General features: G+C 69.0%; 58 protein-coding genes and 1 riboswitch (2 of these 59 running past the window's edge). Of the genes, 35 read left to right on the top strand and 23 right to left on the bottom strand.

Annotated elements, in window-relative coordinates:
* The 4 genes in view from ACIO52_RS00575 to ACIO52_RS00590 are tightly spaced (at most 41 nt apart) and all read right to left on the bottom strand, a layout consistent with a single transcriptional unit that may run on beyond the window.
* A protein-coding gene (locus tag ACIO52_RS00575; RefSeq protein WP_316576268.1) for a DUF4265 domain-containing protein crosses the window boundary here: on the bottom strand, window positions 1-592 show its 5' portion. It extends 239 nt beyond the left edge of the window; only the first 592 of its 831 coding nucleotides appear in the window; its start codon is at window positions 590-592; its stop codon lies beyond the left edge, outside the window.
* Window positions 593-619: 27 nt separating this feature from the next.
* Entirely contained in the window at window positions 620-1120 is a 501-nt protein-coding gene (locus ACIO52_RS00580; RefSeq protein WP_402640472.1) for a DUF5063 domain-containing protein, read from the bottom strand.
* Between the two features lie 41 nt (window positions 1121-1161).
* Window positions 1162-2358: an MFS transporter gene (locus ACIO52_RS00585; RefSeq protein WP_316576266.1), complete on the bottom strand. Its 1197-nt coding sequence runs from the start codon at window positions 2356-2358 to the stop codon at window positions 1162-1164.
* Window positions 2336-2962, bottom strand: a complete 627-nt coding sequence (locus tag ACIO52_RS00590; RefSeq protein ID WP_316576265.1) for an NAD(P)H-dependent oxidoreductase — start codon at window positions 2960-2962, stop codon at window positions 2336-2338. The genes ACIO52_RS00585 and ACIO52_RS00590 overlap by 23 nt, the downstream gene beginning before the upstream one ends.
* Window positions 2963-3183: 221 nt before the next feature.
* Window positions 3184-3300: riboswitch (SAM riboswitch) on the top strand.
* Window positions 3301-3342: 42 nt separating this feature from the next.
* On the opposite strand from ACIO52_RS00590, the gene ACIO52_RS00595 reads away from it, so the two are divergent.
* The 9 genes from ACIO52_RS00595 (at window position 3343) to ACIO52_RS00635 (ending at window position 11865) form a co-directional block, all read left to right on the top strand.
* A complete protein-coding gene (locus ACIO52_RS00595; protein ID WP_316576264.1) occupies window positions 3343-4506 on the top strand; it encodes an ABC transporter substrate-binding protein in 1164 nt (387 codons plus the stop codon).
* The gene (locus ACIO52_RS00600; RefSeq protein ID WP_402640476.1) at window positions 4506-6341 is read left to right on the top strand and encodes an ABC transporter permease; all 1836 of its coding nucleotides are present in this window, start codon (window positions 4506-4508) and stop codon (window positions 6339-6341) included. Before ACIO52_RS00595 ends, ACIO52_RS00600 begins: the two co-directional genes overlap by 1 nt.
* On the top strand, window positions 6322-7221 hold the full coding sequence (locus tag ACIO52_RS00605; RefSeq protein ID WP_402640479.1) for an ABC transporter ATP-binding protein: 900 nt from the start codon (window positions 6322-6324) through the stop codon (window positions 7219-7221). Before ACIO52_RS00600 ends, ACIO52_RS00605 begins: the two co-directional genes overlap by 20 nt.
* Window positions 7211-7957: an ABC transporter ATP-binding protein gene (locus ACIO52_RS00610; protein ID WP_316576261.1), complete on the top strand. Its 747-nt coding sequence runs from the start codon at window positions 7211-7213 to the stop codon at window positions 7955-7957. Before ACIO52_RS00605 ends, ACIO52_RS00610 begins: the two co-directional genes overlap by 11 nt.
* Complete coding sequence (locus ACIO52_RS00615) at window positions 7954-8961, top strand: LLM class flavin-dependent oxidoreductase (protein WP_316576260.1); 1008 nt, start codon at window positions 7954-7956, stop codon at window positions 8959-8961. The genes ACIO52_RS00610 and ACIO52_RS00615 overlap by 4 nt, the downstream gene beginning before the upstream one ends.
* Window positions 8958-9428 carry a hypothetical protein gene (locus ACIO52_RS00620; protein WP_316576259.1) on the top strand — a complete coding sequence of 157 codons (471 nt, stop codon included), beginning with the start codon at window positions 8958-8960 and terminating at the stop codon, window positions 9426-9428. Before ACIO52_RS00615 ends, ACIO52_RS00620 begins: the two co-directional genes overlap by 4 nt.
* Complete coding sequence (locus tag ACIO52_RS00625) at window positions 9425-10030, top strand: alkylhydroperoxidase domain protein (RefSeq protein WP_316576258.1); 606 nt, start codon at window positions 9425-9427, stop codon at window positions 10028-10030. Before ACIO52_RS00620 ends, ACIO52_RS00625 begins: the two co-directional genes overlap by 4 nt.
* A 360-nt stretch (window positions 10031-10390) precedes the next feature.
* Window positions 10391-10996, top strand: a complete 606-nt coding sequence (locus tag ACIO52_RS00630) for a TetR/AcrR family transcriptional regulator (RefSeq protein ID WP_218722090.1) — start codon at window positions 10391-10393, stop codon at window positions 10994-10996.
* The gene (locus ACIO52_RS00635; protein WP_218722089.1) at window positions 10996-11865 is read left to right on the top strand and encodes an alpha/beta fold hydrolase; all 870 of its coding nucleotides are present in this window, start codon (window positions 10996-10998) and stop codon (window positions 11863-11865) included. Before ACIO52_RS00630 ends, ACIO52_RS00635 begins: the two co-directional genes overlap by 1 nt.
* 3 nt (window positions 11866-11868) lie before the next feature.
* Here ACIO52_RS00635 and ACIO52_RS00640 read toward each other — a convergent pair whose 3' ends face one another.
* The gene (locus ACIO52_RS00640) at window positions 11869-13932 is read right to left on the bottom strand and encodes a prolyl oligopeptidase family protein (RefSeq protein ID WP_402640485.1); all 2064 of its coding nucleotides are present in this window, start codon (window positions 13930-13932) and stop codon (window positions 11869-11871) included.
* A 39-nt stretch (window positions 13933-13971) separates the two neighbouring features.
* Entirely contained in the window at window positions 13972-14502 is a 531-nt protein-coding gene (locus ACIO52_RS00645; protein ID WP_316576256.1) for a hypothetical protein, read from the bottom strand.
* Window positions 14503-14636: 134 nt separating this feature from the next.
* Between ACIO52_RS00645 and ACIO52_RS00650 the strand changes: the two genes are divergently transcribed.
* Window positions 14637-15611: a dipeptidase gene (locus tag ACIO52_RS00650; protein WP_402640487.1), complete on the top strand. Its 975-nt coding sequence runs from the start codon at window positions 14637-14639 to the stop codon at window positions 15609-15611.
* 49 nt (window positions 15612-15660) lie between these two features.
* Here the strand turns inward: ACIO52_RS00650 and ACIO52_RS00655 are convergent, their stop codons facing one another.
* Both ACIO52_RS00655 and ACIO52_RS00660 read right to left on the bottom strand, forming a co-directional pair.
* A complete protein-coding gene (locus ACIO52_RS00655; protein ID WP_218722085.1) occupies window positions 15661-16365 on the bottom strand; it encodes a YitT family protein in 705 nt (234 codons plus the stop codon).
* 31 nt (window positions 16366-16396) lie between these two features.
* Window positions 16397-18307 (bottom strand): adenine deaminase C-terminal domain-containing protein, encoded by a 1911-nt coding sequence (locus tag ACIO52_RS00660; protein WP_402640490.1) that lies wholly within the window; start codon window positions 18305-18307, stop codon window positions 16397-16399.
* Between ACIO52_RS00660 and ACIO52_RS00665 the strand changes: the two genes are divergently transcribed.
* The gene (locus tag ACIO52_RS00665) at window positions 18299-19201 is read left to right on the top strand and encodes a LysR family transcriptional regulator (protein ID WP_342800501.1); all 903 of its coding nucleotides are present in this window, start codon (window positions 18299-18301) and stop codon (window positions 19199-19201) included. The genes ACIO52_RS00660 and ACIO52_RS00665 overlap by 9 nt on opposite strands.
* A gap of 55 nt (window positions 19202-19256) precedes the next feature.
* Here ACIO52_RS00665 and ACIO52_RS00670 read toward each other — a convergent pair whose 3' ends face one another.
* Entirely contained in the window at window positions 19257-19586 is a 330-nt protein-coding gene (locus tag ACIO52_RS00670) for a rhodanese-like domain-containing protein (RefSeq protein WP_218722082.1), read from the bottom strand.
* Window positions 19587-19676: 90 nt separating this feature from the next.
* On the opposite strand from ACIO52_RS00670, the gene ACIO52_RS00675 reads away from it, so the two are divergent.
* The 4 genes from ACIO52_RS00675 to ACIO52_RS00690 all read left to right on the top strand — a co-directional run bounded on the left by ACIO52_RS00675 (window position 19677) and on the right by ACIO52_RS00690 (window position 23225).
* A complete protein-coding gene (locus ACIO52_RS00675) occupies window positions 19677-20120 on the top strand; it encodes a MarR family winged helix-turn-helix transcriptional regulator (protein WP_402640494.1) in 444 nt (147 codons plus the stop codon).
* Between the two features lie 75 nt (window positions 20121-20195).
* Window positions 20196-21599 (top strand): dihydrolipoyl dehydrogenase, encoded by a 1404-nt coding sequence (lpdA, locus tag ACIO52_RS00680; protein WP_316576253.1) that lies wholly within the window; start codon window positions 20196-20198, stop codon window positions 21597-21599.
* A 225-nt stretch (window positions 21600-21824) separates the two neighbouring features.
* Window positions 21825-22406, top strand: a complete 582-nt coding sequence (locus ACIO52_RS00685) for a L,D-transpeptidase (protein ID WP_316576252.1) — start codon at window positions 21825-21827, stop codon at window positions 22404-22406.
* 114 nt (window positions 22407-22520) lie between these two features.
* Window positions 22521-23225 (top strand): polysaccharide deacetylase family protein, encoded by a 705-nt coding sequence (locus tag ACIO52_RS00690; RefSeq protein WP_218722078.1) that lies wholly within the window; start codon window positions 22521-22523, stop codon window positions 23223-23225.
* Window positions 23226-23282: 57 nt separating this feature from the next.
* On the opposite strand, the gene ACIO52_RS00695 is transcribed toward ACIO52_RS00690, so the two are convergent.
* Window positions 23283-23702, bottom strand: coding sequence for a helix-turn-helix domain-containing protein (locus ACIO52_RS00695; protein WP_316576251.1), 420 nt, complete (start codon window positions 23700-23702; stop codon window positions 23283-23285).
* Window positions 23703-23801: 99 nt separating this feature from the next.
* Between ACIO52_RS00695 and ACIO52_RS00700 the strand changes: the two genes are divergently transcribed.
* Together ACIO52_RS00700 and ACIO52_RS00705 are read left to right on the top strand one after the other, a co-directional pair.
* Window positions 23802-24650 (top strand): SDR family oxidoreductase, encoded by an 849-nt coding sequence (locus ACIO52_RS00700; protein WP_402640500.1) that lies wholly within the window; start codon window positions 23802-23804, stop codon window positions 24648-24650.
* Between the two features lie 103 nt (window positions 24651-24753).
* Complete coding sequence (locus ACIO52_RS00705; protein ID WP_316576375.1) at window positions 24754-25077, top strand: hypothetical protein; 324 nt, start codon at window positions 24754-24756, stop codon at window positions 25075-25077.
* Here the strand turns inward: ACIO52_RS00705 and ACIO52_RS00710 are convergent, their stop codons facing one another.
* The gene (locus ACIO52_RS00710; protein WP_218722074.1) at window positions 25078-25455 is read right to left on the bottom strand and encodes a VOC family protein; all 378 of its coding nucleotides are present in this window, start codon (window positions 25453-25455) and stop codon (window positions 25078-25080) included. It lies immediately after the preceding gene.
* Window positions 25456-25637: 182 nt separating this feature from the next.
* A complete protein-coding gene (locus ACIO52_RS00715; protein WP_218722073.1) occupies window positions 25638-26201 on the bottom strand; it encodes a carboxymuconolactone decarboxylase family protein in 564 nt (187 codons plus the stop codon).
* A gap of 201 nt (window positions 26202-26402) precedes the next feature.
* On the opposite strand from ACIO52_RS00715, the gene ACIO52_RS00720 reads away from it, so the two are divergent.
* The gene (locus ACIO52_RS00720) at window positions 26403-27299 is read left to right on the top strand and encodes a nuclease-related domain-containing protein (protein ID WP_316576249.1); all 897 of its coding nucleotides are present in this window, start codon (window positions 26403-26405) and stop codon (window positions 27297-27299) included.
* Window positions 27300-27303: 4 nt separating this feature from the next.
* Here the strand turns inward: ACIO52_RS00720 and ACIO52_RS00725 are convergent, their stop codons facing one another.
* The 6 genes from ACIO52_RS00725 to urtA all read right to left on the bottom strand — a co-directional run bounded on the left by ACIO52_RS00725 (window position 27304) and on the right by urtA (window position 32949).
* Entirely contained in the window at window positions 27304-28017 is a 714-nt protein-coding gene (locus ACIO52_RS00725) for a GntR family transcriptional regulator (protein ID WP_218722071.1), read from the bottom strand.
* Window positions 28018-28026: 9 nt separating this feature from the next.
* Window positions 28027-28719, bottom strand: coding sequence for an urea ABC transporter ATP-binding subunit UrtE (urtE, locus tag ACIO52_RS00730; protein WP_189025293.1), 693 nt, complete (start codon window positions 28717-28719; stop codon window positions 28027-28029).
* On the bottom strand, window positions 28712-29524 hold the full coding sequence (urtD, locus tag ACIO52_RS00735; protein ID WP_218722070.1) for an urea ABC transporter ATP-binding protein UrtD: 813 nt from the start codon (window positions 29522-29524) through the stop codon (window positions 28712-28714). The genes urtE and urtD overlap by 8 nt, the downstream gene beginning before the upstream one ends.
* The gene (gene urtC / locus ACIO52_RS00740) at window positions 29521-30657 is read right to left on the bottom strand and encodes an urea ABC transporter permease subunit UrtC (RefSeq protein ID WP_402640508.1); all 1137 of its coding nucleotides are present in this window, start codon (window positions 30655-30657) and stop codon (window positions 29521-29523) included. Before urtC ends, urtD begins: the two co-directional genes overlap by 4 nt.
* A complete protein-coding gene (gene urtB, locus ACIO52_RS00745) occupies window positions 30654-31538 on the bottom strand; it encodes an urea ABC transporter permease subunit UrtB (RefSeq protein ID WP_218722068.1) in 885 nt (294 codons plus the stop codon). The genes urtC and urtB overlap by 4 nt, the downstream gene beginning before the upstream one ends.
* 160 nt (window positions 31539-31698) lie before the next feature.
* Window positions 31699-32949 (bottom strand): urea ABC transporter substrate-binding protein, encoded by a 1251-nt coding sequence (gene urtA / locus ACIO52_RS00750; RefSeq protein ID WP_218722067.1) that lies wholly within the window; start codon window positions 32947-32949, stop codon window positions 31699-31701.
* A gap of 341 nt (window positions 32950-33290) precedes the next feature.
* On the opposite strand from urtA, the gene ACIO52_RS00755 reads away from it, so the two are divergent.
* The gene (locus ACIO52_RS00755) at window positions 33291-35120 is read left to right on the top strand and encodes an acyl-CoA dehydrogenase (protein WP_402640511.1); all 1830 of its coding nucleotides are present in this window, start codon (window positions 33291-33293) and stop codon (window positions 35118-35120) included.
* 9 nt (window positions 35121-35129) lie between these two features.
* On the opposite strand, the gene ramB is transcribed toward ACIO52_RS00755, so the two are convergent.
* The gene (gene ramB / locus ACIO52_RS00760) at window positions 35130-36536 is read right to left on the bottom strand and encodes an acetate metabolism transcriptional regulator RamB (protein WP_218722065.1); all 1407 of its coding nucleotides are present in this window, start codon (window positions 36534-36536) and stop codon (window positions 35130-35132) included.
* A gap of 94 nt (window positions 36537-36630) precedes the next feature.
* On the opposite strand from ramB, the gene ACIO52_RS00765 reads away from it, so the two are divergent.
* The 5 genes from ACIO52_RS00765 to ACIO52_RS00785 all read left to right on the top strand — a co-directional run bounded on the left by ACIO52_RS00765 (window position 36631) and on the right by ACIO52_RS00785 (window position 40832).
* Entirely contained in the window at window positions 36631-38151 is a 1521-nt protein-coding gene (locus tag ACIO52_RS00765; RefSeq protein ID WP_402640515.1) for an ATP-dependent DNA ligase, read from the top strand.
* Window positions 38152-38214: 63 nt separating this feature from the next.
* Window positions 38215-39399, top strand: a complete 1185-nt coding sequence (locus tag ACIO52_RS00770) for an inorganic phosphate transporter (RefSeq protein WP_218722063.1) — start codon at window positions 38215-38217, stop codon at window positions 39397-39399.
* 12 nt (window positions 39400-39411) lie between these two features.
* Window positions 39412-39693, top strand: coding sequence for a hypothetical protein (locus ACIO52_RS00775; protein WP_218722062.1), 282 nt, complete (start codon window positions 39412-39414; stop codon window positions 39691-39693).
* Window positions 39694-39704: 11 nt separating this feature from the next.
* Window positions 39705-40061: a DUF3349 domain-containing protein gene (locus tag ACIO52_RS00780; RefSeq protein ID WP_255588740.1), complete on the top strand. Its 357-nt coding sequence runs from the start codon at window positions 39705-39707 to the stop codon at window positions 40059-40061.
* A 171-nt stretch (window positions 40062-40232) separates the two neighbouring features.
* On the top strand, window positions 40233-40832 hold the full coding sequence (locus ACIO52_RS00785; protein WP_218722060.1) for a TetR/AcrR family transcriptional regulator: 600 nt from the start codon (window positions 40233-40235) through the stop codon (window positions 40830-40832).
* Window positions 40833-40889: 57 nt separating this feature from the next.
* On the opposite strand, the gene ACIO52_RS00790 is transcribed toward ACIO52_RS00785, so the two are convergent.
* Window positions 40890-41903 (bottom strand): alpha/beta hydrolase family protein, encoded by a 1014-nt coding sequence (locus ACIO52_RS00790; protein WP_218722059.1) that lies wholly within the window; start codon window positions 41901-41903, stop codon window positions 40890-40892.
* Between the two features lie 245 nt (window positions 41904-42148).
* Here ACIO52_RS00790 and ACIO52_RS00795 point away from each other — a divergent pair, with 245 nt between their 5' ends.
* The 4 genes from ACIO52_RS00795 to ACIO52_RS00810 all read left to right on the top strand — a co-directional run bounded on the left by ACIO52_RS00795 (window position 42149) and on the right by ACIO52_RS00810 (window position 45718).
* Entirely contained in the window at window positions 42149-42943 is a 795-nt protein-coding gene (locus ACIO52_RS00795; RefSeq protein WP_255588739.1) for an ABC transporter ATP-binding protein, read from the top strand.
* A complete protein-coding gene (locus tag ACIO52_RS00800; protein ID WP_402640521.1) occupies window positions 42940-43785 on the top strand; it encodes an ABC transporter permease in 846 nt (281 codons plus the stop codon). The genes ACIO52_RS00795 and ACIO52_RS00800 overlap by 4 nt, the downstream gene beginning before the upstream one ends.
* On the top strand, window positions 43782-44585 hold the full coding sequence (locus ACIO52_RS00805) for an ABC transporter permease subunit (RefSeq protein ID WP_316576243.1): 804 nt from the start codon (window positions 43782-43784) through the stop codon (window positions 44583-44585). The genes ACIO52_RS00800 and ACIO52_RS00805 overlap by 4 nt, the downstream gene beginning before the upstream one ends.
* Before the next feature lie 68 nt (window positions 44586-44653).
* On the top strand, window positions 44654-45718 hold the full coding sequence (locus tag ACIO52_RS00810) for an ABC transporter substrate-binding protein (protein ID WP_316576242.1): 1065 nt from the start codon (window positions 44654-44656) through the stop codon (window positions 45716-45718).
* Between the two features lie 2 nt (window positions 45719-45720).
* Here the strand turns inward: ACIO52_RS00810 and ACIO52_RS00815 are convergent, their stop codons facing one another.
* Both ACIO52_RS00815 and ACIO52_RS00820 read right to left on the bottom strand, forming a co-directional pair.
* Complete coding sequence (locus ACIO52_RS00815; RefSeq protein ID WP_218722051.1) at window positions 45721-46737, bottom strand: XdhC family protein; 1017 nt, start codon at window positions 46735-46737, stop codon at window positions 45721-45723.
* Window positions 46738-46752: 15 nt separating this feature from the next.
* Window positions 46753-47349 carry an NTP transferase domain-containing protein gene (locus ACIO52_RS00820; protein WP_218722050.1) on the bottom strand — a complete coding sequence of 199 codons (597 nt, stop codon included), beginning with the start codon at window positions 47347-47349 and terminating at the stop codon, window positions 46753-46755.
* Between the two features lie 126 nt (window positions 47350-47475).
* On the opposite strand from ACIO52_RS00820, the gene uraD reads away from it, so the two are divergent.
* The 5 genes from uraD (at window position 47476) to ACIO52_RS00845 (ending at window position 51548) form a co-directional block, all read left to right on the top strand.
* On the top strand, window positions 47476-47970 hold the full coding sequence (uraD, locus tag ACIO52_RS00825) for a 2-oxo-4-hydroxy-4-carboxy-5-ureidoimidazoline decarboxylase (RefSeq protein WP_218722049.1): 495 nt from the start codon (window positions 47476-47478) through the stop codon (window positions 47968-47970).
* A complete protein-coding gene (uraH, locus tag ACIO52_RS00830; protein ID WP_218722048.1) occupies window positions 47967-48284 on the top strand; it encodes a hydroxyisourate hydrolase in 318 nt (105 codons plus the stop codon). The genes uraD and uraH overlap by 4 nt, the downstream gene beginning before the upstream one ends.
* A gap of 8 nt (window positions 48285-48292) precedes the next feature.
* Complete coding sequence (gene pucL / locus ACIO52_RS00835) at window positions 48293-49198, top strand: factor-independent urate hydroxylase (RefSeq protein WP_402640527.1); 906 nt, start codon at window positions 48293-48295, stop codon at window positions 49196-49198.
* Complete coding sequence (locus ACIO52_RS00840; protein WP_402640530.1) at window positions 49186-50556, top strand: 8-oxoguanine deaminase; 1371 nt, start codon at window positions 49186-49188, stop codon at window positions 50554-50556. The genes pucL and ACIO52_RS00840 overlap by 13 nt, the downstream gene beginning before the upstream one ends.
* A 146-nt stretch (window positions 50557-50702) precedes the next feature.
* The gene (locus ACIO52_RS00845; protein WP_316576374.1) at window positions 50703-51548 is read left to right on the top strand and encodes an FAD binding domain-containing protein; all 846 of its coding nucleotides are present in this window, start codon (window positions 50703-50705) and stop codon (window positions 51546-51548) included.
* 2 nt (window positions 51549-51550) lie between these two features.
* On the opposite strand, the gene ACIO52_RS00850 is transcribed toward ACIO52_RS00845, so the two are convergent.
* Complete coding sequence (locus tag ACIO52_RS00850; protein WP_218722045.1) at window positions 51551-51949, bottom strand: helix-turn-helix domain-containing protein; 399 nt, start codon at window positions 51947-51949, stop codon at window positions 51551-51553.
* Window positions 51950-52052: 103 nt separating this feature from the next.
* On the opposite strand from ACIO52_RS00850, the gene ACIO52_RS00855 reads away from it, so the two are divergent.
* Window positions 52053-53000, top strand: coding sequence for an NADP-dependent oxidoreductase (locus ACIO52_RS00855; RefSeq protein ID WP_402640534.1), 948 nt, complete (start codon window positions 52053-52055; stop codon window positions 52998-53000).
* Window positions 52997-55532 carry the 5' portion of a molybdopterin-dependent oxidoreductase gene (locus ACIO52_RS00860; RefSeq protein WP_402640537.1) on the top strand. It continues 719 nt past the right edge of the window, so the window shows 2536 of its 3255 coding nt (coding positions 1-2536); its start codon is at window positions 52997-52999; the stop codon falls past the right edge of the window. The genes ACIO52_RS00855 and ACIO52_RS00860 overlap by 4 nt, the downstream gene beginning before the upstream one ends.

A 55532-nucleotide genomic window follows, 5' to 3' on the forward strand; every position in this document is an offset into this window, starting at 1 on the left:
CGCCGGTGGCGACGGTGTTGTAGACGTAGGCCGTGACCTCGGCGGGGAAGGTCAGTCCGTATGGCGGCGGGGGTGGGTCGCTCGGGTTGTGCTCGGCGAGTGCCGGTGTGGCGGTGCGCCATCGGTCGGTAGCGGCGCCGATGTCGTAGCACCACAGGCCGTCGGCATGGCCCTGGGCGAGGGTGGCTTTGGTCTCCTCGAGATCGCTGTCGGCGGGGACGTTCAGCGCGACCAGGCCGGTGGCGCTGCCTTCGCCCTCGACACCGAGCGGTTCGAAGGCGTCGAGCACGGCCTGGCGGACCTCGGCGCGCAGGCAGCCCTCGACCGGGATGACCCGGATCGTGCAGTTCCCGGACGGCTCGAGCACGTCCCCGGCCCACAGCACGCCCTCGTCGTCCGCCTCGACCGCGATCACGTCACCCAGCGCGACGCCAGTGGCGTGAAAAGGGATGTTGTCCAGCCGAACCCGCTTCTCGTCGAGCCGGACGGCCCACATCCGTTCCGTGCTGAACGCGTGCCAACCCGAGGGGTCGTCCGGCAGCCGGAACACCACCCGCACGTAGTCGGTGTCGTCGTCCTCATTCACGGTCATGCGGGAGAGCATGCCAGGGCGATACGCCTATTTCCGGAGAAGGTCGGCGTGCAGCGCGGCGTGCAGCGGGCGCAGCGCGTCGACCGCGTGCCTGCCCCAATGCGCGATGAACGACAGTCGCCACTCGAACACCACGTCGTGCCAGTCCGATCCGGTGTCGAGCGCGTCGAGGCCGTGGCGCAGGTCGCGCCAGATGTCGGTGAGGTCGTCGGCCAGCGAGCCCGCGCTCACGGGCGCTTCGGTCGTCGTGTCGAGATTCGACCAGTAGAGGTCGGCACGGCCCAGCACCTCGCCCAGCTGCTCGAACCGCTGGAACCACCGATCCCGGCTGATGAAATCCGGTACCGCGGTCGCGGTCGGCTCCACGTGCGGTAGCGCGCACCCGGCCGCGACGAGCCCGGCGAGCACCGGCACGAGGACTCGTGCCAGTGCCGCCGGCTTCCGCTCACCGGTGAGTCCCTCGACGGCCGCGCAGTACTCGCGCGCGGCTCGGACGAACGTCTCGACCTCCGGCGGCTTCGCACTCATCCGGTAAGGATGGTCGGCTCGCCGAACCTCGGCAAGTCCCCTCAGACGCCGCGCACCCGCGTCGACGCGAAGGCCGCCGCCGCGCCACCGACGCCGAGCGCGGCGATGGCGAGCGCGACCGCGGCGAAGCCCGCGTGGGCGACCAGGCTGGCCACCTGGGGGCCCGCGCTGGCTCCGAGGAACAGGGCGAAGGTGTAGAGCGCGGTGGCCGCGCCCCTGGCCGCGCCCGCGTGCGCCGCGATCGCCTGGACCGCGGCGGGCGCTGCGATCGCGACCGCCGCCACGAACGCGAACAGCCACGTGCCGACCCAGAGCCCACCCAGCGGCACGGCGGTGAGCGCGGCCGCGATCCCGGCCGCGCCGAGGGCGGTGATCAGCCGGAGCTCCGGATTGATCGTCGCCAGCCTGCTCGCCAGCAGCGGGATCGCGATCATGGCCGGGATCGCGCTGGCCCGCAGGGCGAGCAGGGCCGTGCTACCGGTGCCGATGCCGTCGGGCGGGGCCAGCTGGATCCCGGTGTAGATGCCGACGAACGACCCGAGCACGGCCAGGCAGCTCAGGTAGAGCAGGGCGAGGCGGGGCGTGCGCAGCAGCGCCGCGAAGGCCACGCCGACCGAGCGTGCCGACGCGCTGCCGCCCGCCCGCTGCCCTGGTTCGAGCACCAGCCGCAAGACGACGGCCGAGACCGCGAACGCCAGCGCGCCCGCCACGAAGACCGCCCGCCAGCCGAACGCGTCGTCGACCAGTTGCGCCACTACCTGCGCGATCACGCCCGCGCCGAGGAACGAACTGGTCAGGCAGGTGAGTGCGAAGACCCGCCGCTGCGGCGCGATCCGCTCGGCGAGGTAGGCGAAGGCCGCCGGTGCGAAGAAGGACGCGGTCAAGCCCTGCGCCACCCTGGCGGCGAGGCCGGCGCCGAGATTCGGCGCGGCTATCACCAGCAGGGTGGACAGGGCGGTCGCCGCCAGGCCCCCGACGATCACCGGGCGGCGCCCCCACTGGTCCGAGAGCGGACCGGTGACCAGGAATCCCGCCCCGTAGGCCAGCCCGAACGCAGTGGTGGTCCAGGTGGCCGCGGCGCGGGAGGTGTCCCACACCGCGGCCAGGTCGCCCAGCACCGGCAACACCACGTAGAGCTGGCCGACGACGAGAATCCCGACGGCACAGACCGTCGCGACGGTCCGGCCGGTCGGCGCCCACCCCCGATCCGTCGACTCAGTAGTCGCCGGCGAGCTCACGCGCACGTTCCTGAGCCGCGTCGAAGCCGACCTGGGGGTCTTCGGTGAGTACGGTCGGGGCGAAGCGGATCTCGGCCACGTCCTTCACCCCGACGAACCGCAGCCAGTCCTGCACGAACGGGGTGGCGAAGTCGTTGCCGAACTGGATCGGCACCCCCGGCTGGTGCACGCCGCTGGTGTAGACGGTGACGGCGCGCTTGCCCTCGAGCAGGCCGCTGTAGCCCACCTCGGGATCGAAGGCGAACGCCCAGCCGGGCTGGGTGACGATGTCGACGTACTGCTTGAGGATGTAGGGCACGCCGTGGTTCCAGATCGGGATGTTGAGGACGTAGAGGTCGGCCGCGGCGAACCGGTCGAACACGGTGCGCGCCTGCTCCCAGGCGGCGACCTGTTCGGGCGTCTGCTCCGAGCCGGTGAAGACGGCCAGTTTGGCGGCGGCCGCGTGGGTGCCGAAGTCGGGCAGGCCCGCGTCGAACAGGTCGAGGGTGTCGACGCGCAGGCCGGAATCCCGCGCGGCGAGGGCTTCGATGAAAGTCTGTGCGATAGCGCGGGATTGGCTGAATTCGCCGCGGGCGGAAGCGTTGATGTGCAGCAGAGTGGTCATGGGAATAGCAGTACCGAGCCGGGTGAACGTCGACAATGATTTGTCGCAGGCTGCGCTGATCGGTCACCGATTTCGGCCGGCACTTTTTGTCTCGAGCTGATCGCAAATCGGTCGTGCGCCGATCGCCGCAGCTAGGGCCGTATCCGACTGTCCCGGAACGGCATCAGTGGTGGTCATGAATCGCCGGACGCCGCGTGACCTGCTGCTACATTTCCTCCCACGGTCACGAGTATCAGCACTTTCGAGCCCCGGCTCGCTGATCGGCAACCCTCGCTCGGCGGTGGGGTGCCCCGGGTGACGACCAGGTGCTCTCGACAGGGAGAGCGCAAGCGCCGAAGGGTTCTTTCGTGCGTTCGGCATGTTCGAAGGAAAAATCAGCAATGAGCAAGTTCTCGATCGGCTCGCGCCGTCGTGTCAAGATTGTCGCCGGTGCGCTGGCGGCGGTGACGGTGGCCGCCGCGGTGGTCGGTTGCAGTGATTCCGGTAGCGGCGAATCCGCCGATGGACCGGTATATTTCGGTGTCTCGGGGCCCCGGACCGGTCCGTCGGCCGAGTACGGGCGCCTGTGGCAACAGGGCTTCGAGCTGGCTCTGGACGAGATCAACGCCGCGGGCGGTATCAACGGCCGCAAGGTCGAATTGAAGTGGGAGGACTCGCAGTCCGATCCCAAGCAGACCGTGCCCATCGCCACCAAGTTCGTCGACGACAAGTCGATCATCGCCGAGCTGGGCGACTTCTCCTCGCCTGCCTCGATCGCGGCGTCGCCGATCTACAACCGCGGCAAGCTCGTCCAGTACGGCTTCACCAACTCCGCGGTCGACTTCACCAAGGCGGGCGACTACTCGTGGAGCCCGTCGATCACCCTCGACGTGTTCCAGGAGCGCAATGCCGAGTGGGTGTCGAAGAAAGCCAAGAAGGTTTCGGTGGTCTACCTCGAAACCGACTGGGGTAAGCAGGCTTTCCAGTTCTTCGAGAAATTCGCCGCGCAGAAGGGCGTGGAGATCGTCTACTCCTCGCCCATCCTGCCCGACTCCACCGATGTGAAGCCGATACTGATCAAGGGCCGCGAGGCCAACCCTGACGCGGTGGTGCACCTGGGCTACGGCCCCGACGGCGCGCTGGTGGTCAAGCAGCTGCGTGATGTGGGCTTCACCGGCCAGTTCTTCGGTGGCCAGAACACCCCGCAGTTCATCTCGCTGGCCGGCGCGGCCGCCGAGGGCGACATCGTCAACGGAATCTTCAGCCCCGCCGACCCGGACCCGAAGGTGCAGGACTTCGTCACCAAGTTCCGCAAGAAGTTCAACACCGATCCGGGTGACTTCAACGTCTACGCCTACGACGCGCTGCACGTGGTGGCGCAAGCGGCCGAGAAGGGCGGCGCGACCCGCGAGGGCATCCTCGACGGTCTCCGGACCGAAACGCAGTTCACCGGAATCGGCCTCGGCACCTTCGCCTTCGACCAGGAAACGCGACGCCCGAAGGGCGTGACCCCGCGTGAGCTGGTGCTGAAGGAAGGCAAGTTCGTGCCGACCGGCAACCGCTGATGTTCGACACGCTGATCGCCGGTGTGGTCCACGGCAACGCGTACGCGCTGCTCGCCGTGGGCATCACCCTCATCTTCGGTGTCACCAATGTCATCAACTTCGCGCACGGCGCGGTGTTCGCGCTCGGGTCGATCCTGGGCTGGTGGTTCATCGCCGAGCAGGGCCTTCCGCTCTGGCTGACCATCGTGCTGGTGCTCGCGATCACCGCCGCCGTCGGTGTGCTCATCGATGTGCTGGCGGTGCATCCGCTGCGCAAGGCGCCCGCCATCGCGGCACTGCTGGCGACGGTCGCAGCCGGGTTGATCATCGAGAACCTGACCCAGATCGTCTTCGGGCCGGACACCCGTCCGTTCCCACAGGTGCTGCCCACCAACAACTTCCAGCTCGGTGGGGTCCGCTTCGGCACCTCCGATCTGGTGATGTTCGCGATCACCCTGGTGGTGATGGCCGGGCTGGCCGGGTTCCTCCGGTTCAGCCGCTACGGCCTGGCCATCCGGGCCACGGCCCAGGATCCCGACGCCGCCGCCCAGATGGGGATCGGGGTGAGCCGCATCCAGGTGCTGGCCTTCGCCATCGCCTCCGGGCTCGGCGGTCTGGCCGGCATCTTCGTCGGCCTGTACAACTCGAACATCTCGCCGACCAGCGGCACCCTCGCGGGGCTGACCGGGTTCGTCGCCGCCACCATCGGTGGCCTCGGCTCGATCCCCGGCGCGGTGATCGGCGGGTTCGCGCTCGGCATTCTGGAGGCGTTCGGGATCTACGTCTTCGGTGACGGCTACCGCGACCTGATCACCTTCGGCGTGCTGGTGGCGTTCCTGATCCTGCGGCCCGGCGGCCTGCTGGCCAAGGTGCCCGCGATCAGCGCCGAACCGCTCACCGGCACCTTCCTCGGGGTCGGCAGGCAGTTGCGGGTGCGGTGGTGGCACGCGGTCGCCGCGTTCGCGGTAGCGGCGCTGATCGTGCCGCTGGTCGCCGACGACTACGCCATCGTGGTCGGCACCCAGATCCTGGCCTACGCCATCGTCGCGGTCTCGATGACGCTGGTGGCGGGCTCGGCGGGACAGCTGGTGATCGGGCAGGCCGGGCCGATCGCGATCGGCGCGTACACCTCGGCGATCCTCACGGTGAACCACGACTGGCCGTTCCTGGCGGCCGCGCTGACCGGCGGCGTGCTGGCCGCGGTCGTCTCCTCGATCCTGGCCGCGCCGCTGTGGAACCTGAACGGGCATTACGTCGCGATCGCCACGCTGGGCATCGGCATCGTGATCGTCGCGGTGATCCGCAACTGGGAGTCGTTGACCCGGGGCAGCTACGGCATCTTCGGCATTCCGGTGCCGAGCGTCCTCGGTCACGAGTTCGCCGAGAACACCGAGGTCTTCTGGCTGGACCTGGCGTTCCTGGCGGTCACCGTCGCTGTGGTGGTCGGGGTGCAGCGCTCGCGCCTGGGCACCGCGTTGCGCGCGGTCGGGGCCGACGAGGTCGCGGCGCGCTCCTCCGGCGTCCCGGTGCGGGACTACAAGGCGCTGGCCTTCGCGATCAGCGCGCTGTTCTCCGGGATCGCGGGCGCGCTGCTGGCCCACCAGTACAGCTATATCGACCCGACCGTGTTCAACCTGCCCATGTCCCTGCTGATCGTCACCATTCTCGTGCTCGGTGGCACCGGATCGCCCTACGGCGCGGTGCTCGGCGCGGCGGTGCTGATCGGCGTCCCCGAGGCGCTGCGACTGGCGCCCGAGGCACGCATCCTGCTCTACGGCGTGGTGTTGCTGCTGATCATCCGGTTCCGCCCGCAGGGCGTTCTGGTGAGGAGAGAACGTGTCCCCGTCCACGCCTGACCCCCTGCTCTCGGTCACCGGCCTGCACAAGTCCTTCGGCGGCGTGCAGGCGGTGAACGGCGTCGAATTGCGGGTCGCCCCCGGCGAATTCGTGTCCATCATCGGTCCCAACGGTTCCGGCAAGACGACCACCGTCAATCTCGTCTCGGGCGTGCTCGGCCCGGACGAGGGGCGGGTGGAGGTCGGCGGCGTCCGCTTGCGGCCCGGCTCGCAGGAGGCCGCGGCCAGGGCCGGGATCGCCCGAACGTTCCAGAACGGCCGGGTGTTCGGCAATCTGACGGTGCGCGAGAACGTCGAGATCGGCCTGCACACCACGATCACCGCGGCCCGCCCGTGGCAGTCGGTGGCCCGGATCCCGGTGCTGCGCTGGGTTCCGCTGCTGGCCGAGACGGTGCTGGCGCTGGTGCCGACGCCCGCGGTCCGCGCGGAACGCCGCGCGACCACCGCCCTGGTCGACACCCAGCTGGCCCGCTTCGCGGAACGCCTCGAACCCCGCGCCGAGCACAACGCCTACACCCTGTCCTACGCCAACCGCCGTCGCACCGAGATCGCCAGAGCGTTGGCGCTGCGCCCGACGGTGCTGCTGCTCGACGAGCCGGCGGCGGGCATGAATCAGACCGAGACGGCCGAGGTCGGGCGGCAACTCGCCGAGCTGAAAGCCGCCGGGCAGACGATCGTGCTCGTGGAACACAAACTGGAGCTGGTGAACGCACTGTCGGACCGGGTGATCGTGCTCGACGAGGGCCGCATCATCGCCGAGGGCACACCGGAGCAGATCCAGCACGACGAGCGCGTCGTCGAGGCCTACCTCGGGCGGCGCAGACGCCGCACGCCGCCCGCCGCTGTGCCGAACGAGAAGGTGACTGTCGGTGCCGAATGACGACAAGACCACGCCCATCCTCGAATTCGACGAGGTCACCGTGCACTACGGTCCCTCGCGGGCGCTGGACAAGGTGTCGCTGAGCGTGCGCCCCGGCGAGATCGTCTCGCTGCTCGGCGGCAACGCCTCCGGCAAGTCGACGACGATGAAGACCGCACTCGGCCTGCTGCGCCCGAGTTCGGGTGCGGTCCGCATCGACGGTGTCGACGTGAGCACCAGCCCACCGGCCGAGCGGATCGAGGCGGGACTGGCCTCGGTGCCCGAGGCCCGGCGCGTGTTCCCCGCGATGACGGTGGAGGAGAACCTCTACGTCGGCGGCTACATCCGCAAGGAGCGCCGCTCGGTGCTCGCGGCCAGGGCCGCCGAACTGTACGAGCACTTCCCGCGCCTGCGCGAGCGCCGGACCCAGCAGGCGGGCACCCTGTCCGGCGGCGAACAGCAGATGCTCGCCTTCGCCAGGGCGCTGATGAGCAAGCCACGGCTGATCTGCATGGACGAGCCGACGATGGGGCTCTCGCCGCTGTTCGTCGACCGGGTGCTCGACGAGATCGCCCGGCTCAACGCCGAATTGGGCCTGGCCATCCTGATCGTCGAGCAGCAGGCGGAGCTGGCGCTGTCGATCGCGCATACCGGAAACGTGTTGCGCGGCGGACAGATCGTGTTGCGCGGCACCGCGGCCGAGCTCCTCGACGATCCCGCCATCCGCGACGCCTACCTCGGAAAGGCCGCCGCATGAGCGGGCTGCGGCTCGGCCTGTTCACACGGCTGGTCCGCTACCACGACGCGCAGACCGCGGCCCAGGTCTACGCCGACGCGCTGGCCCAGATCGGGCTGGCCGAGGAACTGGGCTACGACACCGCCTGGGTGGCCCAGCACCACGTGGACCCGGCCGAGGGCGGCCTGCCGTCGCCGCTGGTGTTCCTCGCGCACGCGGCGGCCCGGTTCGAACGGATCCGGCTCGGGACCGCCATCGTCACCCTGGGGCTCGAGGACCCGATCCGGGTCGCCGAGGACGCGGCGGTGCTGGACACCCTGTCCGGCGGCCGCCTCGAATTGGGTTATGGCAGCGGCGGGTCCAAGAGTTCCTTCGCGCTGTTCGGGATCGCGCCCGAGGACAGGCAGCGCGTGTACGTCGAGAAGCTGGCGGCGATCACCGCGGCCCTCGACGGCGCGGAACTGGTTCCCGGCCGGGCCTTGCATCCACCGGTGGCCTCGCTGCGCGATCGGGTCTGGCACGCCAGTTTCTCGGTGGAGGGCGCGGCCCGGGCAGGCGGGGCGGGTGCGGGTCTGCTGCTCTCGCGGACCCAGCCACGGGACCCGGGTGTCGCGCTCGACGACGTGCAGGCGCGGTTGATCAGCGCCTACCGGGACAACCTGCCCGGCGGCGCGATCGCCCGAATCGGTGCCTCTCGTAGCGTTTTCGTCGCCGACACCCATGAGGAAGCCCACCGGTGGGCGCAGCGGGGAGCCCTGCGCTTCCTGGAACACCTTCGTACCGCGGGGATTCCGGAAGTGGCGTCCACCGTCGAGGAGGTGCTGCGCGACTCCGCCATCGGCACTCCCGACGAGGTCGCCGCGCAGCTGGCCGCCGATCGCGCGGTCGGCGCTGCCACCGATCTCATCGTCCAGGTTCATCCGATCGATCCCGACCAGCGCGCCGTGCTGCGATCGATCGAACTTCTCGCCACCGAGGTAGCACCGCGCCTCGGCAGGCAGGTCAGCGAAAGGGGTTCGGCATGAGTGCCGCGACCGATGTCATCGATGCGGTGCTCGGCACCGAGGCGGCGGCCAGGGTCGCCGTCGTCCGACGGTCCAGGCCGGCGGTCGTCGAACACACCCAGGGCGTGCACGACGCGCTGTTCGAGGGACCGGCGGGCCTGGCCTTCGGTCCGCGGCGGTTGGCCGCCATCGCGGCGCATGTCGCCACCCTGGCCGAGGCCACCGAGCTCGCCGCCTACTACGCGGGCCGCGCGGGAAGCGCTGGGAACGAACCGGATTCGGCGGGCGACACCGTACTGGCCGCCGCGCTGCGGCACGCGGCCCGGCTCACCACCGCGCCGGCCACGAGCACTCGCGCCCATATCGACGTGCTGCTGGCGGCGGGTCTGTCGGAGACCGATGTCGTTACCGTCTCCCAGCTCGTCGGGTTCGTGAACTACCAGGTCCGCCTGCTGGCCGGCCTCGAATTGATCGGAGCCGCACGATGACCGAGGTCCGTGATGTCCAGACTCTCGCGCGCCCGGCCGGTTTCACCCAGGACCAGCTCGACTGGGTGCCCTGGGTCGAGCCGATCGCGCTCGCCGACGCCGACCAGCGGCAGCGCCCGCTGCTGGAAGGCGGGCGCGGGGAGAGTCCGTACTTTCGGCTGCTGGCCCGCAATGCCGAGGTGCTGGCCCATCGCAGCGCCAACGACAAGGACATCTTCTACAGCAGGGAGGGGTTGACGCGCGCCGAACGCGAACTCGCCGCGACGGTTACTTCCCGGTTCAACGGATGTGAGTACTGCGCGTCGGTACACTCTCGTTTCACATCCCAGTTGTCCAAGCGCGCCGACGATGTCCAGCGGCTGCTCGACGACGGGGTGACGGTCCGGATCGACGAACGTTGGGACGCGATCATCGATTTCACCGCCGCGCTGGCCGCGCACCCGCCCCGGCCCGCGCACGCGGAACTGGCGCGGCTGCGCCTGCTGGGATTCGATGACGCCGACATTCACGATCTGGTGCTGTCGACGGCGTCGTTCTCGTGGGCGAACCGGCTCATGTCGAGCCTGGGCGAGCCGGAAGTTCCTGGGGCTTGTGCCAAGTGACAAAAAAGTTCTAGGAAATTCCTCTAAAACACTCCCTGTTCAGATTTGCCTCGGTATCGTCCGAGACGGCAAATGGCCAGTGACAACGTAGTCACAAAGCATCAACTTGGAGTGACACATGCTTTACAACATCACCGATGACGGCTCTGACGGCAACATCCTGACCCTGCTGCTGGGCCTGCTCACCAGCTCGCTCAGCACCGGTTCTGCGCAGGCCTCGGGCAACTGAGCGGACTGTAGCCAACTTTCGGCTAACGCGCGGTAAGCCGGAAGGGCAGCCGAAGGGCCCGATCCATGACGAGGGGATCGGGCCCTTCGGTATTGTCAGCGACAATGTCACAGGATGCGAATACGGGACGAATGTATGCCGGGCAACCCGTAGAGGACCGGCAACGCCAGCGGCGTGCGCGTTTTCTGGAGTCAGGCCTGACGGTCTTCGCGCGCGACGGGTACGCCAACAGCTCGGTCGGTGCCATCTGTAAGGACGCGGGACTGTCGTCCCGTCAGTTCTACGAGGAGTTCACCGGCCGCGAGTCGCTGCTGTTGGAACTGTACGAGCAGATCGATCGGCAATCGCGCGAAGCGGTCGCCACTGCTCTCGAAGCGAAGACCGACGCGACGGTGCTCGAACAGATCGATGCCGCCGTGCGCGCCTACGTCGAGGCGATCGGCGCCGATCCACGCAAGGCGCGGGTGGCGCTCGTCGAGGTGGTCGGCGCGGGCCCCAAGGTGGAGAAGTTCCGGCTGGAGCTACGGCGCGTGTGGGGCTCGCTGCTGGCCAGCGCCGCCGAGGACGCCGCCATGCACGGCGAGATCCCCTCCGGTGACTACGAGCTGCGCGTGCTGGCCATCATCGGCGCGGTCAACTATGTCGTCGACGGCTGGAGCGGTTCCGATCCGCGGCCGCCGCTCGACGACGTGATCCAAGTGCTGAGCCGGGTGATCCTCGGTGCGGTAGGGGCCTGATGCCCCGGGTCGAGGTCGTCCCGATCCAGGTGCCCGACGGCACCACCCTGCCCGTGCGGCTCATCCCCGCGCGCGGCCCGCATCGACATCCGGTGACTCCGGACGCGCCGCGACCGGTCGTCGTCATCGTGCCCGGCCTCGCCGTGCCCGGTGAGTTCTACGAGTACTTCGGCGACCGGCTGGCCCAGCGCGGCTTCGACGTCGCCATCGGCGAGCTGCGCGGCAACGGTGACAGCACGCACCGGCCCGACGCCGACAGCGCCTACGGCTACCACGAATTGGCCTCCGTCGACTTCCCGGCGATCCTGCAGGCGGTGCGCGACCGGTTCCCCGGCAGCACGCCCTACCTGCTCGGCCACAGCATGGGCGGGCAGCTCGCCGTCCTCTACGCCGCCAGGGCGCGCGGGCGGATCGCCGGGCTGATCCTGATCGCGTCCGGCACGCCGTACTTCCGCGGATATCGCGGGGTGCTCGGGCCGGGGATGCTGGTCGGCACGGCCGCGGTGGCGGTCGCGTCGAATCTGGCCGGGTTCTGGCCGGGGGACATGCTCGGCCGCCGCGCCTTCGGCAGGCAGTCCAAGGTGCTCATGTCGGATTGGGCGCGGCTGGCCCGCACCGGGCGCTTCGTGCCCGTCGGCGCCGATATCGACTACGAGGAACGGATCTCGCGGTTGAAGTTCCCGATCCTGTCGATCACTGTGGCCGGCGACGACCTGGCGCCGCAGACCTCCGCCGACCACCTGCTGAGCAAACTGCCCGCGGCGCCGGTGACCCGGTGGTTCCAGCCGGAGGCCCTCGGGCACAACGGCTGGATCACCAATCCGGATTCCACGGTCGACGTCGTCGAGAAGTGGCTGCGCGACCGCTAGGGCCTACGCCGAACGGCGGCCCTCCATCAGCATCTGCGTGAAGAACTCGTAGACCAGCGCCGACAGGTAGGCCGACTGCTTGTTGTCGGCCGCGCCGCCGTGCCCGCCCTCGATGTTCTCGTAGTACCAGACGGTGCGGTCCTGGGATTCCAGCAGCGCCGCCATCTTTCGCGCGTGCCCGGGGTGCACGCGATCGTCGCGGGTGGAGGTGGCGAGCAGGATCGGCGGGTACTGCTTGCCGGTGTCGGTGTTCTGATACGGCGAGTACTCGCTGATGTAGGCCCACTCCTGCGGCTTGTCCGGGTCGCCGTACTCGGCCACCCAGGACGCGCCCGCCAGCAGCAGGTGGTAGCGCCGCATGTCCAGCAGCGGCACCTGGCACACGATCGCGCCGAACAGCTCCGGGTAGCGGGTGAGCATGACGCCCATCAGCAGACCGCCGTTGCTGCCGCCGATGGCGCCGAGGCGATCCGGGGTGGTGATGCCACGGGTCACCAGGTCGCGCGCGACCGCGGCGAAATCCTCGAAGGCGCGGTGCCGGTGCTCTTTCAGTGCCGCGGTGTGCCATTCGGGGCCGTATTCGCCGCCGCCGCGGATATTGGTCACCACGTAGGTGCCGCCGCGCTCCAGCCAGGCCATGCCCGCCGAGCCCAGATACTGGGGCGTCTTGGAGATCTCGAAGCCGCCGTAGCCGTTCATGATGGTCGGGCTCGGCGTGCCGCGACGGTCACGGTGACGAATCACGAAGTAGGGCACGGCCGTTCCGTCGTCGGAGGCGGCGAAGAACTGTTCGGTCTCGATGCCGGTGGCGTCGAAGTAGGCGGGGGCCTGCTTGAGCACCGTGGCCGGTTCGCCGATGGCACTGCTGAGCAAGGTGGTCGGCGTGGCGAATCCGGTGGTGGTGAGCATGAATTCGTCGCCGCCCTCGAGCGGGTCGAGGTTGTTCACCGTGGTCGACGACATGGCGGGGGAGTCGGCGAGTTCGGTCGTCGTCCAGCCGTCGGGGCCGGGCGTGAGCACCCGCAGGCCGGTCTGCACGTCCTGCAGGGTGGTCAGGACGAGGTGGTTCTCGGTCCAGCCCCAGCCGTCGAGCGAGGTGTGCGCGTCGGGCGTGAACAGGGCCTCGAAATCCCGTTCGCCGGCGAGGAACCCCGGCAGATCGGTGACGAGCAGGCTGCCCGGCTCGAAGGTCGCGCCGCCGACCTCCCACGCGGTCTTCAGCCGCACCAGCAGCCAGTCGCGATACCAGCTCACATCGGCGTCGGTCGGAGTCTCCAGCAGGCGCCAGGTGCCATCGGCATCCAGCAGGGAGATCTCCTCGTTGAAGAAGTCGGTCGCCCGGCCGGCCCAGTGCCGTTCGAAGCCGGGATGGCGGTCGTAACCGGCGCTGACCGAGACGTCGGTCGGCTTGCCCTCGAAGACCGTCTCCGCCTCGGCCAGCGCGGTGCCGCGCCGCCAGCGCTTGGCGATGCGCGGGTAGCCCGAATCGGTGAGTGAGCCGGGGCCGAAATCGGTGCCGACGTAGACGGTGTCGATGTCGATCCAGCGCAGCTGCGACTTGGCCTCGGGCAGGAAGAACCCGCCGTCCGCCGGTGCGATGAACTCCCTTGTCGTCAGGTCGAATTCACGCTGGACCTTCGCGTCGGCACCGCCGCGGGAGAGCTGGATGAAGGCGCGCTCCTGCGAGGGCCGCAGGACGGTGGCGCCCGCCCAGACCCAGTTCTCCCCGTCGGCCTCGGCGAGGGCGTCGACGTCGATCAGCACATCCCACTCGGGGTTCTCGCTCGCGTAGGACTCGAAGGTGGTCCGCCGCCACAACCCGCGCTGATGCTCGGCATCGCGCCAGAAGTTGTACAGCCACGGCCCGCGCCGGCCGGGGTAGGCGATCTTGGTGTCGTCGTCGAGCATGGCGAGCACGCGCTGCTCGAGCGCGCCGAACCGCTCCGTGTCCGCGAACCGCTGCCGCACCACCTCGTTGCGGGCCCGCGCCCAGTCCAGCGCGGCCTCGCCGGTCACATCCTCGAGCCAGAGATAGGGATCCGTCACGTCCTGCTCAACGCCGCTCATTCCCCCATTGTTGCCGAGTGGCCGCGGGAGTGTGCGGGCTCACCAGGAGTGAGCGACGTCGATCACCACGCGAGCGGGGTCGTCGAGGGTGAGAACCCGGAACGGCAGGCGCGCGCGGACGCCGAGGCCGAGGGTGGTCTGGCCCTCGAACGAGCCGGCCCAGGAGGCCTGACGGAAGGTCGGGTAGTCGCCGACGTCGACGAGTTCGGCGCGGTTCGCGGGGCGGTAGGTGCTGTTGCCCTCGGCGTCGTAGGCCGGGGCTTGCACCATCACCTGGAGGTACGCGCCGCCGCGCAGCGGGACCGCGGCGCCGGAGCCGTCCATGGCGACCGTGTCGACGTAACCGACGCGGTAGCCCGGGAGCGGGCCGGACAGGTCGACGACGAGGCGGTCGAAGCAGTCGTGGCGGCCGGACCGGACTGCGCCGACGGTCGCGGTGGAGTACCCCGCGCTCGACTTGTCGAGGGAGCCCCAGGTGAGTCCGCAGGAGGACGGGGTCGCGGTAGCGGGCAGGGTCCACAGGCCCGCGCAGGCCGCGAGCGTGGTGAGCAGGACGAGGAAGCGACGCATGTCGCACCGCCTTCGGGCAGTGGGAGGAAGTACTGATTGATCGGACCGATCAGACAACCCGTTAGCGTCGTTGAGGTTCCGGATGTGTTGCGATCCGTAGGATCGCAGGTCACGGACTACGACCGGAGGTGACCATGGCACCCTTCCTGTGGGAGCAGCACTGCTGTCTGCCGTTGCATCACACCGCGCGCATCGGCGAGCTCGCCCGCTACCCGCTCGGGTCGTATCTGTCGGTCAACGTCGGGTATTCGGCGCAGACCACCACGGATTCGCTGGCGCTGCTGCACCAATTCCGTGACCAGGCATCGGCCGATCCGCGTTTCCGGCTGGTCGAGCGCCGCGCCGATATCGGCGCCGACGACGCCATCGCGCTGGCCTTCGACCTGGAGGACTCGGCCCCGCTCGGCGGTGATCTCGACAATGTGGAGATGTTCTACCGGCTCGGCGTGCGCTCGCTGCTCCCGAGCTACAACCACGCCAACGCGGCGGGCTGTGGCTGTCTCGATACCGAGGACACCGGCCTCACCGGCTACGGAAAAGACTTGGTGCGCAAGCTGAACGAGGTCGGCGTGTTCGCCGATGGCTCGCACTGCTCGCGTCGCACCGGGCTCGATATCGCGACCAACACCGCCGTCCCGATGATCTACAGCCACTCCAATTTCGCTGCCCTGTGGGAGCATCCGCGCAACATCTCCGACGACCAGGCCCGCGCCTGCGCCGAGACCGGCGGGGTGATCGGCATCAACGGGGTGGGAATCTTCCTCGGTCACAACGCTCCCGACGACCACGCGGCCCGGCTGGCCGCCATGGCCGACCACATCCGCTACGGCGTCGATCTGGTCGGGCTCGACCACATCGGCATCGGTTCGGACTACTCCTTCGACGGCCGGGAATTCAACGACGAGATCCGGGACAATCCCGGCGCCTTCTCCGAGGCGTACACGAAATGGGGCCCGCTCCAATGGGTTCCCCCGGAGAACCTGCTCGGCGAGTCCGGCGCACCCGGCCTCGACGAGCTGCTGGCCGACCGGGGGTTCCACCGAGCCGAGCGCGCGGCGATCTTCGGCGGCAACTTCGCCAGGGTCGCCGGCCAGGTCTGGCGCGACTGACCGCAGCCGAGGCGAACCAGCCTGCCGCGCGGGGCGGCGGCGGTTCGCGCTAGTCGGCGACGGGCGTCGGCACCGGCTGGGCCGCGCGCTTGCGCGCCGTGACCTTCCCGTACAGGAAGAAGTACCCCTTCACGTACTGGCCGACGAGGATCGCGTTGATGATCGTGCCCTCGCGAATGAAATGCGGTGCGCCGAGGAAGATCAGCCCGATGCCCGCCGAGATCGCGAGCAGCGTGCAGTCGAACACGGTCTTGATGTTGCCCCACTTGCGGCCCGTCCGCTGCTGGATCGTATTCACGAACAGGTCGATCGGCATCAGGATCAGGTTCGCGCGAATCATCAGGAACAGGCCCAGCGCCAGCATCGCGTCGGCGAAGACCAGCAAGACGAGGTTGGCCGCGTACGGCTCCAGATGGACCCACTCGGTGAGCCACAGGTTCAGGTCGAGGAGCAGTGCCAGCACCAGCGCCGGGATCATCGAGAGCAGGTAGCTCGCCTTGAAGGCCTTCGGTCCGACCAGGAAGGTCAGGCCGAGCATGATGATCTCGAGGATGAGGTTGTAGTTGCCCTGGCTCAGCGGGGTGAACACCAGCGTCATCGTGCGGGTGAGGCTGCTCTGCGGGGAGATCCCGATCCCGGCCCTGATGGCCAGGCTGAGGCCGAGGGTGAGGATATAGATTCCGGCGACGTAGGTGATCCAGCGGCGCACCTTGTTCCCGTTGTCGATGACTGCCGCGTCGTTGTCGTGCTGCATAGCGGTGGATCCCTTGCTCTGGTAGCCGACGCTATTTCATGAAGCCGAAGCGATCGAGCGAGATGAACAGCGTCAGTAGCTTGTTGACGACCGGTTCGCCCTCGTTGTGATGGCCGAGTTTCGCCAGCGCCTCGTCGATCGACCGGGTCGCCTCGACGAGTTCGGTCAGGTCCATATCCGCCATGACGCCATAGAAGTCCAGCGGCAGCACGGCTTTCGCTTCCTGCTCGTCGGTGACGACACAGCCGCCGACCAGCCCGTCGAGCTGCTGGAGGTTCGCGCGCATCTCGGCGCTGTCGGATCCGACGACCACGAAGTAGGCCGACGGCGCTGGCCAGAAGGTCGAGACCGCCCCGCGCTCGATCGAGACGCCTTGGAACAGCCCGTTCACGATGTGGCGCGCGCCGTCGGCGTAGCGCTGCACGATCGAGATCCGGTTGAGCCGCACCCCGTCGTGCTCGGGAACGATCGCGCCGTCGCGCACCGGCACCCAGACCTCCTGCGCGAACTTGCGATGCCCGCGCCCGTAGACGTCGAAGAGCAGCACCTTCGCCCGGGTGCCGTCCGCCGAGATCTCGATCGGGGTGAGGTCGAGTTGTTCGGCACGCAGGCCCTCGAGGCCGGGCCTGGGCCGCTTGGCCAGCACCGAATAGTCGATCCCGACGGGCTCGAGCAGGCGCCGATCCCGGGCCACCAGCTTGCCGCCCTTGAAGACATAGCGCGGATTGATCGTGGCGAGGCTGTCGGTGAGCACGATGTCGGCGAAGCGGCCCGGGCTCAGCGAGCCGAGATCGCGGTCCTTGTGGAACGAGCGCGCCGCGTAGAGGGTGCCCATCTTGATCGCCTTGATCGGCGGCATACCCATCTCCACGGCCAGGGAGACGACCCAGTCGATATGGCCCTGCCGCAGGACCCGGTCCACCGAGATATTGTCGGCGCAGAGCTGGAAGTTCTCGGCGGGCCAGTGCCGTTTTACGATGGCGCGCAACATTGTTCGAATGACCTCCGGGCTACCGACGCCGAATTTGATCTGGGTGTTGAGGCCGTAGCGAATGCTCTTCTCGATATCGGCTTCGTTCCAGACGTCGTGGTTGTTGTCGACGCCGATCGCGGGCATGTAATTGAGCAGCATGTCCGGCAGTGATGTGACGCCCCAGTGGCAGTTGACGAATCCGGCGTTCGCCCGGCCGAGCGCGGACTTGCGGAAATCGTCGGCGTTGCCGGTCATATAGGACAGATGGGCCAGTTCGCCGAGGCCGATGACCGGATCCATCGCCAGCATCGCTTCGGTGACTTCCGGCGAGGTCTTCTTCCCCGGCGCGAAAGCGTAGAGCCGGTAGGGGAGTTTGTCGTGGTCGGCGAACAGCGCCCGGGCCGCGTCGACCGCTTCGTCGCCCGCCGCGCTGGCGAAATCGAGGGTCTCGCCGAAGACCGTGGTCGTGCCGCTCGGCACGATCGCCTCGCCGAAGGCCGCCGGATGCGCGAGCTGGGATTCGAAGTGCAGGTGCGAGTCGATCAGGCCGGGAATCGCGTAAAGGCCGCCACCGTCGAAGGATTCGCGATAGCGCACGATCGACTCGTCGGGGTTCAGCGCGATGATGCGTTCCCCGTGGACCAGCAGCGAACCGGGATAGACGGATTCGCTGTGCACGTCGAGGATGTGCAGATTGCGCAGCAGCAGGTCCGCTTCCTGCTCGCCTGCCAGGATGGCGAAGATCGTGCGGACGTGATCGTCGTGGGCGGAAACCTCGGCGGCGCCCGGGAAAGGGGCCTCGGTCGTCGAATTCTGCTGGGGCATGGCGGTCCTCATCTCGATATTTCGGCACTGTCGCTGCGCCTGTATCGATTGGACGTGATCAGCACCGTTGCCCACAAGCATTCGTTTTCGCACGAGGTGTACTAAATTTTCGTACACTAATTCCAGGAGGTGGCGGTGCTCCATTCACGATTGCTGCAGTACATCGACGAAGTGGCGCGGCTCGGGTCCATTCGCGCGGCCGGCGCCCGGCTCCATGTCGCGCCGTCGGCGATCAATCGGCAGATCCTGCTGCTGGAGGCCGAACTCGACCAGCCGCTGTTCGAACGGCTGCCGCGCGGCATGCGGCTCACCCCGGCGGGCGAGGCGCTGCTCGTGCACATCCGGCAGACGCTGCGGCAATACCGCGAGACCGTGGCCGACATCCGTGATCTGCGCGCGCTCGGCAGCGGGGAGGTCGTGATCGCCACCATGACCGGCCTGGCCAGCAGTGTCGTGGCCACCGCGGCCACGACGTTTCGCGCCCGGCATCCGCAGGTCCGGATCTCGATCCGCACCATGTCGACCCTCGACATCGTGCAGGCCATCGAGAACAGTGAGGCAGACCTCGGCCTCGGCTTCAATATCCCGCCGTCGGCGCAGCTCGAGGTCTGCTGGCAGATGAACACGCGGCTCGGAGTCGTTGTCTCGCCGCATCATCCGCTGGCCCCGATGGAGACGATCCCGCTCGCGCAGTGCACTCCGTTTCCGCTGATCTTCGCCGACCGTTCCATGGTGATCCACGGGATCGTCGCCGAGGCCTTCGCCAACGCCGGTCTCGATATCCAGCCCGCGTTCCACACCAATTCGATCGAGACGATGAAGCGGCTGGCGATGTCCGGCGAGGCGATCGCCTTCCTCAGTGAGTTCGACATCGCCGAGGAACTCCGGGACGGCCGCCTGGCCTTCCGGCAGGTGCGCGACGCCTTCGACGTCAACATCATCTCGCTGGTGCGCCGGGAGAAGCACGGGCACGGCCTGGCCGGTTTCCTGCTCGCCGACGAGATCGGCAAGGCGCTGCGGCCCGGCGAGCCCGACTAGCGGCTCGCCGTCGGCGGGCCGCTGGTCGGGCGGTGGAAGGCTGTGGCGCGAGCGGTCAGGCCGACGTTTCGATCGGCAGGCCCGCCTCGGACCAGTCCTGGATGCCTTCGCGGTACTTGCGGACATCGGTGTAGCCGAGGGCTTCCAGCTCGCTCGCGACGACCTGGCTGTTGCCGCACCCGGCGTTCGAGCAGTAGACGACGACCGCCGCGTCGCGGTCCGGCAGGAGTTCGGGGGCGCGGTCGGCGACATCGTCGGCGATCAGGTTGAGCGCGCCGGGCAGGTGCGCCTTGGCGTAGTACTCCGGGCCGAGTGCGTCGAGCACGGTCACGGTGTTCGACTCGATCGCCGCGGCCAGTTCGTCGCGGGTGATGAGTGCGGTCATGGGGTCCACCTCGGTTGTTCGAAGGAAATTTATGTGCGTGCACACGCTACTAGTTGTGTGCGCACGCACGCAAGTGGGTAGACTGGTCCGGTGCCGAACGATCAGCCGTCCCGTCGTCCCGCGGTCGCCGCGTGGGCGGCGCTGTTGCAGGTGCACGCGGCGTTCGTCCCCGAACTCGACGCCGAACTCCGCAAAGCCACCGGCTTGCCGCTGACCTGGTACGACGTGCTGCTCGAACTCGACGCGGCCGGGCCGATGCGGATGAGCGATCTGGGCGACAAGGTCGTCCTCAGCCGGACCAGGGTGAGTCGCCTCGTCGCCGAGCTGGAAGCCGACGGCCTGCTGCGCCGCGAGACCAACCCCGACGACGGCAGGTCTGCGCTGGTGGCCATCTCCGACCTCGGCAGGCAGCGGTTCCGCCAGGCCGCGCCGCACTACCTCGCCGGCATCGAACGCAGGCTCGGGGCCCACGTGAGCGCCGCCGAGCTCGCGGCCGTGGCCGACACGTTGCGCAAGGTGCTCGGCGGTCCGTAGCGCCCGCTCGCGCGCACCTCACCTAAGTGGGGGACGGGTGGGTGAACTCCCCGAAACAGAGTTAGGCTCGGGGTCGTGACTTCCCACTACGATGTCGTCGTTCTCGGCGCTGGTCCCGGCGGATACGTCGCCGCGATCCGTGCCGCTCAACTCGGCCTGCGAACAGCGATTGTCGAGCAGAAATACTGGGGTGGCGTGTGCCTGAACGTGGGCTGCATCCCGTCCAAGGCACTGCTGCGCAACGCCGAACTGGCCCATATCTTCCACAAGGAAGCCAAGACCTTCGGCATCTCCGGTGAGGTCAGCTTCGACTTCGGCGCCGCCTTCGATCGCAGCCGCAAGGTGGCCGACGGGCGCGTCAAGGGCGTGCACTTCCTGATGAAGAAGAACAAGATCGACGAGTTCGACGGTCTCGGTACCTTCACCGGCCCGAACTCGCTCGATGTGGCCCTGACCAAGGGCGGCACCGAGACGATCACGTTCGACAACGTCATCATCGCCACCGGCACCACCACCAAGCTGCTGCCGGGCACCCAGCTCTCGGCCAACGTGGTGACCTACGAGGAGCAGATCCTCACCCGTGAGCTGCCCGGCTCGATCCTGATCGTCGGCGCGGGCGCGATCGGCATGGAGTTCGCCTACGTCCTCAAGAACTACGGCGTCGACGTGCGGATCGTGGAGTTCCTCGACCGCGCGCTGCCCAACGAGGACATCGACGTCTCCAAGGAGATCACCAAGCAGTACAAGAAGCTCGGCATCACCATCACCACCGGTGCCGCCGTGCAGTCGATCGACGACGACGGCTCCAAGGTCACCGTCCAGATCAAGGACAACAAGTCCGGCGCGATCGAGACCGTCACCGTCGACAAGGTGCTGCAGGCCGTCGGCTTCGCGCCGCGCGTCGATGGCTACGGCCTGGAGACCACCGGTGTCGCCCTCACCGACCGTGGCGCCATCGCGATCGACGACAACATGCGCACCAACGTGCCGCACATCTACGCGATCGGTGACGTCACCGCCAAGCTCCAGCTCGCGCACGTCGCCGAGGCGCAGGGTGTGGTCGCCGCCGAGACCATCGCCGGCGCCGAGACGCTGACCCTGGGCGACTACCGGATGATGCCGCGCGCCACCTTCTGCCAGCCGCAGGTCGCCAGCTTCGGTCTCACCGAGCAGCAGGCCCGCGACGAGGGCTACGACGTGAAGGTCGCGACCTTCCCGTTCACCGCCAACGGCAAGGCGCACGGCCTGGCCGACCCGACCGGTTTCGTGAAGCTGATCGCCGACAACACCCACGGCGAGCTCATCGGCGGGCACCTCATCGGCCCCGACGTCTCGGAGCTGCTGCCCGAGCTGACCCTGGCCCAGAAGTGGGACCTCACGGTCAACGAGCTCGCGCGCAACGTGCACACCCACCCGACGCTCAGCGAAGCGCTGCAGGAAGCGATCCACGGCCTCGCCGGCCACATGATCAACTTCTGATTCGTCGAAGACACGAGGGGCGGTCGCCGGGCGACCGCCCCTCGGTCGTGTCCGCGACACGAATTGCGTGTATTTCTTTTCGGCCAAAATTACGGGCGTTGATTTGGCGAATGGGGATGCTGTCCACGATGATCCGTGTAGTTCTTCGTTCGCTCGATAGTCGCTACACCTGATCTCGTGAGTACATGGGTAACTCGCCGGGCACGCCCACTAGCTGACTTCCTCGTGACCGCCAGCCCGGCACCCTGGCTGTTCGACCTGCCGACCACCGGCAAGAGTCGCGGGGAGGCGGACAGAGAGGCAACGGATTCGATGAGCAAGCGCATTCTCGGTTGGGTAGCTCGTGCGGCGGCAGTGGTAGCGGTGGCCGGATTCGGAACCATGGCGCCCGCGGTGGCCGAACCGCTTTTCCCCGGTGGCCCCGATCTTCCCGGTGTTCCCGCCGTCGTCCCGACGGCGTCGCCGTGCCCGGTGGTCGAGGCGAGGGCGTGCATGCGGCTGTCGACGAACGAAGCGTGGCTGGTCGACAACGGCCGGGTGATCTTCGGCCCGACGCCGATTTCGCACGGTATGGCCGGATACGAAACTCCGCCCGCGGTCACCCGGATTTCCTTCAAGCGGGAATTCCACTGGAGCACGATGCACAACGCGCCGATGCGCTGGGCCACCTTCTTCAACGGTGACATGGCATTCCATGTCGGCCCGGTGAATTCGAAGTCGCACGGTTGTGTGCGCATGACCGAGGACGGCGCCCACCGCTTCTTCGACTACCTGAACCCGGGCGACATCACGCAGGTGATCGAGTAGCTGTACGGAGTGGCCGAGGATGCTTGCCGGGACGGGTCAGCCCGTGCCCGGTGAGTCATCCATGTTCTCGTGTTCGTCTGTCGCCGGGTTCCCCTCGTGCGGTATACAGCTTGTGTGCGTAAGTGGTTGATCGGCGGGGCAGCGGTCGTCGCGGTACTGCTGGTGGTGGTCGGCGGGCTGTATGTGCTGATGAATTCGCGGACCTACCAGTTGACGGGACGATTGGTCGATCGCGTCGACACCGACGAGAAACTGGTCGCCCTGACCTTCGACGACGGGCCGACCGAACGCACGCCCGAGATCCTGCGCGTGCTCGCCGAATCGCGGGTCCCGGCCACGTTCTACCTGGTCGGGGAAGACCTGGCCGCCCACCCCGAATACGGCGCGGCGATCGCCGCGGCGGGCCACGAGATCGGCAATCACTCCTATACGCATCGCCGCATGGTGCTGGTCTCCGGTGACACCGTGCGCGAGGAGATCGAGCGCACCGACGCCGAGATCCGCCGCACCGGCTACCAGGGCCCGATCACCTTCCGGCCGCCCTACGGCAAGAAGCTCTGGGCGCTCCCCAGTTACCTCGCCGAGCACGACCGCACCACCGTGACCTGGGATGTCGAGCCCGACTCCGCGGGTGGCGCGAGCCGTGCGGACGTCGTCGCCGACACCCTGGCCCGGACTCGGCCCGGCTCGGTCGTGCTGCTGCACGTCATGCACGGGCGCGAATCCGCCGCCGCGCTCCCCGAGATCGTCACCGGCCTGCGCTCCCGAGGCTACGAATTCACGACCGTCTCCGAGCTGCTCCGGCGCGACCACGGCTGACTCGCCGGGGACAGGCGCACTCCGACTCGGCACGCGCCGCCGCGAATCGCGCCGGGCCTAGCGATCGGCCTGGGTCCGCGGAGTGGCGGATCGGTGGTAGCTCGCCTGGGCTTCGCGGACCGTGTCCATGTTGGTCTCCAGGACCACGATCAGCGACTCCAAGCGCTCGGCGACCTGCGCGCCGAGCTCGGTCAGCGTGTACTCCACGCGCGGCGGAATGGCCTCGAGCACCTCGCGATGCACCATGCCGTCGCGTTCGAGGGTCTGCAGGGTCTGCGACAGCATCCGTTCGCTCACGCCGTCGACGCGCCTGCGCAGCGCGCTGAATCGGTACGGGCCTTCGCGTAGTGCCACCAGGGCCAGCACGCCCCACCGGCTGGCGACATTCTGGAGCACCGGCCGCGACTCGCAGTTGCGCGCGAAGACGTCGGCTTCCAGCGCCTGATCGTCGTCGGTCGACGGGGGCTGCGTGCTCATGCTGCCGATCGTACCGCCCTTGACCAGAGTGCCTGCGGAATGCATAGTGCTTACGAATAGTTAGTACTTCAAAATCGGTACAAACCCTGGAGGAAGATCATGACTGTTGCGGTGACCGGAGCGAGTGGACAGCTGGGCAGGCTCGTCGTCGAGGCCCTGCTGGCGGCGGGCGAACAGCCGGTGGCGATCGTGCGCGATCCCGCCAAGGTCGCCGACCTGGCCGAACGTGGTGCGCAGGTCCGGCAGGCGAGTTATGACGATTCCGCAGCACTCGATGCCGCGCTGGCCGGTGTCGACCGGTTGCTGCTGGTCTCGGGTAACGAATTCGGCGCCCGGGTCGCCCAGCACACCACTGTCATCCGGGCCGCCGAGCGCGCGGGTGTCCAGCTGCTCGCCTACACCAGCATCCCCGTCGCGACCGACAACCGGATGATCCTGGCGCAGGAGCATCGGAGCACCGAGGAGGTGCTCGCCACCGCGTCGGTACCGACCGTCCTGCTGCGCAACAGTTGGTACTGGGAGAACTACGCCGCCGGCGCCGCGCATGCCGTGCAGACCGGTGTGCTCGCCGGCGCCTCGGGCGAGGGCAAGGTCTCCGGTGCCCCGCGTGCCGACTACGCCGAGGCGGCGGCGGTCGTGCTCACCACCGACGGCCACGAGGGCCGCGTCTACGAGCTCGGCGGGGACGACGCCCTGACCGGTGCCGACATCGCCGCCGTACTCACCGAGGTCGCCGGCACGCCGGTGCGCTACGAAAACCTGACCGAAGCCGACTACGCGGCGGTCCTGCGCCAGGCGGGCCTGCCCGAGCCGGTGGCCGCGGCGCTGGCCGATGCCGACTCGGGCATCGCCGACGGCCTGCTCGAGGTCCGCACGGGCGACCTGGCCAAGCTCCTCGGCCGCCCGGTGACCCCGCCCGCCGAGGCGTTGCGCGCCCTCCTCGGCTGATTTCGGGGTGGGCCGACGGGGAGTGGTGTGGCAGAGTTCGGGTGTGGCTACCGAAACTCCCCGTCGACGCGCGCACTCCTACCTGAGCGGGCTGCTGTTCGTGATGGGTGCCTTGCATTTCGTCGCGCCGAAGCCGTTCGACGGCATCGTGCCGCCGAAGCTGCCCGGCAACCCGCGGACCTACACCTACGCGTCCGGGGTCGCCGAGCTCGGCGTCGCGACGGCGCTGGCGGTGCCGCGCACCCGCCGGTTCGGCGGTTGGCTGGCCGCGGCGCTGTTCGTCGGGGTCTTCCCGGCGAACATCCAGATGGCCGTCGACGTGGTCGGCAATCCGAAGGCGAACGGCCTGTTCAAGGCCGGTGTGCTGGCGCGGCTGCCGCTGCAGATCCCGATGGTCGTCGCCGCGCTGCGCGTCGCGCGCCGCTGATCACACCCACTGCACCAGCTGGATGACGATCCCGTTCGGGTCGGTCATCTGGAAGTAGCGCTCGCCCCACTCCTCGGTCTCGATGGGCGTCTCGATCGGCACGCCCGCGGCGCGCAGTCGCTCGTACTCGGCGTCGATGTCGTCGACGATGAACACCACGAGCGTGCCGTCGCCCGCGCTGCCCGCGATGCGCGCCGGCTTGAAGGTGCTCAGGCCGGTGCGCAGGTAGATGACGTTCATTCCGGCATCGGGCCGCTGGAGGGAGACGAACCCGTCGGCGGCCATCTGTTCGGTGAAGCCGAGGTGGTCGACCAGGAACTTCGCCGAGGCCTGGGGGTCGGCGACATTGAGCGAGATGGCGGAGCCGGTGATCTGCATGCGTTCTCCTCGGTTCGTTTAACTCCGTACGATGTACGGTTGAAACCATGACGGCGAACCGAACGCTTCGCCCTATGAGCTGAGTCACAACATGAGCGCGGGACAACGCGCCGGGCACGGGCTGACCGTGCCGGTGACCACCGCCCGCCGCCGACCTGACCCAGCTCCGAGCCTCGGTCCGGCTAGAAGTCGCGGAGAGGCGGGAGAGTGTCGCGGTCGATCCGCAGCGTGGTGATGGTGGCGGCCAGGCCCTCGTACTGGTTGATCAGCAGCACGATCTCGATGAGCCGGCGCTCGTCGTAGTGTGCGGCGAGCTCGGCCCACGCGGCATCGTCGACGTCGCGGCTGGTCACCAGCTGGTCGACGACGGTGAGCAGCGCCCGCTGCCGTGGCGTCCAGCCCTCGGCCTCGGGCCCGGCGGCGACGCGGTCGATCTCCACCGCCGAGAGTCCGGCCTTGCGGCCGAGGCGGCGATGATGGTCGGTCTCGTAGTCGCACGCGCGCAGGTGCGCGACCCGCAGGATGACCAGTTCGGCCTCGGCGCGTGGCAGCCGCCCGCCCGGCATGAGCTTGCCGGAAAAGTGCAGCCAGCCGCGGAACAGCCCGCCGGTGCGCCCGAGGGTGCTGAACAGATGCGCGTCATCGGTGCCCGACGCCCGGGAAAGCACTTGCCAGACAACCCAGTTGATCGGTCCGAGCTCGGCGAACCGTCCCGGGGAAACCCGTGGTAGGGGCGCTGGATCCATCACTTCTCCACCTGTCTGCTCGTGCTCGCCCGGCCGGTTCGCAGCGTACTCGCCGGTATGGGATCGCGAAGGCGACTGCGGGAGTCGTGCCGGTTTTCTTTGGTTTCCAGTGGTTTTCGCAACAGTTGCGCGTCATGATCGGTGGGTACCGCAGCGCGCAGCGGCGGTGTGAGGTCGCAGCACTGGTAGGGGAACATCGGAATGCTGGTTCGGATCAGGCCGGATGCGGAGCTCACCGGCGCCGAGCGGGAGTTCGTCGATTGCCTGCGCGCCTATCCGAGCACGGGGCTCGCGCTGGTGGATTGCCGGGTCGGTGATCGCAGGCTGGGCGCGGTGATCGTGACGCCGCGGGGGATCACGGTCATCGAGGTGAAGGGCTTCCGGCGACGTCAGAGCGGCCTGCTCGCGGTCTCGGCCGCGGGCGAGTGGACGATCAGCGACAGCCCGCTCGACCTGGACGCCGAGCCCTCGACCGGGCTCACCGACCGGCTCGAGCACGGGATACACGCCGTGCGGGTGGCGCTGGAGCAGGCGCTGCAGGACAGCAGGCACGTCAGCGGCGCGGTGGTGATGGTGCCCTATCGGGGCGTGGTGGTGCGGCCCGCCCGCACCGCGCTGCGGTCCGGGCTGGACGTGCTGGTCGCCAATACCGTCGACGCGCACGAGCTGCGCGTGTACCTCGAGGGCTTCTCCGCCGGGCCCCGCGAATGGACGATCGACCGGGTACTCGCCACCTGCACCGCGCTGGGCGCCGGTGACCTGACGCCCGCGCGCGCCGACCTGGCCGCCGACGGCTTCGAGGGCAGCCGCCCCGCGCCGGCGCCGCGCCCGCCGCAGCCGCGCAAGTTCACCGAACCGATCCAGGCGCCGCCGCCCGCCGAGCCGTCCGAGCGCGGGAAGCTGGTCGGGCTGATCCTGTTCGTCGCGGCCGTGCTCGGTGTGTTCGTGGTGTTCCTGGTGGTCGGGCAGGCCCTGCTGCGGGACTCGCCGCACCCGCGTCCCAGCTCCGAGATCTCCCAGAGCACGACCAGGGCGCCCGCCTCGACCCCGGCCAGTCAGCGTCCGGTCCAGTGCTGGCCGTTCCAGGAAGGCTGCTGAGCCCTCAATCTCGCACGGCACGGCCGAGTTTGGTGAAGGCGATCGCCTGCTCGGCCCGCACCCGGACGTGCGCGCGGGAGGAATCGATGTGCGCGGTGAGGGTGTGCAGCGCCTGGTCGCCCGCCCCGGCCAGCACCTGCTCGGCGATGGTGATGTGCTCGGCTGTCATCGCCGCGACCCGCTCGGCGGTCGGCACGTCCATGGTGCGCACCGGGCGCACCCGCACGTAGACCGCGGTGAGCGCCTCGGCGAGGGCCGAATTACCCGCCGCCCGCAGCAGCTCGGTGTGGAACCGCTCGTCGGCGGCCACCAGCTCCGGCCCGGGTTCCGGTGGCGTGTCCCGGTATTCGCGCCAGCGCTCCAGTTCGGCGCGCACGGCGGGCAGATCGTGGGCGGCGGGGCTGTGCGGCTGGACCGAGTCCGCGGCATCGATGCGCTGGAAACCCCGGGCTTCCAGCACTATTCGTAGTTCGTAGAGCTCGTCGAGCTCGGCCAGGCGCGGGCGATAGAGGTAGAGCCCGTCCGGGTGGCGCTGGACCAAGCCGTCGGCCTGGAGCCGGGCCAGCGCCTCGCGCACCGGAGTGCGCGAGACGCCGTAGCGCTGGGCCAGCCGTTCGGCGCGCAGTCGTTCGGTCGGCGGGAGGGTCCCGGTGGCCAGGTCGTCACGCAGCGCCAGGTAGACGCGCTCGGCCAGGGACACCCGCCCCCTGCGGTTCATGGCCTTCGGTCAGATCGCCATCGCCGCGCGGACCGCGGATTCGGCACCGGCACCGCCCTCGCCCGAGGACCCCAGATGCCCCGAGTGCAGCACGTAGTAGTGCTGAGCGGCTTGCAGCGCGAAGCCGATGTGCTGCTCCACCAGCAGCACGCTGAGTCCGCCGCGCTGGGTGAGATCGATGATGGTGCGCTCGATCTCGGCCACCACCGAGGGCTGGATGCCCTCGGTCGGCTCGTCGAGGATGAGCAGCTTGGGTTCGGTGATCAGCGCGCGCGCGATGGCCAGCTGCTGCCGCTGACCGCCCGAGAGCAGGCCGGCCTTGCGGGTCAGCAGCTCACGCAGCGCGGGGAACAGCTCGAGCGATTCCTCGATCAGCGCCTTGCCGCGCTTGCGCCCGTCCGCCACGACCTGCAGGTTCTCGGCGGTGGTCAGCTGGGGGAAACTCTGCTGCCCCTGCGGCACGTAGGCGATACCGCGCTTGACCCGCTGCGACGGGGACAGCTTGGTGATCTTGTCGCCGTCGAAGGTGATCGTGCCCGACTTGGTCGGCAGCAGGCCGACCGCGGTGCGCAGCAGCGTGGTCTTGCCCGCGCCGTTGTGGCCCATGATGGCGACCACGCTGTCGTCGGGCACGGTCAGGCTGACACCGTGGATGACCTCGGTGCGCCCGTAGCCGGAGTGGATGTCGTGTAGTTCAAGCATCGGCGGACTCCTTGTTCGTCGCGTCCCCGGCCAGTGCCGCGGTGCCGAGATAGACCTCCTGCACCTTCGGATCGGCCTGCACCTCTTCGACGCTGCCCTCGCTGAGCACCTTGCCGCCCGCGAGGACGGTGACCGAGGTGGCGAAGGAGCGCATGAAGTCCATGTCGTGCTCGACGACGACGACCACGCGGTCACCGCCGATGCGGCGCAACAGGTTTCCGGTCTCCTCGCGTTCCTCGGCGCTCATGCCCGCGACCGGTTCGTCGAGCAGCAGTACCGAGGCGTTCTGCACCAGCAGCATGCCGATCTCGAGCCACTGCTTCTGTCCGTGCGCCAGCACCCCGGCGGGCTTGTCCCGCAGCGCGGTCAGACCCGTTGTCTCCAAGGCCTCTTCGATGCTCGGCAGCACCGACTTGCGCGCCCGCAACAGCGACAGCGCCGAGCGGCCCGCCCCCGCCGCGATGTCCAGGTTCTGCAGCACGCTGAGCTGCTCGAACACGCTCGCGGTCTGGAAGGTGCGGCCGACGCCGAGGCGGGCGATCTGGTGCACCTTCTTGCCGAGCAGCTCGGTGCCGGATTTCTGGGCCGAGCCGGTGGCCGGCACCAGGCCGGTGATGGCGTCGATGAGCGTGGTCTTGCCCGCGCCGTTGGGGCCGATCAGGAACCGCAGGTCGCCCTGGAGCACCGTCAGGTCGACATCGGTGACCGCCTTGAACCCGTCGAAACTGACCGAGAGACCGCGGATTTCGAGGTAGTCGCTGTCCATGCCCGCGTTGCCGCCCGCTTTGGGCTCGTGTGTGGTCATCGCGCTTCCACCTTCTCCTCGGTGACGACGGGTGCGGGTGCGGCGGGCGTCGCCGGGGCCGGTTCGGGGGTGCGGCTGTGCCACCAGCCCTTGAACAGCGGCCACAGCCCGGCCAGCCCGGCGGGGATGAAGCCGACGACCACGATGAACAGCACGCCCTGCAGGTAGGTCCAGCCCGAGGGGAACGACTCCGACAGCGAGGTCTGCGCCCAGGCGACGCCGATCGCGCCGAGAACCGGGCCGAGCAGGGTGGTGCGGCCGCCGATCGCGACGCCGATGAGGAACGCGATGGACGGGACGACACCGATGTCGGCGGGGGAGATGATGCCGACGATCGGGGTGAACAGCGCACCGGCGATGCCGGCCAGGAACGCCGCCACCACGTAGGCGACGATCTTGATGTTGGCCGGGTCGTAGCCGAGGAAGCGCACCCGCTCCTCCGCGTCGCGCACCGCGACCAGCAGTTCGCCGTAGCGGCTGCGGTTGAGCTGCCGGATCAGCGCGACGACCAGCAGCAGCGTGCCCGCGGCGATGAAGAACAGCATCTGGCGGTTGGCCGGGTCGGAGAGCCGGAACCCGAAGAAGGACCGGAAGTCCGACAGGCCGGTGAAGCCGCCGATGGCCTGCTGCCCGGTGAGCAGGATGGCCAGCGCCGCGGCCAGCGCCTGGCTCAGGATGGCGAAGTACGCGCCCCGCACCCGGCGCTTGAACACGCCGTAGCCGAGCACGGCGGCCACCAGCGCGGGCAGCACCAGGATGGCGAGAATCGCCATCGGCGCCGAGGCGAAGGGCTGCCAGAACCCGGGCAGTTCGCTGATGCCGGAGATCTCCATGAACTCCGGGACGTCGTTGCCGAGGCGGGCGGCGTCGGCGAGCTGCATGTGCATGGCCATGATGTAGGCGCCGATGCCGAAGAACACGCCCTGGCCCAGGGTGAGCATGCCGCCGCGGCCCCACGCCAGCCCGATCCCCGCCGCCACGATGGCGAAGCAGAGGAACTTGGCGAGCAGGTTCAGGCGGAAGTCGCTCAGCACCGCCGGGGCAACCGCGAACAAGAGGAAGGCGGCGATCGCGAACCCGGCGAGCGGGGTCAGCCGGGGGTAGGCGCGGAGACGTTCCTTGAGTGCGGTCATGCCAGACTCCTTGTCCGCACGGTGAACAGACCCTGCGGGCGAACCTGCAGGAAGATGACGATCAGCACGAACACGATGACCTTCGCGATGGACGCGGTGGTCGAGTATTCGATGAAGGAGTTGAGCAGGCCGAGCGCGAACGCCGCGATGACCGTGCCCTTGATCTGGCCGAGGCCGCCGATCACGACCACCAGGAACGCGTCGATCAGATAGCTCTGGCCGATGGTGGGGCTGGTCGAGCCGATCAGGGTCAAGGCCACACCGGCCACGCCGGCCAGGCCGGAACCGATGAAGAACGTGCTGATATCGGTGAACCGCGAAGAGATGCCGGAGGTTTCGGCCAGGCCGCGGTTCTGCACGACGGCGCGGATACGACGGCCCATCGGGGTGGTCTTGAGGACCGCGGCCAGTGCGGTCACCGCGACGATCGCCAGCACCAGGATGAAGATGCGGGTCTTGGGCACCACCGCGCCCGCGATGGTGATGCCGCCGCTGAGCCATTCGGGCACCAGCACGTTCTTGGCGGGCGCGCCGAAGATGTCACGCGCGGCCTGCTGCAACACCAGGCCGACACCGAAGGTGACCAGCAGCGTGTCCAGCGGGCGGTCGTACATGTAGCGGATCAGGCCCATTTCCAGGGCGGCGCCGAGCAGGCCGCCGATCAGGAAGCCCATGAACAACGAGACGACCAGTGAGACGCCCGCCGACGAGAAGACTTGCTGCACAACGTAGGTGGTGTAGCAGCCGGCCATGATGAACTCGCCGTGGGCCATGTTGATGACGCCCATCTGACCGAAGGTCAGCGCTAGGCCGAGGGCGGCGAGCAGAAGAATTGAACCGAGGCTCAACCCGGTGAAGAGTTGGCCGATGAGTACATCCATGTGAGTTCCCTGCGATCGGTGACCACGAGCGGCCGACCTCGAGGAGGCCCGTTCGCGGCCGGCTCGCCGCCGACCGGCCGAGACGCTGCGCCTCGGCGCGGGTATCGGCCGGTCGGTGGTGAGCCTTGGGGGCCGCGAACACGTCGCGGCCACGCGACAGCTACTTCAAGCCCTTGGCCCAGTCGTAGGACTTCAGGTACGGGTCCGGGGTGATCGCCTTGCCCGAGTCCCACACCGTGTAGATCAGGCCGTCCGGCCGGATCTCGCCGATGCGGGCGGTCTTGGTGATGTGGTGGTTGGAGCCGTCGATGGTGACGGTGCCCTCGGGGGCTTCGAAGCTGACGCCGTCAGCGGCGGCCTGCACGTCGGCCACGGCGAAGGACTTGGCCTTCTCGACGGTGTTCTTCCACAGGAAGACCGAGGCGTAGGCGGCTTCCATCGGGTCCGAGGTGGGCTTGTCGGCGCCGAAGGCGGCCTTGTAGTCGGCGACGAACTTCTTGTTCACCGGGGAGTCGACAGTCTGGTAGTAGTTCCAGGCGGTCAGCTGGCCCGCGATGTTCTGCGCGCCGATGCCGGCGACCTCCTCCTCGGCGATCGACACCGAGACCACCGGCATCTCAGCTGCTTTCAGGCCCGCGTTGGTGTACTCGCGGAAGAACGCGACGTTGGAGTCGCCGTTGAGGGTGTTGAAGACCGCGCCCGCCTTGGCGTTGCGGACCTTGTTGACGATGGTGGAGAAGTCGGTCGAGCCGAGCGGGGTGTAGTCCTCGCCCTTGATCTCGATGCCGTTGGCCGCGGCGTAGGCCTTGATCTCGCGGTTGGCGGTCTGCGGGAAGACGTAGTCCGAGCCGACCAGGTAGAGGGACTTGATGCCCTTCTGCTTGAGGTAGTCCAGCGCGGGGATGATCTGCTGGTTGGTGGTGGCGCCGGTGTAGAAGATGTTCTTGCTGTCTTCCAGGCCCTCGTACTGCACGGGGTAGTACAGCAGCGAGTTCAGGCTCTCGAACTTGGGCTTCATGGCCTTGCGGCTCGAGGAGGTCCAGCCGCCGAACACCGCGGCGACACAGTCGGAGCTGATCAGCTTCTCCGCCTTCTCGGCGAAGGTCTTCGGGTCGGAGGCGCCGTCTTCGAGGACGATCTCGATCTTCTTGCCCAGCACACCGCCCGCGGCGTTGATCTGATCGATCGCCAGCTTGGTCGAATTGGCCACGGTGACTTCGGAAATGGCCATGGTGCCCGACAGCGAGTGCAGCGAGCCCACCTTGATGGTGTCCTTGGTGGTGTCGACGCAGGATGCTGCGGTCGTGCCGGACGACGCGTCGTCGCGGGCACCGCAACCGGTGAGCAACAGGCCTGCGATGGCCACCGCGGCAGGCACCGTGAGTGCCTTGACCAAACGGGATTCAGACATGGGGCGGTTCTCCTCATCAGGTGTTACGGCGGCGCCATGCGCGCCACAACGAACACCGCCGCGGTCTGCCCCGGTGACTGGATGTACACCGAGTTGTATACAGCGGCTGTATTCGTGAGCGGAACAGTAGAGGGAACTTGTTGCACCGGAATATCTCTCGGTCACGTGTCCGTTTCGTCTGTTTCATCCGTGTGAACAAATGCTCGGCGCCTGGTGCGGGGGGCTGCGCGCCTACGGTTGCGTAGGGACGCCACGGTGCGGCACGCTTCGAATTCGTACGACGTCGAACAGCCGGAACACGCGGCGCTCGGGCCGGGTGTGGTCAGTCGAGGAGGAGCCCAGTGGGGCACTACAAGGCGAACGTGCGTGACATCGAGTTCAATCTGTTCGAGGTGCTCAACCTCGACAAGCTCCTGGATACCGGCGCCTACGGCGACCTGGACTCCGAGACGGTGCGGCAGATCCTCGACGAGGTCAGGCGCCTGGCCGAGGGGCCGATCGCGGACTCGTTCGCCGAGGCCGACCGGCACCCCGTGGTCTTCCATCCCGACACCTTCGACATCTCCGTGCCCGAACCGTTACGCAAGACGGTCGACGCGGTGCACGAGGCGGGCTGGTTCCGCCTCGGCATGCCGGAGGGCATGGACGGCACCGCCGCCCCGAACGTGCTGATGTGGGCGATCAACGAGCTCGTCATCTGCGCCAACCCGGCGGCCAGCTTCTTCAACATGGGCCCGCTGATGGGCTCGGTGCTCTACGAGATCGGTACCGACGAGCAGAAACGCTGGGCGCGTGGCGGATTCGAGCGCGGATGGCAGGGCACCATGGTGCTCACCGAGCCCGACGCGGGGTCCGATGTCGGCGCGGGCCGCACCAAGGCCGTGCCGCAGCCGGACGGATCCTGGCACATCGAGGGCGTGAAGCGGTTCATCTCCGGTGGTGACGTGGGCGAGGTGGCGGAGAACGTCTTCCACCTGGTGCTCGCCCGGCCGGAGGGCGCCGGTCCCGGCACCAAGGGGTTGTCGCTGTTCTACGTGCCGAAGTTCCTCTTCGATCCCGAGACGCTCGAGCTCGGCGACCGCAACGGGGTGTACGTGACCGGGGTCGAGCACAAGATGGGGCTCAAGTCCTCGCCGACCTGTGAGGTCACCTTCGGCGGCACCGCGGTGCCCGCCAAGGGCTGGCTGGTCGGCGACGTGCACAACGGCATCGCGCAGATGTTCAAGGTGATCGAGAACGCGCGAATGACGGTGGGCGTGAAGTCGTCCGGGACGCTGTCGACGGGGTATCTGAACGCGCTGGAGTACGCCAAGACGCGGGTGCAGGGCGCGGATCTGACGCAGATGTCGGACAAGGCGGCGCCGCGCGTCACCATCACCCATCACCCCGATGTGCGTCGGTCGCTGGCCATGCAGAAGGCCTACGCGGAGGGACTGCGCGCGGTGTATCTGTATACCGCCGCGCATCAGAACGAGGACGTGGCACAGCTCGTCTCCGGCGCCGACGCGGAGCTGGCGCACCGGGTGGACGACCTGTTGCTGCCGATCGTGAAGGGCGTCGGCTCGGAGCGGGCCTACCAGTTGCTCACCGAATCGCTGCAGACCTTCGGCGGCTCCGGCTATCTGCAGGACTACCCGATCGAGCAGTACATCCGCGACGCCAAGATCGACTCGCTCTACGAGGGCACCACCGCCATCCAGGCACAGGACTTCTTCTTCCGCAAGATCATTCGCGATCGCGGCGTCGCGCTGGCGCACCTCAACGGGCAGATCACCGCCTACCTGGACAGCGATACCGGCCGCTTCGCCACCGAACGCGCCCTGCTGCGCACCGCCCAGGCCGACGTCGGCGCCATGGCCGCCACCCTCACCGGCTACGCCATGGCGGGCCAGACCGACCCCACCGAGCTCTACAAGGTCGGCCTCGGCTCGGTGCGCTTCCTGATGGCGGTCGGCGACCTGCTCATCGCCTGGCGTCTGCTGGTCCAGGCCGACATCGCCGCCGCGGCCCTGGCCGCCGACGCCGCCCCCAAGGACCGCCCCTTCTATCAGGGCAAGGTGGCCGCGGCCTGCTTCTTCGCCAAGAACGTCCTGCCCGAACTCGCCGCCACCAAGAACATCCTCGCCGCCATCGACAACGACATCATGTCCATCCCGGAGGACGCCTTCTGAGGACTCGCCCTACTTGATCAGGTAGGGCGAGACCGAGCTGCGGTGTTCGCTGATGTCGAGGGCCTTGCCGAGCGGGGGGAAGGCGCGTTGGGGGCAGTTGGAGCGGACGCAGACCCGGCAGCCCGCGCCGATGGGAGTGGCCGTGGCTTCGCCGAGGTCGATGCCGTCGGCGTAGACCACCCGGCCGGCGTGGCGCAGTTCGCAGCCCAGGCCGATGGCGAAGGTCTTGCTGGGCTGGCCGTAGCGGGTGGCACGGCGTTCGACGGTGCGGGCGACCCAGAGGTATTTGCGGCCGTCGGGCATCTGCGCGATCTGGGTCATGATCTTGCCGGGGTAGGCGAAGGTCTCGTAGACGTTCCACAGCGGGCAGGTGCCGCCACTGGCGGAGAAGTGGAAACCGGTGGCGGACTGGCGTTTCGACATGTTGCCCGCGCGGTCGACGCGGACGAAGGAGAACGGCACGCCGCGCAGGCTCGGTCGTTGCAGGGTCGAGAGCCGGTGGCAGATGGTCTCGTAACTCTGGGAGAAGAAGGCCGACAGCCGCTCGATGTCGTAGCGGAAATCCTCGGCCACCTCGTGGAAGTGGGTGTAGGGCAACACCGTCGCCGCCGCGAAGTAGTTCGCCAGGCCGAGCATGGCCAGCTTGTGTGACGCCTCGGAGGCGAAATTGCCCTCCTCGACCAGCTTGTCGAGCAGCGGCCCGCATTCGAGATAGGCCAGTTCGGCGGCCAGCTTGAAGGTGCGCTGTCCGCCGGACAGGTGCGGGGAGATCTCGAGCTGCTTGGTCTCGGGATCGAAATGGTGCAGCACGCCCTCGCCCAGGTCGATCCGCTCGACGATCCGCACCCCGTGCGAGCGCAGCAGCCGGACGATCTCGGTGCTCACCTCACCGCCGTGGAACCGGATGCGCGCGGTGAGGTCCTCGGCCGCGGTGTCGAGCTCGTCGATGTAGTTCTGGCGCTGATAGAAGTAGTCGCGCACTTCCTCGTGCGGCTTGCTGATCGCGGCGCTGCCGGAACCGTCGGAGAAGCGGTCCTCGGTCGCGGCGGCCAGCTGCGCGCTGGTGTTGCGGTATCGGTTGTGCATGGCGACCAGGGCTCGCGCCATGCTCGGATGCGCCGAGACCATGTCGGCGATCTCTTGGGTGTCGGCCTCGATGCCGAGTTCGGCGTCCATCACGACTTCCTGCAACTCGGCGATGAGCCGGGTGTCGTCGTGGGCGGAGAAGAAGGCCGGGTCGACGCCGAAGACCTCGTTGATCCGCTTGAGCACGGGCACCGTCAACGGCCGCACGTCGTGCTCGATCTGGTTGAGATAGCTGGCCGAGATCTCCAGCTTCTGGGCCAGTGCGACCTGGCTCAGCCCGCGCTCGGTACGCAGCTGGCGCAGCCGCGCACCGACATAGGTCTTGGCCATATGTCCAGTTTATGGGCGGTTTCGCAACCTTGCCAATGGATTCTTAACAGCGTGGGCTGAGCGATGTGTCACACCGTCGCGCTACGGTCGTCGAGTGCTGTTCAGCGATGTCGTCGCGGCCTCGGCGGCCGTGCGAGCGACCCGGTCGCGCAAGGCGAAGATCGCCGCGCTGGCCGAGCTCTTCGCCGCCGCGAGCCAGGAAGAGATCGGGACCGTTGTCGCCTGGTTGTCCGGTGAGCTGGTGCAGGGCCGGATCGGCGCGGGGTGGCGCACCGTCGCCGGTCTGGAAACCCCGCCGAGCGCCGAGCCGCGCCTGACCGTCCACGAAGTGGACGGCGTCTTCACCGCGCTCACCGGGCTCAGCGGCACCGGGTCGACGCTGCGCAGACGCGAACTGCTGACGGCGCTGTTCACCGCCGCGACCGAGGACGAACAGTCCTTCCTGATCCGGCTGCTCACCGGAGAACTGCGCCAGGGCGCGCTCACCGCGGTCGTCGTCGAGGCGCTGGCGCAGGCTACCGGTATCCCGGTCGAGGTCGTGCGGCGCGCGCACATGCTCTCCGGTCAGCTGCCCGCGACGGCCGTCGCCGCGCTCACCGGCGGCGCGGCCGCGTTGAGCGCGTTCCGGCTCGAGGTCGGCAGGCCGGTCGCGCCGATGCTCGCGTCGCCGGGCGGCTCGCTGGACGAGGCGCTGGCCGAACTCGGCCCGCAGGTGAGCGTCGAACACAAGCTCGACGGCGCCCGGATCCAGGTGCACCGCGACGGCGAGCGCGTGTGGGTCTTCACCCGCACGCTGCGCGACATCACCGCGAGCGTGCCCGAGCTGGTCGAGCTGGTCGGCGGTCTCGACTGCGCTGGCGTGGTGCTGGACGGGGAGACCCTCGCGCTGACCGACGCGGGCAGGCCGCGCCCGTTCCAGGAGACGATGAGCCGGTTCGCGACCGTCGGTGAGGACGCCAGGGAACTGCTGCTGCACCCGTATTTCTTCGACTGCCTGCACCTGGACGGCGTCGACCTGATCGACGAACCGTTGCGGGTCCGCCGCGCGGCGCTGGCCCGGGTGGCGGGCGCGCACATGATCCCGGCGGTGATCGCCCCCGATGCCGAGGCCGCCGCCGAGTACTACGACGACGCGCTGGCCGTCGGCAACGAGGGCGTGATGGTCAAGGCCCTGGACGCGCCGTACGCGGCGGGCCGGCGCGGCAAGGCGTGGCAGAAGATCAAACCGGCGCACACCCTCGACCTGCTGGTGATCGGCGCGGAGTGGGGCTACGGCAGGCGCACGGGATTCCTGTCGAACCTGCATCTGGCCGCGCGCGACCCGGAGACGGGCGAGCCGGTGATGGTCGGCAAGACGTTCAAGGGCCTCACCGACGAGCTGCTGCGCTGGCAGACCGCGGAGTTCCCGCGTCACCAGACCCACACCGACGGCCACGCCGTGTTCCTGCGCCCGCGGCTGGTCGTCGAGATCGCGCTCGACGGCGTCCAGACCAGCACCAGGTATCCGGGCGGTGTCGCGCTGCGCTTCGCCAGGGTGCTGCGCTACCGGCCGGACAAGGAGCCGGAGCAGGCCGACACCATCGACGCGGTGCGCGCGCTGAGCGTCGCGAGCTGACCTGTTCGAGACTTACCTGCAACAGTTTGGCAATCCGGTATCGGCATACGACACACTGTTCGGGTGAGCGCCGAACTAATGGTCCTGTTGATCGTCATCGTCACAGCTCTCGCATTCGACTTCACCAACGGATTCCACGACACGGCCAACGCCATGGCGACCTCGATCGCCACCGGCGCGCTCAAGCCGCGCGTGGCGGTGGCGCTCTCCGGCGTGCTGAATCTGATCGGCGCCTTTCTGTCGGTATCGGTGGCGGCGACTGTGGCCAAGGGCATCGTTCAACTGAACGACGTGGGCGGTCAGGACCTCCTCGTCATCGTCTTCGCCGGGCTGGTCGGCGGCATCCTGTGGAACCTGCTGACCTGGCTGCTCGGACTGCCGTCGAGTTCCTCGCACGCGCTGTTCGGCGGCCTGATCGGCTCGACGATCGCCGCGCTGGGCTGGAACGGCGTGATCTGGGCGTCGGGCTCGGAGGGCGTGCTGATCAAGATCGTGCTGCCCGCGATCCTGGCCCCGGTGATCGCCGCGATGGTCGGTGCCATCGCCACCTTCCTGGTGTACCGGATCACGCACGGCGTCGACGAGGACAAGGCGAACGAGGGCTTCCGCTGGGGCCAGATCGGGTCCGCGTCGCTGGTCTCGCTGGCCCACGGCACCAACGACGCGCAGAAGACGATGGGCATCATCTTCCTGGCGCTGGTGGCCTACGGCACGCTCGACAAGGACGACCACATGCCGCTGTGGGTGATGGCGGCGTGTGCGGTGGCCATCGCGCTGGGCACCTATCTCGGCGGCTGGCGGATCATCCGGACCCTGGGCAAGGGTCTGGTCGAGATCGAGTCGCCGCAGGGTCTGTCCGCCGAGTCCACCTCGGCGGCGATCATCCTCACCTCCGCGCACTTCGGGCTGCCGCTGTCGACCACCCAGACCGCGACCGGCGCGATCCTGGGCACCGGCATCGGCAAGCGCGCCGAGGTGCGGTGGCGGGTGATGGGCCGGATGGCCGTGGCCTGGCTGCTGACGCTGCCGATGGCAGGCATCGTCGGCGCGATCTGCTGGGCCATCGCGCACCTCATCGGCGGCCTGGCCGGCGTCCTGGTGGTGTTCGCGATCCTGATCGCCGGCGCGCTCGGCATCTACCTCCGGTCGCGGCGTGACCCGGTCGGCACCCACAATGTGAACGAGTGGCCCGAGGGTGTGCCGCCCGCGGCGACGCCGTCGTCGGTCGAACAGAACCACGCCGGGTAGAAGGGAGCGAACGTGCATACCGTGATCACGAATCTGAGTTCACTGTGGGAAGTGGTGCTGGCCGCGCTGGTCTTCGGCGCCGGGGTGCCCGCGGTCTTCGCCTTCGCGGTGCGGTGGTGGGCCCAGGCGGAGACGGTCGACGCCGAGGGTCGCGTCCGCCGGAACTACCCGGCGCTGGCCGGTGCGCTGATCTGTGTGGTCGTCATCGTCATGGTGGTGATCACCGGAATCCTGTTCACCGCCAAGGCGTTCATCGCCCATCAGTTCGGCATCCATCTGTTCGGTCAAGCATGAGCGAGGACGCGATGACAGATCCGATTCCCACTCCCGCCGTTCGGGGCAACCTGCTCTCCCGCGTGCTCGGCTGGCTGCGCGCCGGGTATCCACAGGGCATCCCGCAATCGGACTATGTCGCGCTGTTCGCGGTCCTGCACCGGCACCTCACCGACTACGAGGTGGTGGTCATCGGGGAGAAACTGATCGAAGCCAACCCGAACCGGGAATCGATCAGCGAGGCGGAGATCGAAGCGGCCATCGCCGATTTCGCCAAGCAGCAACCGGCCCCCGACGACGTCTCACGGGTGGCCTCGCATCTGGCCGCGGGTGGCTGGCCATTGGCCGAGCCGCTCGACGAAGGTGAACCGGCGCCCGAACAGAACTGACGTTACCCGCGCGACAATTACGCTGGGCCAGGGGAATTCGTGGCAGCACCGATTTCCGATTCGCCCGGATGCCCGGCGGGTGCGCGCTAGCATGCACGGGTGGTTCGGCGTGTGGATGAAACCGATAGTGGTCGTAGTTACGGTGGATTGTCGCGCCAGCAGCGAGTGGCCATGCGGCGTAACCGGTTGACCGATGCCGCACTGGAACTATTCGGCACCCAGGGTTATTCGTCGACCTCGATCGAACGTCTGTGCGCGACCGCGAATGTGTCGACCCGCAGTTTCTACGAGGACATCGGCAGTCGCGAGGCGCTGCTGATCGCGCTGGTCGACCGGCTCAACACCGCCGCGCTGCACCGTGTCGACGAGGCGCTGGCCCGCACCAGCGAGCAGCCGCTGGTGGTGCGGGTGGTGGAGAGCTTCCGCGCCTTTCTCGCCGTGACCTGCCGGGATCGCCGCGCGGCCAGGGTGTTCTACGTCGAGGTGGTCGGTGTGAGCCCGGCGGTGGAGGAGTGGCGACGCGCGCAGCGGCGATCGGTCTCCGGCCTGCTCACCAGGGAAGCCCAGCGCGCCGCCGCGCGCGGTGAAGCGGAATCGCGCAGCGTGCACCTGTTCACGCTGGCGTTGATCGGCGCGGTGAATTCCCTGGCCCAGGAGATGGTGCACGCGACCGTTCCCGGTGACGCGATCTCGGTCGACGAGATCTGCGACGAGATCGCCTATTTCATCCGGTCCGGGCTGTCGGTCCGTACCTCGGCGCTGCCGACCTGAACGCACGAAAAAGGGAGGCGTCCGATCGGATGCCTCCCTTTTCGGGTGTGCGGAGAATCAGATACCCATGCCCTGGGCGAGCATCGGCCACGACTCGTGCAGCGCCTGCTCCCAGTACGGCCAGTAGTGGGTGCCGACCGGGTTGAACATGTAGGTCGCCGGGATGTTCAGCGAGTCCAGCTTGGTCTTCAGGTTCTGTGTGCACGCGTTGGTCGCGGCTTCGATCGCGACGCCGAGGCCGAGGTTGACCACGCCCATAGGGCCGTTGCCCTCGGTGTAGTACCGCACGTCCTCCATCACCGGCAGGCCGCTGCCGCTGGAGATGTAGAGGTTGGTGCCGCGCAGCTTCTCGGCGTTGAGGACCGGGTCGTTGGCGACCCAGGCCGGGTCGTTGTCGGCGCCGTACATGTTCTCGGTGTCACCGCCCGCCCAGGTCTCCACGGAGAACTTGACGAACTGCCTGCCCATGGGGTCGGCGATCTGCGCGCAGCCGGAGTAGGCGGCGACGGACTTGAACAGGCCCGGCTTGGCCTCGGCCAGCTGCAGCACCGAGGTGCCGGAGGTGGACAGGCCGGCCAGCGAGTTGAGGCCGGTCGAGTTGAGGGTGCTGTCGAGCAGCGGGGGCAGCTCCTGGGTGAAGAAGGTGTTCCACTTGTTCAGGCCCAGGCGCGCGTCTTCCTTCTGCCAGTCGGCGTAGTAGCTGCCGCGGCCGCCGATCGGCTGGATGACATTGACCTGCTTGTCGGCCAGGAAGCCGAGCGCGTTGGTCTGCGCGGCCCAGCTGGCGGTGCCCTCACCGGCGTCGAGGCCGTTGAGCAGGTAGAGGTTGGGGGCGGGCTTGGACTCGTCGACCGGGCGCTGCACGTCGACGGTGATGTCCTTCTTCATCGCCGCCGAGTACACCTTCAGGTGCCAGGTGCGCCCGTCCTTGACGATCGACGACACGGCCGAGGGCTTCTCGGGTTCGGCCGATGCGGCGCCGCCTGCGATCACGGCCACCGACAGCGCGGCGGTCAGAGCCACGGCGGTGGTGCGCAGTGCGGCCACGGTACGTACAGCAGAGAGCTTCATCGAACAGTCGGTTCCAGTCCACGGGCCGTGTCGGCGCCGTCATCGCAGTGCTTCCCCCCTTGGCCGAACGATGCGCGCTCGACGGCTGCGGGGCTGTCAGATCCTCCGACACTCTATGTCCTCCGGCGGGACAGAATCGTTACTGGTTCACAATTGGCAGTGACCTCGAGCACGGTTAACGACCGCGCAATACTGCCCGCGAATCGGAAATACCGCCGCAACCAGCCGCTCTTATGGTGACGGCTATGGGTAAGGAAATCCCCGGCGGCGCGTCGGCCGGGATCGAGATCAGCGGGTTGAGCAAGTCGTTCCGGGTGGGTCGCGACACCGTGCGCGCGCTCGACTCGGTCGATCTGCGGACGTCGAACGGCGCATTCCTCTCCCTGCTCGGCCCGTCGGGTTGCGGTAAATCGACCGTTTTGCGAATTCTGGCCGGTTTGGACGAACCCACCGCGGGCACCGCCACCATCAACGGGCTGACGCCGGAGCGCTTGCGCGGCGGTCATCAGCTCGGGATCGCCTTCCAGGATTCGGCGCTGCTGCCCTGGCGCAGCGTGGAGTCGAACATCCGGTTGCCGTTGCAGGTCGCCGGGTTACCCGCCGAACCGGAGCGGATCGCCGAGCTGATCGCGCTGGTCGGCCTGGAGGGCTTCGAGAAGGCCAAGCCGGCACAACTGTCCGGCGGTATGCGCCAACGGGTTTCGATCGCGCGGGCACTGGTGGTGCAGCCGTCGGTGCTGTTGCTCGACGAACCGTTCGGCGCCCTCGACGATATGACCCGGCAGCGGCTGAACCTGGAGCTGCTGCGGATCTGGACCGAGAAGCCCGCCACGACGCTGATGGTCACCCACGGCATCGGTGAGGCGGTATTCCTTTCCGATGTGGTCGCGGTGATGAGCCCGCGCCCCGGCCGGGTACTGGAACTCGTCGACATCGATCTGCCGCGCCCGCGCACGCCCGAAATGATGCGGACGCCGGAATTCCACAAGCTCTGCGATTACCTTTCCGAGCTGCTGTTCGGCCGCGGTGGTGTGGCATGAGCGCGGCACTGGCGGAGCCAGGGCCGCCGGTCGAGGCGACGGGCGCGCGGCCACCGGTGAACGCGGTCCGCGCGCGGCGGGGAATCGGTGGCCACCGGCTGGCGGGTGCGCTGGGCGTGGCCGCGCTGATCGCGCTGTGGTGGGTGCTGGCGGCCGCGGGCGTGGCCGGTGGCACGGTGCCGACGCCGTGGCGGGTGCTGTCGACCATGTGGGCGGACGGTTGGGGTCTGTACGGCCCGAACTTCCGGGTGACCGCGGCGGGCGCGCTCCAGGGCTTCCTGTGGGGCAACGCGCTCGCGATCGGGCTCGCCGCGCTGATCATGCTGATTCCGCGCATCGAGCCGCTGGCTACCCAGCTGGCCATCCTGAGTTACTGCACGCCGCTGGTCGCCCTCGGCCCGATCATCCTGGTGGTCTTCGGCGGGCGCACCCCGACGGTGTTCCTGGCCGCCATGTACTGCTTCTTCACCACCATGGTCGGCGCGGTCACCGGCCTGCGCTCGGCCGATCCGGCGAGCCTGGACCTGGTGCGCGCCTACGGTGGCGGCCGCTGGCAGCAGCTGTACCGGGTGCGGGCGATCGCGGCGCTGCCGAATACGTTCGCCGCCTTGAAGATCGCCGCGCCGTCGGCGGTGCTCGGCGCGATCATCGGCGAGTACCTGGGCGGGGTCGACAGCGGGATCGGGGTCGCGCTGACGGCCGCGCAGACCGCCTACAACGTGCCGCGCACGTGGGGGATGGCGCTGGCCGCCGCCGCGCTGGCCGGGCTGGGCTACCTGCTGGTGGCCGTGGCAGCGCGACTGATCACCCCGTGGACGGCGACGACGGAGGAGCGGCGATGACGACCACCGTGCTGCGCCGGATCGGCCGGTTCCTGCTGCCGCTGGCGACCTCGCTGATCCTGCTGCTGGTCATCTGGTCGCTGTTCTTGCGGGCGTTCCCGCAGATCGGGCCCAGGGTCGGCAAGACGCCCTCGGACATCTGGCGCTACCTGGTGACCGCGCCGGGCGCCGCGACCGCCCGGCAGGCGATTCTCGACGACCTCGCGATCACCTTGCGCGACGCCACGATCGGCTTCACCGTCGGGATGCTCGGCGCGCTGGTGGTGGCCGCGCTGTTCGTGCTGTTCTCGGCGGTGCAGCAGACGTTCATGCCGGTGGCGATGCTGCTGCGGTCGGTGCCGCTGGTGGCGTTGAGCCCGATCGTGGTGCTGGTGTTCGGTCGCGGCACCGCGGGGGTGGCGGTGCTGACCGCGATCGTGGTGTTCTTCCCGGCCCTGGTGATGATCATGACCGGACTGCGCGAAGCGCCCAGGCAGGCCATGGAATTGGTGACCGCCTACGGCGGCACGCGGTGGACCCGGCTGCGGATGGTCGCGGTGCCCGCCGCGCTGCCCTCGGTGTTCGCCGCGGCGCGGGTCTCGGTGCCGGGCGCGCTGATCGGTGCGCTGCTGGGTGAATGGCTCGGCAGTGGAACGGGATTGGGCGCCAGTCTGGTGCGCGCCATTCCGATGTTCCAGTACAACCGGCTGTGGGCCTCGATCGTGGTGGTGACCGTGGTGTCGGTCCTGCTCTACGCGATCGTCGGGGTGATCGAGAATCTGGTGCTCGCGCGGTTCGGGCCGAGCGCCGGAAAGGCCTGATCCGGGAGGGAATAGCGGCGGAACGCGGACGCAAAGAGTACGAAACGCGGCGAAACTACATTCGGCGCATGAACAGTATCGACCGTCGTTCCTTTCTCCGCTATTCCGCGCTGACCGGCGCCGCGCTCGGTGGGGCGGGTCTGCTCGCCGCGTGCGGTGGCAGTTCGGGCAGTTCCTCGAACGGCTCGACCGATGACGGTTCGAAATACGGCAAGGTCGCGGTGCAGTTGTCGTGGCTGAAGAACATCGAATTCGCGGGCGAGTATTTCGCCGATTCGAAGGGATATTTCAAAGATGCGGGATTCGGTGCGGTAGACCTCATCGCGGGTGGTGCGGCGAGTACCTCGGTGGAAGCCGGGCTCGATACCGGGAAGGTGTGGATCGGGCTGTCCGCGCCGCAGACCACCGCGCCCGCGATCCTGGAAGGACTACCCGCCAAGATCGTCGGCGCGACCTATCAGAAGAATCCGTTCGCGATCGTCAGCTCGGCGGGCAAGCCCATCACCTCGCCCGCGGACATGAAGGGCCGCAAGATCGGCGTGCAGGACACCAACCAGCTGATCTTCAGCGCCCTGCTGGCCGCCAACGGGATCAAGCCGGGCGAGGTGACGGTGGTGCCCGCGCAGTTCGACCCGACACCGCTGGCCAACGGCGAGGTCGACGGCTGGGTCAGCTACGTGACCAACGAGCCGATCACCCTGGCCGCCAAGGGCTTCGCCAACAGCCACTTCCTGTTCGCCGATTTCGGCCTGCCGCTGGTCGCGGAGACGCTGACGGTCACCCAGAACACGATCGACTCCGAGCGCGACAAGCTCAAGGCGTTCCTGATCGCGGAGATCAAGGGCTGGAAGGACGCCGTCGCCGATCCCGCCGAGTCGGCCCGGCTGGCCGTCGAGGTCTACGGCAAGGACCAGAAGCTCGAGCTCGGCGAGCAGACCAAGGAGGCCATCGCGCAGAACGACTTGGTCGTCTCGGCCTCGACCAAGACCGACGGCCTGCTGTCGATGACCGACGCGCTGATCGAGCAGAACATTGCCGCGCTGCGCACCGCGAAGATCGACATCAAGGCCGAGCAGCTGTTCGACCTGTCGATCCTGCGCGAGGTCTACGCCGAGAACCCCGGGTTGAAGTAGTCCTAGATCGCCAGGCCGACCGTCGCCGATCCGAAGTCGCGGCGGGCGGCCAGGCGCAGGCCCGCGCGGGAGGCGAGGAAGTCGGCGGTGACGAAGACGGCGGTCTCGGCCGGGGTGCGCGGGCCCGATTCGAGGCCGGCGGGCACGTGCAGGCGGGCCAGGGTGGGCTCGTCGAAGCCGCCCGCGCGCAGGTCGTCGAGGCGACGGGCCTGGTCGGCGGGGGTGCCGAGCGCGGCGAGGTAGCCCAGCTCGGGTAGTCGTAAGGCGACGGTGAGCAGTGGGATCTCGAAGCGCGGCTCGTTGGCCAGCACCACGATGCCGGTGCTGCTGTCGATCTCGCCCGCGGCGGAGAGGGTGTTGAGGTAGCGGTGCGGCCAGTCCACGACGACCTCGGCCCCGGGGAACGAGGCCGGGTCGGCGAACTCGGGACGCGAATCGCAGATGCTGACCCGGTAGCCGATCATCCGGGCCTGCGCGGCCAGGGTGGCGGCATAGGCGTTGGCGCCGAAGATGATCAGGCGCGGCGGCGGGCAGTAGGAGGCGACGAACAGGTCGGACTCGGGCAGCGCGACGAGCTCGGTGGCGTGCTTGCGGTCGGTGACCAGATGCTGACCGATGACGTCGGGATCCTGGTTCCACACCACGGTGAACACGGTGACCCGGCGATGGGCCTGGATATCGGCGGCGATAGCGGGGAATTCCGGGAAATCGCGGCAGGAGAACGGCTCGATGAAGATGTCGACGAGTTCGCCGTCGTCGGATCCCGATTCCATTCCGGTGATCAGGCTGTAGCGGCGGAGTTGCCGGATCCCGGTCTGCGCGGCTTCCAGTGCCGCCTCGTAGACCGTCTCCTCCAGGCGCCCGGAAGCAATGGATCCGAAGACTCCGCCATTGGGTGTGACGAGCATTCCCGACCCGATCGGCAGCGCGTTCGTGCCGATGGTACGGACCACGGTGGCGAGGCCGCCGGTACGGCCCGAATGCCACACTCGCAGAAGGTCATCGAGGATATCGCGCATATCTCAAAACTCCGATCACCGTGCGCCGACTACCGGGAAATCGCGATCGTTCCCTGTCGCCAAGTCGTCGCACGTGACGCACACCATATCCTGACTGGTGCCCAAATAGGAACCGGCTCCCACATCGCCTACGGTCGCTGCCGAAATGGCGTCCCAGTGCTTGTTCTCGATCACAGCGGGGTGACCGGGTGTGTCGGAGAACACAGCGCGTGCCAGCCCGCTCTCGCTCGCCCGGGCCGCGGCGAGTACCCGTGCGACCACATCGGCCCCGATATCGGGAGTGTCGACGGGCAGGAACGCCACATACCGGGTGCCCGCCGCGGTGGCCGCGCGCAAGCCGGCGCGCACCGTCGCCGACAGTCCGGTAGCCCAGTCCGCGACCCAGCGCCACTCGGTGCCTGGCGGCAGCCCGACGACGGCCGGATCGGGGCCGGTGGCACCGAGCAGAACGATCACCGGATCGCAGCCGCCGTCGCGCAGGGCGGTGATCGCCGCGCGCAGCCAGGCGCCGTCCTCGGCGAGTGCCTTGGGTTTGCCGTAGCGGGTGCCCGCGCCCGCCGCGAGGACGACGCCCGTGCACGCCGACGGCACGGGCGGGTCGATCGGGGGCATAGCGGTGAAGGTAATGGCGCAATGTTGCCGCTCGATTACGGCAGGGCAGCGCGAGGACGACGACACGCCGACGTGACCGACCGCACATCGGTGGCCCGTGGCCGGGGATGGGGAGATGCTGGATCGATGACGAGCGAAGCGATCGGCCTCGCGGGATTCAACGAACTCCCCGCCGCGGCCGCCGAGACGGCATTGCTTGCCTGTTGCTCCGCACCGGGCTGGGCGCGGGCGATCGCCGCGGCGCGGCCCTACCCCAGCACGGACGCGCTGCTGGCGGCGGCCGATGCCGCCTCGGCCGCGCTCGATGACGCCGAGATCGACGCGGCGCTGGCCGGTCACCCGCGGATCGGGGATCGCCCCACCTCGGCGGCCTCGGCCCGCGAGCAGGCCGGCGTCGCCGGCGACGCCGTCAAGGCCGCGCTGGCCGCGGGCAACCGCGACTACGAGGCCAAGTTCGGCCATATCTATCTGGTTTGCGCGGCGGGACGCGGCGGCGAGGAGTTGCTCGCCGTCCTGCGGGCGCGGCTGGACAACGATCCGTCGACCGAGAGGCAGGTCATGCGCACCGAACTGGGGAAGATCAACCGGCTCCGCCTGGCCCGATTGGTGGCGGCGTCGTGACCGGGCTGAGCACGCACGTGCTCGACGCCGTGCGCGGTGTGCCCGCGGCGGGCGTCGCCGTGTGGCTGACGCGTGGCGAGCAGCGCCTCACCGAGGCGCTGACCGATGCCGACGGCCGGGTGAAAGAACTTGCCGCCGGGTTGAATCCGGGCGATTACCGCCTGTTCTTCGATACCGGTAGCTATTTCGCGGCGCAGGGAGTCGAGACCTTCTATCCCGAGGTCTGCGTCGCGTTCACGGTGGGTGAGCAGCCGCATCTGCATGTGCCGCTGCTGTTGTCGCCGTTCTCCTATTCCACCTACCGAGGGAGCTGAGCGAACAGATGGCATTGAGTGGTCCGATCGAGCTGACCGACAACCGCTACGGCAAGGCCGAGAACCGGGTTGTGCGTTTCCACAAGCAGAACGCGCGCCACGAGATCCGTGACGTGAACGTCTCGACCACGCTCCGTGGTGATTTCGCGGCGGCCTACACCGAGGGTGACCAGCGTCACGTCCTGCCCACCGACACCCAGAAGAACATGGCCTACGTCTTCGCGAAGCGACCCGGACTCGACACCGTCGAGGAGTACGCGATCGCGCTGGCCAAGCATTTCGCCGACACCGTGGAGCCGGTGACGAGCGCGCGCATCGATGTGGATTCCTATGGGTGGCAGCGGGTCTCGATCGGGGGCGAGGAGCACGATCACACCTGGGTGCGGCAAGGGCCGGAGGTGCGCACCGCCGCGGTGACCGTCGCGGGCACCGGCGCTGATCAGCGCACCTGGGTGATCGGCGGGATCAAGGACCTGGTGGTGCTCAAGTCCACCGGGTCGGAGTTCGCCGACTTCCTCACCGACGAGTACACGACCCTGGCGCCCACCCACGACCGGGTGCTGGCCACCTCGCTGATCGTGCAGTGGCGCTTCGCCGAGATCAGCGGATTCGACTGGGACGAGGTGTACGACGGCATCAGGGCCACGCTGCTCGAGCTGTTCGCGACGACCTACTCCAAGGCCTTGCAGCAGACCCTGCACGCGATGGGTACCGCCGCGCTGCAACGATTCCCGGTGCTCGCCGAGATCCGGTTGTCGGCGCCGAACAAGCACCATTTCGACTACGACCTCGCCCGATTCGGGATCGAGAACAACGGTGAGGTCTTCTGGGCGGCGGACCGCCCGTACGGCTCCATCCACGCGACCTTGCAGCGCGCGGACGCACCGGAGGCGGGCATCGCATGGCAGCCGTGAGCGCGCCCGATCTGCTGATCGCCGGTTGCGCGGTGGTGACCGTCGACGCGGTCGGCACCGAATACCGCGACGGCTGGGTCACGGTGCGGGGCAACCGGATCGACGCGATCGGCGCGGGCGCGCCGCCGGAATTCGGGCCGTCGGTGGCGCGGATCGACGGGCGCGGCTGCGTGCTCACGCCGGGGCTGGTCAACACCCACCACCACCTGTATCAGTGGATCACCCGTGGGCTGGCCGCCGACAACACCCTGTTCGAATGGCTGACCACGCTGTATCCGGTGTGGGCGCGGATCGACGAGAAGTCGGTGCGGGTGGCGGCGACCGGCGCGCTGATCTCGCTGGCGCGCAGCGGCTGCACCACGTCCTCGGACCATCACTACGTCTTCCCGCGCTCAGGCGGCGATCTGCTGGCCGCCGAGATCGGGGCGGCCTCGGCGGTCGGGCTGCGGTTCCATCCGGCGCGTGGGTCGATGGATCTGGGGCAGAGCAAGGGCGGGCTGCCGCCCGACGACGTGGTCGAGTCGATCGACGACATCCTGGCCGCGAGCAGCGCGGCGATCGAGCAGTGGCACGATCCGTCCTTCGACGCGATGGTGCGAATCGCGCTCGCGCCGTGCTCGCCGTTCTCGGTGACCGCGGACCTGATGCGGGAATCGGCCGCGCTGGCCAGGTCGGCGGGCGTGCGGCTGCACACCCACCTGGCCGAGACCGTCGACGAGCAGGACTTCTGCCGGTCGAGCTTCGGGTGTACCCCCGCGCAGTACATGGAACAGCTGGGCTGGCTCGGTGACGACGTCTGGTTCGCCCACGCCGTGCACCTCGACGATCCGGCGATCGCCGCGATGGCGCACACCGGGACCGGCGTCGCGCACTGCCCCACCTCCAACGGCAGGCTGGGCGCTGGCATCGCACGGACCGCGGATCTGGTGGCCGCCGGGGTGCCGGTCGGGCTGGGTGTCGACGGCGCGGCCAGCAACGAGTCGAGTTCGATGATCGAGGAACCGCGCAACGCGCTGCTGTACGCGCGGGCCGTCGGCGGGCCACGCGCGATGACCGTGCGCGCCGCGCTGGAGCTGGCGACGATGGGCGGGGCGCGGGTGCTGGGCCGGGCCGCCGAGATCGGGTCGATCGAGCCGGGCAAGCTGGCCGATCTGGCGCTGTGGCGGCTCGACACTCCGGCGCACGCGGGGATCGAGGACCCGGTCGTGGCGCTGGTGCTCGGGTCGGCGCCGCCGCTGGCCGCGTTGCTCGTCGACGGGCGCGAAGTGGTGCGCGACGGGGTCGTCACCACCGTGGACGAGGCGTCCGCCGGGGCCGACGTCGCCCAGGCCCAGGCCACCCTGCTGGCCGGCGCGTGAGTGCGTCCAGGTGCGCTGAGCTGCCCTTTCGGCGCACACTGGAGGGCGTACACCGGGTTAACCGCCGCGCAATCTGCGGCGGGCGTCGCGCAACATCGTGGCAACTCCCGGCCCCTACTGTGGCCGGTGAGGTAAGCGAGGTGAACGTGGATCTGGACACTGTTCGAGAGGTGGTTCTCGCCCGTGATCGCGCCGACCTGGCCCAGGTCGGCGCCGGGAGCGCGGTCCTGGCCGGTGGCACGTTCCTGTTCTCCGAACCGCACGATCGGCTCGACCGGCTCGTCGACATCACCACCCTCGGCTGGGCGCCGATGCTGGAGCGCGGCGACGGGCTCGAGATCGCCGCGACCTGCACGCTGGCCGACTTCGCGGGCGCGCGTCCCGGCCGGGAACTGGGGTCGGCCGTCCTGCGGCCCGAGTGGCCCGGGACGGCGCTGTTCGCGCAGTCCTGTCGGGCCCTGCTGGCCTCGCACAAGATCTGGCGCACCGCGACGGTCGGCGGGAACGTCTGCCTGTCGCTGCCCGCCGGTGCGGTCCTCGGCGCGCTGGTGGCGCTGGACGCGACGGCCGTCATCTGGCCGCGTGGTGGTGGGGAACGTCGAATTCCATTGCGGGACTTCGTCACCGGCCCCGGCGAGAACATTCTCGCCGCCGGTGCCGTCGTCCGCTCGTTCCTGGTGCCGACGGCGAGTCTGTTGGCGCGCACCGGTTTCCGCAAGATCGCGCTGGCCCCGCTCGGACGTTCCGGGGCGGTGGTGATGGGCAGGCGCGAGGCCGACGGACGGTGCGCGATCACCGTCACCGCCGCGACCGTGCGGCCGGTGGTGCTCGACTTCGACACGGTGCCCACCGAATTCGATCTCGCGGCCGCGCTGGCCGAGCTGGAGCCGCAGGTGTGGTTCGACGATCCGCACGGTGCGCCGGACTGGCGCGCGCACGTCACCGGGTTGCTGGCCGCCGAGGTGGCCGCCGAACTCAGGGGGTCCTCGTGAGCTCAGGACCGCGCGTCGTAGGCGGCGCGGGCGCGCAGCACCTGATCCATGTGCTGCTCGGCCCAGCCCTTGATGGTCCGCATGACCGGCAGCAGTTCCTCGCCGAGCGGGGTCAGCCGGTACTCCACCCGGACCGGCACCTCGGGCAGCACGGTGCGCGCGAGCAGGCCGTCGCGTTCCAGATTGCGCAGGGTCTGGGTGAGCATCTTCTGGCTCACACCGGCCAGTCGCTGGTTGACCTCGCTGTAGCGCAGCGGGCCCTCGGCCAGCGCGTTGATCGCCAGGCTGACCCATTTGTCGCCGATCCGGTCCAGCAGCTGCCTGGCCGGGCACTCGGCCACGTAGGCGTTGTAGGCCGCGCCCGCCTCGGCGCGGCGCTCGGCGGCGGTGCGTGTGGTCATGGCTCTCCCTCGCGTGCGGTACGCACTTCGCAGTGCGTACTTCCCGATAGAGAGTAGCTCTCCCTAGGTTCGACATGTACCTACGGAAGAGAGAGAAATCATCATGCGCGCAGTGGTCGTCCACAGTTTCGGCGGACCGGAAGCACTCGAACTCGTCGACGTTCCCGTCCCCGCGCCCGGACCGGGCGAGGTCCGGATCCGGGTCTCGGCGGCGGCGGTGAATCCCGTCGACGCGGTGACCAGGGCGGGCGCCCTGGTCGAGGCCGGGCTGATGGCGCCGCGCCCGGTGACGGGGATCGGCTGGGACGTGGCGGGCGAGATCGACGAGGTCGGTGCCGGGGTGACGGGGTTCGTCGCCGGTCAGCGGGTGATCGGGCTGCGGGATCTGCTCGACCGGTCGCTGGGCAGCTACGCCGACTATCTGGTGCTCGATGCCTCGGCGGTGGCGCCCGCGCCCGCCGGACGGTCCGCGATCGAGGCGGCCACCCTGCCGTTGAGCGGGCTGACCGCGGTCCAGGCGCTGGATCTGCTCGACCTCGCCGAGGGCGACACCCTGCTGGTGACCGGTGCGGCCGGCGCGGTGGGCGGGTTCGCGGTCGAGATCGCCGCGCGGTGGCGCGGACTGCGGGTGGTCGCGCAGGTGGGCGACGCCGATGCCGATCTGGTGCGGGAACTGGGCGCCGAGTGGGTGGTGTCGCGCGAGGCCGCCGATCTGGCCGAGGCGGTGCGCGTGGTGGTGCCCGGCGGCGTCGACGCCGTACTGGACACCGCGGGGCTGAGCACCAGGGCACTGGCCGCGGTGCGCAACCGGGGTTCGTTCGTCACCGTGGTCGCTGGTGCGGACCCGATCCCGTTGCGCGGCATCCGCGTTCACCACGCCTGGATCAGCGCCGACGGTGCCGCCCTGGCCACCCTCGCCGGCTACGACCTCACCCTGCGGGTGGCCGACACGCTGCCGCTGGAGCAGGCGGTACGGGCCCACACCCGGCTCGCCGAGGGCGGCCTGCGCGGCCGGCTCGTGCTGACGACGGCACCAGGAGGTGGTTCATGAGACTGGACATCGACGGACGCGCGGTCGAGGTGACCGCGCGTCCCGGGCAATGCTTGCGCACCCTGCTGCGCGAACAGGGCGAGCTCGCGGTCAAGCGGGGCTGCGACTCCGGCGATTGCGGCGCGTGCTCGGTCCTGCTCGACGGCGAACCGGTCCACTCCTGCCTGATTCCCGCGCACCGCGCCGACGGGCGCAGCGTCACCACCGCCGCCGGTCTGGCCGATACCGACGGACCGAACGCGGTGCAGCGTGGCTTCGTCGAGCACGCCGGGTTCCAATGCGGTTACTGCACTGCGGGAATGGTGGTCACGGCGACCGGTCTGGCCGCCGGTCGGGGTGACGCCACCGCACAGGTCGCCGCGCAGGCCGACCGGTCCGCGGTCATCGACGCCGAGCGAGCCGAGCTGCTCAAGGGGAATCTGTGCCGCTGCACGGGCTATCGCGCCATCGCCGACGCCCTCTCGGCCTCCTGTGCATCACTGTGCACAACTACGTCCACCCCCGCACCCGGCGCGGGCGACCATGTCGGCGAATCCCACAGCGCCCATTCTGTGGAGACGGCCGCCGATGATCGGGAGGATCGGCCGGGCGGTGCCGTGGCAGCAGCGAGGTCGTCGTCCGGTGCGGGCGTCGAGGAGATGCGGTCGGCCGATCGCAGGGAGGGATCTCCGGCCGACAAGGCGGACGCTTCGCAGGTCGACGCGCGGACCGGAGTCGATCACGTGGCCGGCTTTGGCGCGGGTCAGGTGGCCGGCTCGGGGGAGGGCCAGATGGTCGGCGCGAGTGACGACCAGGTGGGTTCGGGTGAACCGCTGATCGCGAGGGGCCCGGCGGTGGATTCCTATGTCGCCGGGGAGTCGGGGGAGGACGAGGTCACCGTCGTGTCCGCGGTGGTGGGGCCCGAGGTGGGCGGTGCCGCGGTGGGGGCGGTCGAGGCTCGGGTCGATGCGACGATGCGGCGCGAGCACGGTCCCGGCCAGATGGGTGACGGGGTGCGGGCGCCGGCGAGCACGCGGATCGTGCGCGGCGCAGAACCGTTCACCCTCGATCTGGTGCCCGGGGCGGGCGAGCGGATGCCGCCCGTCGCGCCGTGGCATCTGGCCGTGCTCACCAGCCCGCATCCGCACGCGCGGATCGTGTCCATCGATACCGCCGCGGCGGAGGCGATTCCGGGGGTGCGGCTGGTCCTGAGCTACGCGGACGCGCCCGCCACGGCCTTCTCGACGGCACGGCACGAATTCCGGGAGGACGATCCCGACGACACCTTCGTCCTCGATCGCACGGTGCGGTTCGCGGGCCAGCGGGTGGCCGCGGTGGTGGGGCAGACCCTGGACGCGGCCAAGGCCGGAGTGCGCGCGCTGCGGGTCGAATACGACCTGCTGCCAGCTGTTTTCGAGCCCGAGTCCGCGCTGGCGGCCGACGCGCCGAAGCTGCACGGCGACAAGCCGGAGTCGGCGCGGATCGCCGATCCGGAGCGCAATCTCGTCGCCGAGATCCACGGCGGGGTCGGTGATTTCGAGGCCGGAATCGATGGTGCGGCGAAAGTGGTGCGCGGGGTGTGGCATTCGCCCCGGGTGCAGCACGTGCACCTGGAAACCCACGGCGGTGTCGGCTGGCTGGACGAGACCGGCAGGCTCGTCGTCCGGTCGAGTACCCAGGTGCCGTTCCTGGTGCGCGACGAGTTGTGCCACGTGTTCGGGCTCGATCGGGGTCGGGTGCGGGTGTTCGCGGCCAGGGTCGGCGGCGGCTTCGGGGCCAAGCAGGAGATGCTGGCCGAGGATCTGATCGCGCTGGCGGTGCTGCGGACGGGGCATCCCGTGCAGTACGAGTTCACCAGGACCGACGAATTCACCTCCGCCACCTGCCGGCACCCGATGCGGGTCGCGGTCACCGCGGCCGCCGACGCTGCGGGCCTGCTGACCGCGCTCTCGGTCGATGTGCTCACCGACGCGGGCGCCTACGGCAACCACAGCGCGGGCGTGATGTTCCACGCCGTCGGCGAATCGGTGGCGGTGTACCGCTGCCCGAACAAGCGGGTCGACGCACAGGCGGTGTACACCAACAACGTTCGCTCCGGCGCGTTCCGTGGCTACGGGCTCGGCCAGGTGATCTTCGGCGTCGAGTCGGCCATCGACGAACTGGCCAGGGAGCTCGGCATCGATCCGTTCGAATTCCGGCGCCGCAATGTCGTCGTTCCCGGCGACCGGTTCACCGGCGCCGAAGTCGACGAGGGCGACCTCACCTTCGGCAGCTACGGCCTCGACCAGTGCCTCGACACCGCCCAGCGGGCACTGCGCCGGGGCAACGGCGTCACCGCGCCGGACCCGGATTGGCGCATCGGCGAGGGGATGGCCGTGGCGATGATCGCCACCGTGCCCCCACGCGGCCACCACGCCGACGCCACCGCCCGCCTGCTCCCCGACGGCACCTACGAGATCGGTGTCGGCACGGCGGAATTCGGCAACGGCACCACCACGGTGCACGCGCAGCTGGCCGCGACCGCGCTGGCCACGACCGCCGACCGGATCCGGA

Origin of the sequence: Nocardia sp. NPDC087230, assembly GCF_044744725.1 — a bacterium.
GTDB classification, from domain to species: domain Bacteria; phylum Actinomycetota; class Actinomycetes; order Mycobacteriales; family Mycobacteriaceae; genus Nocardia; species Nocardia canadensis.

Coding starts and splice junctions, on each gene's coding strand:
- ACIO52_RS00580 (WP_402640472.1), bottom strand. CDS start 1,120: ATGAGTGCGAAGCCGCCGGAGGTCGAGACGTTCGTCCGAGCCGCGCGC.
- ACIO52_RS00590 (WP_316576265.1), bottom strand. CDS start 2,962: ATGACCACTCTGCTGCACATCAACGCTTCCGCCCGCGGCGAATTCAGC.
- ACIO52_RS00595 (WP_316576264.1), top strand. CDS start 3,343: ATGAGCAAGTTCTCGATCGGCTCGCGCCGTCGTGTCAAGATTGTCGCC.
- ACIO52_RS00600 (WP_402640476.1), top strand. CDS start 4,506: ATGTTCGACACGCTGATCGCCGGTGTGGTCCACGGCAACGCGTACGCG.
- ACIO52_RS00615 (WP_316576260.1), top strand. CDS start 7,954: ATGAGCGGGCTGCGGCTCGGCCTGTTCACACGGCTGGTCCGCTACCAC.
- ACIO52_RS00620 (WP_316576259.1), top strand. CDS start 8,958: ATGAGTGCCGCGACCGATGTCATCGATGCGGTGCTCGGCACCGAGGCG.
- ACIO52_RS00625 (WP_316576258.1), top strand. CDS start 9,425: ATGACCGAGGTCCGTGATGTCCAGACTCTCGCGCGCCCGGCCGGTTTC.
- ACIO52_RS00630 (WP_218722090.1), top strand. CDS start 10,391: ATGTATGCCGGGCAACCCGTAGAGGACCGGCAACGCCAGCGGCGTGCG.
- ACIO52_RS00635 (WP_218722089.1), top strand. CDS start 10,996: ATGCCCCGGGTCGAGGTCGTCCCGATCCAGGTGCCCGACGGCACCACC.
- ACIO52_RS00640 (WP_402640485.1), bottom strand. CDS start 13,932: ATGAGCGGCGTTGAGCAGGACGTGACGGATCCCTATCTCTGGCTCGAG.
- ACIO52_RS00645 (WP_316576256.1), bottom strand. CDS start 14,502: ATGCGTCGCTTCCTCGTCCTGCTCACCACGCTCGCGGCCTGCGCGGGC.
- ACIO52_RS00650 (WP_402640487.1), top strand. CDS start 14,637: ATGGCACCCTTCCTGTGGGAGCAGCACTGCTGTCTGCCGTTGCATCAC.
- ACIO52_RS00655 (WP_218722085.1), bottom strand. CDS start 16,365: ATGCAGCACGACAACGACGCGGCAGTCATCGACAACGGGAACAAGGTG.
- ACIO52_RS00660 (WP_402640490.1), bottom strand. CDS start 18,307: ATGGAGCACCGCCACCTCCTGGAATTAGTGTACGAAAATTTAGTACAC.
- ACIO52_RS00670 (WP_218722082.1), bottom strand. CDS start 19,586: ATGACCGCACTCATCACCCGCGACGAACTGGCCGCGGCGATCGAGTCG.
- ACIO52_RS00695 (WP_316576251.1), bottom strand. CDS start 23,702: ATGAGCACGCAGCCCCCGTCGACCGACGACGATCAGGCGCTGGAAGCC.
- ACIO52_RS00700 (WP_402640500.1), top strand. CDS start 23,802: ATGACTGTTGCGGTGACCGGAGCGAGTGGACAGCTGGGCAGGCTCGTC.
- ACIO52_RS00705 (WP_316576375.1), top strand. CDS start 24,754: ATGGGTGCCTTGCATTTCGTCGCGCCGAAGCCGTTCGACGGCATCGTG.
- ACIO52_RS00710 (WP_218722074.1), bottom strand. CDS start 25,455: ATGCAGATCACCGGCTCCGCCATCTCGCTCAATGTCGCCGACCCCCAG.
- ACIO52_RS00715 (WP_218722073.1), bottom strand. CDS start 26,201: ATGGATCCAGCGCCCCTACCACGGGTTTCCCCGGGACGGTTCGCCGAG.
- ACIO52_RS00720 (WP_316576249.1), top strand. CDS start 26,403: ATGCTGGTTCGGATCAGGCCGGATGCGGAGCTCACCGGCGCCGAGCGG.
- ACIO52_RS00725 (WP_218722071.1), bottom strand. CDS start 28,017: ATGAACCGCAGGGGGCGGGTGTCCCTGGCCGAGCGCGTCTACCTGGCG.
- urtE (WP_189025293.1), bottom strand. CDS start 28,719: ATGCTTGAACTACACGACATCCACTCCGGCTACGGGCGCACCGAGGTC.
- urtD (WP_218722070.1), bottom strand. CDS start 29,524: ATGACCACACACGAGCCCAAAGCGGGCGGCAACGCGGGCATGGACAGC.
- urtC (WP_402640508.1), bottom strand. CDS start 30,657: ATGACCGCACTCAAGGAACGTCTCCGCGCCTACCCCCGGCTGACCCCG.
- urtB (WP_218722068.1), bottom strand. CDS start 31,538: ATGGATGTACTCATCGGCCAACTCTTCACCGGGTTGAGCCTCGGTTCA.
- urtA (WP_218722067.1), bottom strand. CDS start 32,949: ATGTCTGAATCCCGTTTGGTCAAGGCACTCACGGTGCCTGCCGCGGTG.
- ramB (WP_218722065.1), bottom strand. CDS start 36,536: ATGGCCAAGACCTATGTCGGTGCGCGGCTGCGCCAGCTGCGTACCGAG.
- ACIO52_RS00780 (WP_255588740.1), top strand. CDS start 39,705: ATGACAGATCCGATTCCCACTCCCGCCGTTCGGGGCAACCTGCTCTCC.
- ACIO52_RS00785 (WP_218722060.1), top strand. CDS start 40,233: ATGCGGCGTAACCGGTTGACCGATGCCGCACTGGAACTATTCGGCACC.
- ACIO52_RS00790 (WP_218722059.1), bottom strand. CDS start 41,903: ATGAAGCTCTCTGCTGTACGTACCGTGGCCGCACTGCGCACCACCGCC.
- ACIO52_RS00795 (WP_255588739.1), top strand. CDS start 42,149: ATGGGTAAGGAAATCCCCGGCGGCGCGTCGGCCGGGATCGAGATCAGC.
- ACIO52_RS00800 (WP_402640521.1), top strand. CDS start 42,940: ATGAGCGCGGCACTGGCGGAGCCAGGGCCGCCGGTCGAGGCGACGGGC.
- ACIO52_RS00805 (WP_316576243.1), top strand. CDS start 43,782: ATGACGACCACCGTGCTGCGCCGGATCGGCCGGTTCCTGCTGCCGCTG.
- ACIO52_RS00810 (WP_316576242.1), top strand. CDS start 44,654: ATGAACAGTATCGACCGTCGTTCCTTTCTCCGCTATTCCGCGCTGACC.
- ACIO52_RS00815 (WP_218722051.1), bottom strand. CDS start 46,737: ATGCGCGATATCCTCGATGACCTTCTGCGAGTGTGGCATTCGGGCCGT.
- ACIO52_RS00820 (WP_218722050.1), bottom strand. CDS start 47,349: ATGCCCCCGATCGACCCGCCCGTGCCGTCGGCGTGCACGGGCGTCGTC.
- uraD (WP_218722049.1), top strand. CDS start 47,476: ATGACGAGCGAAGCGATCGGCCTCGCGGGATTCAACGAACTCCCCGCC.
- pucL (WP_402640527.1), top strand. CDS start 48,293: ATGGCATTGAGTGGTCCGATCGAGCTGACCGACAACCGCTACGGCAAG.
- ACIO52_RS00840 (WP_402640530.1), top strand. CDS start 49,186: ATGGCAGCCGTGAGCGCGCCCGATCTGCTGATCGCCGGTTGCGCGGTG.
- ACIO52_RS00850 (WP_218722045.1), bottom strand. CDS start 51,949: ATGACCACACGCACCGCCGCCGAGCGCCGCGCCGAGGCGGGCGCGGCC.
- ACIO52_RS00855 (WP_402640534.1), top strand. CDS start 52,053: ATGCGCGCAGTGGTCGTCCACAGTTTCGGCGGACCGGAAGCACTCGAA.